Genomic DNA, 48310 nt, shown 5'->3' with positions numbered 1-48310 from the left:
CGACCGACCCGACGCCACCCCTGCCCACCACCGAGTGCCGCACGTCACTTTGCTTCGAATTCGAAGCAGGTCTACGGTCGGTTCCAGTTGCTTCGACTTCGAAGCAACTGGAACCGAGGGAGAGCGGTCATGAAGGCAGTGCGTTTCCACGAGTTCGGCGGCCCCGAGGTCCTGCGGTACGAGGACGTCGAGCAGCCCGTCCCCGCGGCCGGCGAGGTCCTGGTCCGCGTCGCGGCCACGACGTTCAACCCGGTCGAGGGCAACATCCGCCTGGGCGTCATGCAGGGCGCCATCCCGGTCGACCTGCCGCACACCCCCGGCTACGACGTCGCGGGCACGGTCGACGCGCTGGGCGAGGGGGTCCGGGGCGTCGACGTGGGCGACGAGGTCGTCGGCTTCCTGCCGATGACCAAGGCCGGTGCCGCGGCCGAGCACGTCATCGCACCAGCGGCCGCCCTGACCCCGGCCCCCAAGAGCATTCCGCTGGCTGACGCCGCCGCGTTGCCGTCGGTGGCCCTCACCGCCTACCAGGCGCTCTTCGACCACGGCAGGCTCAAGTCCGGGCAGCGCGTGCTGGTCAACGGCGCGGGCGGACCAGTCGGCGGCTACGCCGTCCAGCTCGCCAAGCAGGCGGGCTCCCACGTCATCGCCACGGCAGGCCCGCGCAGCACCGAAGCCGTCCGGAGCGCCGGTGCCGACGAGATCGTCGACCACACCACCACCAGCGTGCTCGCCGCCGTGACCGAGCAGGTCGACCTCGTGCTGAACCTCGCGCCGGTCGACCCCGCGGTCCTGGCCCGGCTGGTCACCCTGGTCCGCCCCGGCGGAGTCGTCGTCAACACGACGATCTGGATGCCCGCGCCGACCGACGAGGACCGCGACGTGCGCGGCATCAACCTCTACGTCCGCAGCGACGCCGACCAGCTCGCGAAGCTGGTGGGCCTGGTCGACTCCGGTGACCTGCGGGTCGACGTCGCCCAGCGCGTGCCGCTGGCCGACCTGCCCGAGATCCACGCCCGAGCCGCGGCGGGCGGGCTCCACGGCAAGGTCGTCCTCCTCGCCCCCGGCGCCTGACGCACCCCTCCGGGGGAAGCAGCGGACCACGCCACCCGGACCGAACCCCGAGATCGCCGCCGCGATGGCCCCGATGGCCGCCGGAACGGCCCAGCCGATCCCCGCCGAGGTGACCACACCACCGCGTTCGAATCCGACGTCGCCCGGCGCGTGACCGCCGACAGGATCCGGGTCCTCACGTGCACCTGAGCCGACGCGGACGCCGCGTCAGCAGCGGTGTTCCGGATCGCGCGGGACCCGTGCCGGGTGACGGCCGCCCCGACCGCGTCCCGCGCGGGCACGGTCGTCGGGTTCCGGGTCGCCCCGGTCGACGGCGTGGCCGCGGCGGGCCCGCAGGATCTCGTCGGAGAGTTCGGGCTCGACGCGGCGCACGGCCCTGGCGAGCACCAGCGCGCCGACCATCTCGCTGAGCAGGCGCACGGCCTTGCGCCGGGCCTCGGCCGGGTCGAGTTCGCGGCCCTGCCGCTCGGCTTCGCGCAGGAACTCGGCGGCGAAGCCCGCGAGATAGCCCTCGACCCCTTCGGCGTACGCGCCCTGCACGGCCTCACCGTGCCGTCCGGCGTCGGTGACCAGGGAGGCGGAGGGGCAGCCGCCGTCCGGGGCGTCGCGGTGCGCGGTGGACAGGTACCCGCCCACGACCCGCTCCAGCGGAGGGCCGTCCTGGTCCGGACCGTCCTCGACCGTCCGGGCCAGGCTCGCGAGCGAGGCGGCGAACGAGGCCCCGCACACCTCCACGACCAGGTCGTCCTTGGAGGCGAAGTGGTTGTAGAAGCCGCCGTGGGTGAGGCCGGCCCCCTTCATCAGTTCGGCGATGCCGACCGCGTCGATGCCCCGCGCGCGGAACAGGCGGCCCGCCGCGTCGAGGATGTTCCGCCGGTTGCGGGCCTTGTCCCCCTTGGTGATCCGCGGCATCGCCGTCCTCCCGCGTCGCTCCCGACTTGACCTTTTCGATGATGCATCTCATCATAACAGGGCATCCAATGATGACCATCATCAATAACTCGGGGAACGGGAGCGTCATGCGGGCCATCGCCCACGACCGGCACGGAGAAGCCAGGCGGGTACTGCGCCTGAGCGAGCAGCCACCCCCCGCCGCGCCCGCGGCCGGGCAGGTGCGGGTCCGGGTGCTGTCCCGGCCCGTCCACCCCGGCGACCTGGCGGGGGTCCAGGGCTTTCCGGGTGCGCCGCGGCGGCGGTTCGCCGCGCCGCGGATCCCCGGCCTGGAGGGAACGGGCCTCGTCGAGACCGTCGGCGAGGGCGTGCGGCACCTGCGGCCCGGTCAGCGGGTCGCGTTCTTCCCGGTGCCGGGCGCGTGGAGCGAGGTCATCACGGCACCGACCGATCTGGTGGTGCCGGTACCCGACGGCGTCAGCGACGAGACCGCGGCCCTGATGCTGGTCAACCCGCTCACCCTGCTCACCCTGCTGCGGGCGGTCGAGGACGCCCGGCACGGCCGGGCGGGTCCGGTGGTGCAGACGGCCGCGGGCTCGTCGGTGGGAAAGCTGGTCGGCGCCGCGGCGGTCGAGCACGACATCCCGCTGGTCAACCTGGTGCGCAGCGCCGAGGGGGCGCAGACCCTGCGGCAGCGCTTCCCAGGGCTGCCGACCATCTCGACGGCCGACGCGGACTGGCGCACCCAGGTCCGGGACGCGACCGGCGGCCGGGGAGCCCAGGTCGTGCTGGACGCGGTGGGCGGCTCCCTGACCGGTGAGCTGGCCGGGCTGCTCGACGACGGCGGCACCCTGATCACCTACGGACAGCTCGGTTCCGGCAGCACACCGCTGGAGTCGCTCGCGCTGACACCGCGGGCCCTGACCGTGCGGGGCGTGACCGTCGGCCGGTGGACGGCCCGCACACCCGACGAACGGGCCGAGGATGTCGCCTTCGCGGCGCGTCTGGCCGTGACCGCCCCGGACCTCTTCGAGGTCGCGGCCCGCTACGACCTCGCCGACTTCGCGAAGGCCGTCGACCACGTCCACCGCCCCGGCAAGAGCGGAACCGTCCTGCTCACCAGCCCCGAACCCTGAACCCCACGAAGGGCACCGCCATGAAGATCGGAACCCTCGGCGCCGGAACCGTCGCGAAGGCCATCGCCCGTCACGCCGTGGCGCACGGCCACCAGGTCGTGCTGAGCAACAGCCGCGGCCCCGCCTCCCTGACGGGGCTCGCCGACGAACTCGGACCGCTCGCCAGGGCAGGCACCACGGAGGAGGCCGCCTCGGCGGAGCTCGTGCTCCTCGCGGTCGGCTGGCCCCGGATCCCGGAGGCGACAGCGGGCCTGCCGCACTTCGACGGACGCATCGTCATCGACGCCACCAACCAGTTCGCCTCCCCGCCCCCGCACCCGGAGATCGCCGACCTGGGCGAGCTGACCGGCAGCGAGCACGTCGCCTCGCTGCTGCCCGGAGCCCGCGTCGTCAAGGCGTTCAACACCCTCTACGGCCAGTACATCGCCGCCGACCCGCGCCACCCGGCCGGACGCCAGGTGCTGTTCCTCGCCGGTGACGACGCCGACGCCAAGGCGACCGTCGCGGACCTCACCGCCGCATTCGGGTTCGCCCCCGTCGACGTCGGCTCCTTGCGCGAGGGCGGACGCCTCATGCAGCTCGGCGGTCCGCTCTCCGCCCTCCACGCCCTCAAACAGGACTGAGACGGGCCCTCGCCCGCTCCTCATCCGCTCCTCGACACAAGGACATCACCCATGACCACCCAGCCCCTGCTCCAGCCTGTCCGCCTCGGCGCGCTGGAGCTCCCCAACCGCGTCGTCATGGCCCCCATGACCCGCGCCCGCGCCCACAACGCCGAACTGGCGCCCACCGACCTGCACGCGACCTACTACGCGCAGCGCGCCACCGCCGGGCTGATCGTCACCGAGGGAACGTGGGTCAGCACCGACGCGATCGGCTTCGCCGACGTCCCCGGCATCTACACCGACACGCAGACCGCGGGCTGGGCGAAGGTCACCGACGCCGTCCACGAGGCGGGCGGGCGGATCGTCTGCCAGCTCGGACACGTCGGAGCGGTCTCCCACCCCGACCACCTCGGTGGCCGCCTGCCCGCGGGCCCCTCGGCCGTCAACCCCGGCGAGAAGTCCTTCACCCCCTCCGGCCCGAAGGACACCCTCACCCCGCGCGCCTACACCGCCGCCGAGATCGCCGCCACCATCGCCGACTACCGCCACGCGGCCGAGAACGCCCGCCGCGCCGGTTTCGACGGCGTGGAACTCCACGCCCAGGTGTCCCACCTGATCCCGCAGTTCCTCAACCCCCGGCTCAACCACCGCACCGACGCCTACGGGGGCAGCAGCGAGAAGCGGGCCCGGTTCCTCCTCGACGTCCTCGACGCCGTCGGCGACGTGTGGGGCAGCGACCGCGTCAGCGTGAAGATGTCGCCCGGCTGGACCAGCGGAACCGCGTTCACCGCGGACGAGGAGACGCTCGCCGACTACGACCAGCTCCTCAAGAAGCTCAACGACGACAACCTGGCCTACCTGCACCTGGTGGGCGCCCCCGGCACCATCGAGGAGCGCATCGCCCTCTTCTCCCGCTACCGCGCCCACTACCAGGGCGGCATCGTCGCCAACCTCGGCTTCACCCAGGCCCTCGGCAACGAGATCCTCGACCGCGGCACCGTCGACGCGGTCTCCTTCGGCGCCCTCTTCATCGCCAACCCCGACCTGGTCGAGCGCTTCGCGCAGGGCCACCCGCTGGCCGACGACGACCGGGAAACCCACTACGGCGGTCACGCCGAGGGCTACACCGACTACCCCGCCCACACCGCGGGCTGAGCGGGGCGTGGGCGACGACGCCCGCGACACGCCGGGCGCGCGGAGCCCTGGCACGTCCCGGACGCCTCGGCGTCCGCCAGGGGTGGCACGGCCCCGCGCGCACCTCGCGTCGCGCGTCGTTGACCGCGATGTCCCGCACGCCCGGCGCGGACGACACCTCCGACCGCCACGGGGACCTTCACCGCCTGCCACCCCGTCCATCCTCCGTTCGGAGGATGGACGGGGTCCACCGCGCTCGCGGTCATCCGCGCCCGCGTGGTCGATCCGGCGCGCCCCCGCGGGCGGCAGGCTCCTGCACATGACGATCATCGAGGTCGACGGCCTCGTCAAGCGCTGCGGCGACCACACCCCGAGACCTGGCCCCACCGGCGAGCGGGGCCAGGTCTCGGGGTGTGGCGTGGAAGCCCCTCCCACAACCCCGAGGCTCCTGCCCGCCCACGCCGAGCCGACGGGACGTGCGGCCCTGTGACACCACGACCCGACGTCGTCCGCGCTTCGCGTCCGACGCGCATCCTCCACATCGACAACCTCCGCGTCTTCCTGACCGTCCTGGTGGTCGCGCACCACTCCGCCGCCGCGCACGGCAATCTCCAGCTCTGGCCCAACTGGCAGCAGCCTGCTTCGCCGTCGGCGGCGTTGCCGCTGGACCTGCTGCTCCTGGTCAACCAGACGTTCTTCATGGGGTTCTTCTTCTTGCTGTCCGGGTACTTCGTCCCCGGCGCGGCCGACCGGAGGGGACCGGGCACGTTCGCGGTCGAGCGCCTCAAGCGGCTCGGGATCCCCTTCCTCGGGTTCGTCGTGCTGCTGCGGCCGCTCTTCGCCCTGCCGATCTACCTCGACCAGCCGCCCGCGACCCGGCCGTCCTTCGCGGTCTACTACGTCACCTCCTGGCAGATCGGTCCCGCCTGGTTCCTCGAGGTGCTGCTGATCTTCTCCCTCGCGTTCGCGTTGTCACGGCACCTGCGCGGGCCCGCGGAACCCGCGCGGTCACGACCGCTGCGGCGGCGGGACGTGCTCGCCCTCGCCCTCGTCCTCGCCGTGGCCACCTACGCGTGGCGGATCCTCGTCCCCCTCGGCACCTACGAACCGGTGCTCGGACTGCCCAGTCCCGCCTACCTGCCCCAGTACCTGCTGCTCTTCGCCACCGGCGTCGCGGCCTACCGCCGGAGCTGGTTCACGACGCTCCCGCGAAGGACGGGCCGGTTCGGCGCACTTCTCGTGGCGGGGTCGTTCGTGCCGATGGCGCTGGGCGGCTACCGCGGTCTCGTGGACTCCGACGACCTGACCAGTGGGAGCCCCGTCCACCTGGCTCTCGCGCTGTGGGAGTCGCTGTTCGCGGTCGGCGTCATCCTGGTTCTGCTCCGCGTGTTCGAGCGCTTCGCCGCCGGTTCGTCGCGGTTCAGCCGCTACCTCGCCGACAACGCCTTCGCCGTCTACCTCGTGCACGCGCCGGTCATCGTCGGAGTCGTGGCGGTGCTGCACCCGCTCGACGCGGCGCCCGTGCCGAAGTTCCTGCTGACCCTGGTGCTCGCCTCGGTCGCGAGCTGGGCGGTCTCGGGCGCTCTGCGCCGCGTGCGCGCCGTGCGGGCGGTGGTGTAGCGCGACTCCGGGTCGCGGCAGGCACCACGTGCGATCATGGCGGGGCAGCGCACGTGGTGCTGGTGTGGACGATCGCGGCCGGGAGTCCGGCCGCCCGGTACTTCCGCTGGGAGCGGGTCGTGGGCGTCGAGGCCGAGTTGCGCGGGGAGTTCGAACGCTGGGAGCACAAGCGGACCGCGGTCCTGGGAGTGCTCCCGTACGCGCTGCTGGCGGTCAGCCTGGTGCTGTCCCTGCTCCAGCCGCTCTGGAACGCGCCGGTGCACCTCCCGGCGGTGCTCGGGCTCTCCACCCTGCTCACCGCGTGGGTGCTGTGGTTCCACACGCTCCACCCGGAGTCGCACGGCAACGGCCCGGTGATGGGCCTGTACTACACGGGGCTCGTGGCGGTGACCGCCTGCCTCGTGCTGCTCACGCCCTGGTTCGGCTTCTTCGCCTTCATGGGCTACGTGCACGCCTTCCAGTACCTGAAGGGCCGGTGGCGCTACGTCGGCGTGGCCGTCACGTCCACGGTCTCGGCGATCTCCTACGTGGGCGGGGCCGCCAGCATCACGGCCGACGAGTGGTGGCAGTGGCCCGCCGTCAGCGCGCTCACCACGGTGCTGGCCACGGCGGCCTTCCACGCCGACGTGATGTCCGACCGGCGCGACCACCGGCAGAAGCGGGCGCTGGTCGAGTTGCACCAGGCCAACACCGAGCTCGAGGCCGCGCTGGCGGAGAACGCGGGCCTGCACGTCCAACTGCTCGCGCAGGCCCGCGAGGCGGGCGTGCTCGACGAGCGGCAGCGGATGGCACGGGAGATCCACGACACCCTCGCTCAGGGGCTGGCGGGCATCCTCACCCAGCTCCAGGCCGCCGAGCAGGCGTCGGCCGAACCAGCGGTGTCGCGCAGGCACGTGACGAACGCGATGGACCTGGCCCGCGAGAGCCTCACCGAGGCCCGTCGGACGGTGCACGCGGTGGGACCGTCCGCGCTGGCGGAGGCCCGCCTCCCGGACGCGATCCGCGACGTGGCCGCGCGCTGGTCGGAGGTGAACCGCGTCGAGGCGGTGCTGACCACGACCGGCGACGCCCGGCCGGTGCACACCGACGTCGAGGTGGCACTGCTGCGGACCGCGCAGGAGGCTCTCGCCAACGTCGCCAAGCACGCACGAGCCGGTCGGGTCTCCCTGACCCTGTCGTACATGGAGGACCTGGTGACGCTCGACGTGCTGGACGACGGCGTGGGTTTCCTGCCCGGCACCACACCCGCGGGCAGCTCCGCGGACGGGGGCTTCGGGCTCGCGGGCATGCGGCAGCGGGTGCGGCTGCTCGCGGGACGGCTGGACGTCGAGTCCGAGCCGGGCGGGGGCACCGCGATCACGGTGACGGTGCCTGCGATCCCCGTCGGGAGCGTGGGTTGATCTCACTGCTGATCGTCGACGACCACCCGGTGGTGCGGGACGGGCTGCGGGGCATGTTCGGCGGCGATCCCCGCTTCGAGGTGGTCGGCGAAGCCGGTGACGGCGCGGAAGCGATCGCGGCCGGGGAGCGCCTGCGCCCCGACGTGATCCTCATGGACCTGCGGATGCCCGGAACCGACGGCGTCGCCGCCATCAGGGAGTTGGCGAAGCGCGGGGTGCCGTCACGGGTGCTGGTGCTCACCACGTACGACACGGACAGCCACGTGCTGTCCGCCATCGAAGCCGGCGCCACCGGCTACCTCCTGAAGGAGACGTCGAGGGCGGAACTCGTCCGCGCGGTGGAGGCCGCGGCACGCGGGCAGGCGGTGCTCTCCCCCGCCGTCGCGACCCGGCTCGTGGAACAGGTGCGCAGACCAGCCCCGGCACCGCTGTCCCGGCGCGAGCTGGAGGTGCTGGAGCTGATCTCCCGCGGCTCGACGAACCGCGAGGCGGCGAAGCGGCTCTTCATCAGCGAGACGACGGTCAAGACGCACCTGCTGCACGTGTACGCGAAGCTGGGCGTCAACGACCGAGCGGCCGCCGTCGCCGCCGCGTTCTCCTGCGGCTACCTGACACCGCAGGACTGAGACGCGCCTACCGGGCGACGAGACCCACCGGGACACCACCTGGCGCCCCTGCACGGCCGCTAGGCCGGAGGGACTCGGCCGAGTGTCGGAAGACTCGGCCCATCGACCGAGTCGCCGGGGCCGCCCACCCTGCCAGGGTTCCTCCCATGAAGATCAAGGACCTGTTCTGCGCGGCCCTGGCCGGGCTGGTGCTCATCCCCCTGGCGCCGGGGATCGCCGCCGCGGAAGGCCTGGAGTGGCGGCCCTGCAAGGACATCGCCAACCGCTGGCCCACCACCGACGAGCGTTCCGAGTGCGCGGTGGTGACCGTGCCCGTCGACTACGCGAAACCGGAAGGGCGCACCGTCGACATCGCGATCAGCCGGGTGAGGGCCTCCGGCAGCCGCGTCGGTGTCGTCCTGCTCAACCCCGGTGGGCCGGGCGGCTCCGGGATGGAGATGCCCAAGGAGCTCCTGCGGTCGCAGGCGGCCGGGATCGGGGTGCACCACGACCTCATCGGGTTCGCTCCCCGCGGCGTCGGCTACAGCGCGGCCGTGGCCTGCGAGGACGACTGGACCCAGCCGGATCCCTCCCTGCCGGAGAAGGAGAAGGCCCGCTTCGAGGCCGAACGCGACGGCCGCAACCACCGGCGCTGCGTCGAGGAGGACCCGGAGTTCGTCCGCAACCTCACCACGGCGAACATCGCTCGCGACATGGACCGCATCCGAATCGCCCTCGGCGAGGACAAGATCGGCTACTACGGCATCTCCTGGGGCACCGTCCTCGGCGCGCACTACCGCACCCTGTTCGACGCCCACGTCGACAGGATGCTGCTCGACTCGGTGATGCCGCCCGACCTGGACATGGTCGAGATGGACCGCGCACAGCTGACCGCGCAGGAGAACACCTTCGCCGAGTTCGCCGCCTGGATCGCCCGCAACGACGACGTCTACCGCTTCGGGACGACCCAGGCCGCCGTGACCGGCGCCCTGCTCGAACTGCGGGCGCGGCAGACCAGCAGGCCCGACGCGTTCGACGGCCTGCTCACCTCGACGCGGCGCTACTGGGCGGCCACGGCGCGGCAACTCGCCGCGATCCGCGATCGGGCCACGCCCGCGGCACTGCCCGACGGGGAGGTGCGCGCGTTCGGCTGGGACGCCGACCAGACCGGCTTCAGCCCGTTCCAGCAGACCTCGGTCATGTGCAACGAATCCGTCAGCACCCGCGACTTCGACCAGGTGTGGGACGTCCGGCTCCGGTTGGTCGGGGAACTGCCCGTCGCCGGGCAGTACGGCTCCGAGGCCGTCCGCTGCGTCGGCTGGCCGATCCCCGCCCAGCCGTGGCGGCTCACCGCCGGTAGCAGCCCCCTGCAACTCGTCGGGCACGTCTACGAGCAGGTCACCCCGGTGGGCTGGGCGCGGGAGATGCGGCAGCGGATCGGTGGCGCGCTGCTGACCGTCGAGGACGACGTCCACGGCTCGCTGTTGGACCTGCCGTGCGCGGCCAAGGCCGTGGAGTTCTTCGACACCGGCGCGGTCTCGAACGACTCCTGCCCCGGCGCGCCCGTGCCTCCGGCCTAGGGTCCGTCCTCGGTCCTCTCACCGACCGGACGAGCGGGCCCTCCGTGCTGGTCGACCCGACCGGGTGACGTTCGCGAGGGGGTGTGGTCGGGCGGACACACCCCCTCGGCTCGATCCGCACCTGGTGAGCGCTACCGACCGACCGGCGGGGTCGCCGCACCGCCGTCGCCCACGCGGGCGCCTGCCTCGGCCATGACCGACCGCATCCACACGTGCTCGGGATCGCGTTCGTGCATCGGGTGCCACCACAACGCCTCCACCAGCGGGACGACGTCGTACGGGCAGGGCAGGGCTCGAACGTCACCGGTGCGGGTCAGCCGCCCGGCGAGGTGGCCCTGCACCAGACCGATCCGGTCCGTTCCGGCGATGAAGTAGGGCAGCGCGACGAAGCTCTCGACCACGACCTGGACCTTCGGCTGCACACCGAGGATCTGCAACTGGCGGTCGGCGGGGGTGAACGCCGTCGAGGAGTTGTAGGTGAGCACCCACGGGAGCGTGGCCAGGTCGTCCATGGTGAGCGAGTCCCCGACGTGCGGGTTGTCGGTGGCCACCAGGCAGACCCAGGTGTCGCGGTACAGGTCCAGGTGCGGCACGTCGGACAGGAAGCCGTGCGGGAACACGAGCCCGTCGACCTCGCGCAGGGCCTCCCCCGCCGATTCGATGATCGACGGCATCTGGTGCTGGAAGCGCAGCCGGACGCCGGGGGCGCGTTCGCCCATGATCCGCGCGACCGAGGAGCCGAGCACCACCATCGGGTAGTCCGAGCCGAGCAGCGTGAAGTCGCGCGTCGAGGTCGCCGGGTCGAAGCCGGGTTCGCTCGCGAAGACCCGCTCGGCCCCGCTCAGCGCGACGCCGACCCTGCGGCGCAGGGCCACGGCCAGCGGCGTGAGCTCGTAGGTGTTGCCGACGCGGGTCAGCAGCTCGTCCCCGAAGTGCCTGCGCAGCCGCGCCAGCGAGGCGCTGAGCGCGGGTTGGCTCAACCCGAGCGCCACGGCGGCCCGTGTCACGCTGCGTTCCCGCAGCAGCGCGTCCAGCGGCACCAACAGGTTGAGGTCGAGGTTGGCCAACTGCACCGCTCCCCCTCTCATCGATGTCGCTTATACCGATCATCAGCGGAGTCATCTTCCTGGATGACCGAGGTCGGAGAAGAGTATGCACCGGCATCTCCGACGAAAGGGGCCGCTCACGTGCCCGATCCCGCAGCGTCGACCAGGTTCGGCATCGGAACCTTCCGCACGACCGCGACCAGCCGGGAGTTCGCCGGGCTCGTCGTCGAGGAGCGGGTGCTCGACCTCTCCGCCCGCTTCCCCGGCGCATCGGTGAGGGACCTGCTGGACGAGTGGGACGCAGTCCTCCCGGTCCTGGCGGAACTGGCGGACGCCACCGGCGCGTGGCAGCCGCTCGCGCCCCTCGACGTGCGGGCCCCCGTCGCCCCCCGCCAGGTGGTGCAGGCCGGGGCGAACTACCGCACCCACGTGATCGAACTGGCCGTCCAGCACAGCGAGATCACCGCCGAGCGGACCGTCGAGCAGGTCCGGGCGGAGACCGCGGCGATGATGGACCGCCGCGCTGCCGAGGGCACCCCGTACCTCTTCCTCGGGCTCCCCACCGTGATCGGCGGCCCGTACGACGACGTCGTCCTGCCCGACTACTCGCACGAGCACGACTGGGAACTGGAACTGGCCGCGGTGATCGGACGCCGCGCGTTCCGGGTCGACCGCGACGAGGCGCTGGACCACGTCGCCGGCTACACCATCGTCAACGACCTCACGACCCGCGACCTGGTGTTCCGCAGGGACATGCCGGAGATCGGCACCGACTGGTTCCGGGCCAAGAACGCACCGGGTTTCCTGCCCACCGGACCGTTCCTCGTGCCGAGCCGGTTCGTCGGCGATCCGGCGGACCTGCGGGTGACCCTGACGCTCAACGGGGACACCATGCAAGATGAGTCCACGAAGGACATGATTTTCGACGTCGCCGCCCTGGTGGCCGCGGCGTCGCACACGGTTCCGCTGCTGCCCGGCGACCTCGTCCTGACCGGGAGCCCGGCGGGCAACGGGATCCACCACGGACGGCTGCTGCGCGACGGCGACGTCGTGGAGGGCACGATCACCGGCGGCGAATCGCTGTCGCTGGGCACCCAGCGGGTCAGGGCGGTGGCCCCGTGACCGCCGTCGGCTCCGTGCTCGTGGTCGGTGGCGGGCCGGCCGGGACCGCCGCCGCGATCCTGCTCGCCGACGCCGGGATCGCCGTCGACCTCGTGGAGATCAGCCCCGACGTCACGGCCACCGGCTCGGGCATCACCGTCCAGGAGAACGCCCTGCGCGTGCTGCGCGACCTCGGCGTGTGGCCACTGGTCGAGCGAGCCGGGTACGCGTTCAACGACATCGGGATGCGCGCCCCCGACGCGCACGGCACGCTCCTGTTCGAGGCGCGGGAGATCCCCAGCGCCTCGGGGCTGCCCGCCACCGTCGGCATGTACCGACCGGACCTCGCCCGCATCCTCGTCGACCGGGCGGCCTCGCTCGGAGCGAAGATCCGCTTCGGCACCACGGTCGTCGGACTGGAGCAGGACGACGAGGGCGTCGACGCCACCTTCTCCGACTCCTCCCGACGCCGGTACGACCTCGTCGTCGGCGCCGACGGGGTGCGCTCCGCGGTGCGCGGCCTGCTCGGGATCGAACTCCGGACCCGCGCGACGGGCATGGGCATCTGGCGCGCGTTCACCTCGCGCCCGGAGTCGGTGACCCGCACCGACCTCTACTACGGGGGGCGCGCCTACATCGCGGGTTACTGCCCCACCGGTGACGACTCGCTCTACGCCTACCTCGTCGAGGACGCGCAGGACCGCGGCGCTCTCTCCCCGGACGACCGGCTGGCCGTGGTGCGCGCGCTCGCCGAGCACTACCACGGGCCGTGGGACGACATCCGCGCCCTGCTCGTCGACCCGGCCCGGATCAACTACACCTGGTTCGAGACCCACCTGCTCGACGGACCGTGGAACCGCGGCAGGGTGGTGCTCATCGGCGACGCCGTGCACACCTGTCCCCCGACCGTCGCCCAGGGTGCGGCGCTCGCGCTGGAGGACGCGGCGGTGCTCGTCGAACTCCTCCTCGCCGCCGACACCGTCGACGGCGACCTGTGGGCCGCGTTCACCGAACGCCGCCTGGAACGGGTCCGCACGGTCGTGGACGCGTCGGTGCGGCTCGGGCAGTGGCTGCTGGACGGCGAGCGGGGCGACGTGCCGGGGCTCATGCGCACCGTCGCCGAGACCGTGGGCAGGCCGGCGTGAGCGCCGCCGCCGGTCGGGCCCCGGTGGTCGACGTGCACGCCCACGTGATCGTCCCCGAGGTGGAGGCGGTCGTCGCCGGACAGCCGGGCCTCGACGAGCACCGCGCGCTGGACCTGCGCCGCAACGGCCCGGAGTCGACCGCGATCTCCGGCCGCATGGTCGGTGACCGGATCGCGCGGCTCACCGCGGTCGAGCCGCGCCTGGCCGACATGGACGCCGCGGGAGTCGACGTCCAGGTGCTCTCGCCGTCGCCGTCGCACTACCACTACTGGACCGACCGGGACCTCGCGATGACGGTCGCCCGGTCGGCCAACCGCGGTGTCGCCGCCGTCGTCGCGGAGGAGCCGTCCCGGTTCACCGGCCTGGGGCTGGTGCCGCTGCACCACCCGGACCTGTGCGTCGCGGCCCTGGACGACGCCCTCGAACTCGGCCTGCGCGGGGTGGAGATCTCCTCCTTCGCCCCCGGCGTCGAACTCTCCGACGCGGCACTGGAACCGTTCTGGACGCACGCCGCCGCCACCGGCGCCGTCGTGTTCCTGCACCCCTTCGGCTGCTCCCTCGACGAGCGGCTCGACCGGTTCTACCTGTCCAACACCGTCGGGCAACCCGTCGAGAACGCCGTGGCCCTGTCGCACCTGATCTTCTCCGGGGTGCTCGACCGGCACCCGCGGCTGCGGCTGCTCGCCGCGCACGGCGGCGGTTACCTGCCCACGTTCCTCGGGCGCTCGGACCACGCCTGGCAGGTGCGGCCCGAAGCCCGCGGCTGCGCCGAACCGCCGAGCGGCTACCTGCGGCGGCTGTGGTTCGACTCGCTCGTCCACACGCCCGACGCGCTGCGCGCCCTCGTGGCCGCGGTCGGGGCCGACCGGGTGCTGCTGGGCTCCGACCACCCCTTCGACATGGGCGTCGCGGATCCCGTCGCGCGGCTCGCCGCCACCGGTCTCGGCGACGCCGACCAGCACGCCATCCGCTCCGGGAACGCCGACCTGCTCGGCCTGCTCCCGGTCCTCACCGAGGAGGTCGCATGACCGCGCCGCCCCGCCGCCTCATCACCCACCTTCGGCACGTCGACCTCGGCGTCGAGGACCTCGCCGTCCAACGCGGGTTCTACACCGGCCTGTGGGGCTTGACCGAGGTGGAACACGACTCCGGGATCTCGTTCCTCGCCGCCGAGGGATCACCCGAGCAGTACGTCGTGCGACTCCGGCAGGCGACCGACAAGCGGATCGACCTGATCGCCTTCGGCGCGGCCACCCCCGCCGACGTCGACACCCTCGCGCTGCGCCTGGGCCGTGACGGCGTGCGGCTGGTGACCGAACCCGGCGCGGTGACGACCCCCGGTGGCGGGTACGGATTCCGGTTCTTCGACAACGAGGGCCGCACGGTGGAGGTCTCGGCCGACGTCGCGCCCCGCGCGCACCGCAGGATCGAGGAGCGGGAGTCCATCCCGGTCCGGCTCTCCCACGTCGTCGTCAACTCCGCCGACCCGGAGGGCACCGTCGCCTTCTACGAGCGGCACCTCGCGTTCGCGCTCTCCGACGTGCTCACCCACCCGCGCATGGGCGACATGATGTGGTTCCTGCGCTGCAACGACTGGCACCACAGCTTCGCCGTGGCCCGCGGGCCGCACCCGTCGCTGCACCACGCGAGCTTCGAGATGCGCGGCATCGACGAGTACATGCGCGGTTCCGGACGGCTGCTGCGCGCGGGCGTCGAGAAGATCTGGGGGCCGGGGCGGCACAAGGCGGGCGACAACACCTTCACCTACTTCCTCGACCCGCTGGGCAACACCGTCGAGTACACGACGGAACTCGAACGCCTCGACGAGGACACCTGGCACCCCAGCCTGCACGACTTCTCCGACCCCGAGGTCTCCGACCAGTGGGGCACCGCGAACAGGATGGACGAGTTCGTCGCCAGGAAGTCGTTCAACGACCCGGACAGGGGCCTGTTCGTGGCCCCGCCGGTCTGATGCGCGTCGCGACCGTCGAGGACGCCACCGGCGTCCGCTGCGGTGTCGTCGTCGACGACCACCTGCTCCGGTTCCCCGACGGGACCACCGTCCTCGACCTGATCCGGTCCGGGAGCCTGCGCGGAGCCGGAGCGGCGGCGGTGTCGGCGGGCGACGCCGTGCCGCTGGCCGGGCTGCGGCTGCTGCCTCCGCTCGACGCCCCGACGGTGCGCGACTTCGTCGCGTTCGAGGAGCACGTCGAGGGCATGGTGGCCGCGGTGCCGGGAAACCCCGGCGTGGCACCGGAGTGGTACGAGGCCCCGACGTTCTACTTCACCAACCCCTACGCCCTGATCGGATCGGGCGAGGACGTCCCCGTCCCGGCGGGCTGCGACCTGCTCGACTTCGAACTGGAGGTCGCCGCCGTGATCGGGTCCGGCGGACGCGACCTCCGCCCGGAGCGGGCCCGCGACCACATCGTGGGCTACACGATCTTCAACGACTGGTCGGCCAGGGATCTCCAGTTCCGCGAGATGAAGGTCAACCTGGGCCCCTGCAAGGGAAAGGACTTCGCCTCGACGCTGGGCCCGGTCCTCGTGACGGCGGACGAACTGGAGCCCTACCGCGACGCCGAGGGCTTCCTGCGGCTGGCGATGACGGTGGAGGTCAACGGACGAGAGGTCGGCCGGGACCTGCTGTCCAACATGGGGTGGCCGTTCGAGGAACTGGTCGCCTACGCGTCCCGGAGCGCGGAGATCCGTCCGGGGGACGTCCTCGGCTCCGGGACGTGCGGCAACGGAGGCTGCCTCGCCGAGCTGTGGGGCCGGCGCGGGGTCCAGGACCCACCACCGCTCAAGCCGGGGGACGTCGTGACCATGACGGTGGAGGGCATCGGGGGCATCACGAACACCGTCGTGGCCAGCCCGGACTCCCCACCGGTCACACCGGCGCGGCGACGCCCGCGAAACCGGCCCTGACCGCCGCACCACCGAGGAGGTACCACGATGACCACCGTGATCGGAGCGCCGCGGGTCGAGGACCTCGGCGGCGGGCTCTACGCCTACATCCAGCCCGACGGGAGCTGGATGATCAACAACACCGGTTTCCTGGTCGGGTCGAACGGCGTGGTCGCGATCGACACCTGTTCCACCGAACGCCGCACCCGCGCCTTCGCCGACACCGTCGCGAACCTCACCCGCGCGCCGGTCCGCACGCTGCTCAACACCCACAGCCACCCCGACCACACCGCGGGCAACGGCTGGTTCCCCGGCGCCACGATCGTCGCCCACGAGCGCACCAGGGCCGAGTTGATCGCGGCGGAGGACCTGCCGTCGCTGGACGGCGTCTTCGAACCCCTCGACCAGGGCGACGTACCGCCCGCACCGCCGTTCCTGACCTACACCCGTGGCGTCACGCTGTGGGTGGACGACCTCCGGTGCGAAGTCCGCCACGTGGGAACACCCGCCCACACCACCAACGACTCCGTCCTCTGGGTGCCCGAGCGGTCCGTGCTCTACGCGGGCGACCTGCTCTTCTCGGGCGGCACCCCGTTCCTGCTGTCCGGCTCGATCTCCGGCGCGATCGCCGCGCTCACCGACGTCATCGCGCCGCTGGGCGCGAAGACGATCGTGCCGGGGCACGGACCCGTGTGCGGGGCGGAGACGATCGACGCGACCCTGGACTACCTGCGGTTCGTGCAGGACGTGGCCCGACGCGGTGTCGAGGCCGGCCTGTCCCCGCTCGACGCGGCCCGCGAAACCGACCTGGGCGACCACGCCGGGTGGAGCGAACCCGAGAGGATCGTCGGCAACCTCCACCGGGCCTACGCCGAGGTCCGCGGGGCCGAACCCGGAGCCCCGATCGACATCCCCGCCGCGTTCCGGGAGATGGTCGCCTACAACGGAGGGCGCCCGCTCACGTGTCGAGCCTGACGAGGTCTTGCGCACCGCGAGCACGGCGACGGGCGGCGTTCTCGGCGGGCGCCTCGGTGTCGTCGACGGCGCCGCCCTCCTCGTGACGGGCGAACCGGCGGGCGGCCAGACGCCGGCGTCCCGCGGACCACGGACGTCGAGCCGGTGCCGAGGGTCCATCCACCACGGGGGGGTCAGCGCAAGGTCCACCTCTGGTTCGACTGGCCGCTGCACGACCAGAGGATCAGCTTGGTGCCGTTGGCCGTCCCGTGGCCGGAGGCGTCCACGCACAGGTTCGACGCGACGCCGGTGATCGAACCGTCCGGGTTCACGTTCCACTGCTGGCCCGCCTGGCCGTCGCAGTCCCAGACGACCACCCGCGTGCCGTCGGCCGTGCCGTTCCCGGAGGCGTGGAGGCACTTGCCGCCGGACGTCAACCGCTTGCCGGAGGTGTAGGTCCACGACTGGTTCGACTGGCTACCGCAGTCCCACAGCTGGACCTGCGTGCCGTTCGTGGTGCTCCCGTTGGGCACGTCCGCGCAGCGGCCCGACTCGACGCCGACGATCTGCCTGCCGGACGGAGCGGTGGGGTCGCCGATCGATCCCGCGACGGACCGCAGCGCCGAGTACCACGTGGCGGCCATCTTGTCGTAGCCGGTGGCCGTGGGGTGGATGCCGTCGATGAGGTCGGCGGTGGTGAGCGCGGAGTGCATGTCGACCAGGTGGACCCGCTTGCCCGCGTTCACCTTGCCCTGCACGATGCCGGGGATCGCGGCGTTGAACGTCCGGACGGCGGACTCCTGCCCGGAGTTGGCGAGCGGAGTGATCGTCGCGACGAACACGTCCGCGTTCGGGGCGGTCGCGGTGATGGTGTCGACCAGGGCGGACAGCCTGCCCGGAGCGCCGCCGAGGTTCGAGTTCTGGAGCACGTCGTTGGTGCCGATGTGCAGCAGCACGGTGCGCGGGTCGGTGTTGCGCAGCCAGCCCGCGACGTTGGCGTTGACCTGGTCGATGCGCCAACCGGGGTGCCCCTCGTGGTCGTGGTCGCCCAGCGACGCCGGGCCGTTGAACTGCGACCCCACGAAGTCGACGCGGTAACCGGCGCTCGCGGTCCGCTGCCACAGCCCGATCCGGTAGCCGCCGGGGACCTGGGTCCCCTCGGTGATCGAGTCGCCCAACGGCATCACGCGCACGCCGCCGTTCGACTCGGCGACCGCGGATCCGGTCCCCGACACCACCCCGGCGACCAGGGCGGCGACAGCGATCATCGACCTGACGAGCGTCCGCATCGTTTCTCCTCCGCGTTCGACGGCCGTCGTGTTAACGCTAACTACGAGGCCTGCTCAGGCACAGTGCCGCAGGCGCAGGAGCTAAATCAACTGCCTCTCGTTTTAGCTAGTCGAGAGTTGTTAACGTTCGCTTCAGCGCTGCCACAGGCACCCGGCGCTGTGCAGGCGGTGTCCGGGCGGTCGAGGGACCCGACGTCGGTCACGCACCTCGACGAGGTGGCGGACGTGGAGCCGAAAGGAGCGGGCATGGCTCGTGTGCTGGTCCTGGTGGCGGACGCCGCCGAGGAACTCGACTCGATGTACCCGGTGTTCCGGCTGCGCGAAGGCGGCCACGAGGCGATCGTGGCCGCTCCCACCACACGCGCGGTCAAGCTCGTGGTCCACGACTTCGAGCCCGGTTGGGACGCCTACACCGAGAAGCCCGGCCACCTGCTGCCCGTGGACCTGGCGTTCGGCGACGTCGACCCCGAGGAGTACGACGGGCTGGTGATCCCCGGCGGACGGGCACCGGAGTACATCCGGACGGACCCCGACGTGGCCCGCGTCGTCCGCCACCTCTTCGACCGCGGGCTTCCCGTCGGCACGATCTGCCACGGCCCCCAGGTGCCCGCCGCCCTCGGTCTCCTGCGGGGCCGCGCCACCGCGGCCTTCCCACCGCTGCGAGCGGACGTGGAGCAGGCCGGAGCGAGGTTCGTGGACGGGCCCGACGTCGTCGACGGCGCGATGGTGTCCTGCCGGGGCTGGCCCGACCTCCCCCTGTGGTCACGTGCGTTCACGTCCGTGCTGGAGAAATCGCGCGTTCACGCCTGACTGTCCCCACGACGAGCCGGTCCGCCCCTGGAACCGGGTGAGAGGAACACCATGCGGCAACGGCGTGCCACCTGGAGGACCACCGCTTCCCGCCCGCCGCTCACGGCCTTGTGCGCCGTGGTGCTGTCGGGTCTCGGCGTCGTCCTCCCGCCGTCCACCGCGTCCGCGGCCGCGGTGGGCACCAGCGCGTCCTACGTGCTCGTCGACCGCAACGGCGGCGAGATCCCCGACCTGCGCGGGCGCGCCACGACCGACGGCGCCCGGCAGCCGTGGCGGTCGGTCGGCCCCGGTGCCGACACCACACCGCCGACCGCACCGGGCAACCCCCGCGCCTCGAACCTGACGTGCAGGGGCGTCAGGTTCTCGTGGTCCGCGTCGACCGACGACGTCGCCGTCGCCTTCTACGACGTCTACCACGACGGACAGCTCATGACCTCGGTACCCGGCACCAACCTGTCGGCCTACCTGGCCGTCGTGCCGGGTGCCACCTGGGGCCTGTACGTCAACGCCCGCGACGCCGCGGGCAACGTCTCCCAGGCCAGCTCCACGGTCACCATCACCGTGCCGCGGTGCCAGTCCGACACCGAACCGCCCACCACGCCCACGGGCGTGACGGCGACCGCGTCGGGCACCGCGGTCACCGTGCGCTGGACGGCGTCCACCGACAACATCGGCGTCACGGGCTACGAGGTCCTGCGCGACGGCACCCAGGTCGGGTCGACCACCGCGACCTCGTTCACCGACAGCGGCCTGACCGCCGACACCAGCTACCGCTACCAGGTGCGGGCGCGCGACGCGCAGGCCAACCGATCCGCCTCCAGCACGGCGGTCACGGTCACCACGGGGAGTTCCTGCTCCACCGCGCTGTGCTCGGTCACCAGGGTCACCACCGAGACCGATCTGCCCTGGGGTCTGACCACCTTCCCCGACGGGCAGGTGCTCTACGGCCGCCGCGACACCTTCGAACTCGTCCGCCTCGATCCCGCCACCGGCACGAAGACCGTCCTCGGGCGCGTGCCCGGTGCGACGGGCACCGATGGTGAGGGCGGGGTCCTGGGCATCGCCCTGGCGGCCGACTTCACCACCGACCCGTGGGTGTACGTCATGCACACCACCTCGACCGACAACCGGGTCGTGCGGATCCGCTACACCGACGGCGCGATCACGGGCACCCCGCAGGTGCTGCTCACCGGCATCCCGCGCAACAAGTACCACAACGGCGGCCGTCTGCGGTTCGGACCGGACGGCACGCTCTACATCGCCACCGGCGACGGCCAGAACGGCGCCTGGGCCCAGGAGCTCGACAACCTCGCGGGCAAGGTCCTGCGCATCAACCGCGACGGCACCATCCCCCCGGACAACCCCTTCGGCACACCGGTGTGGAGCTACGGCCACCGCAACCCGCAGGGATTGGCCTTCGACTCCCGAGGCCGGTTGTGGGAGCAGGAGTTCGGCAACTCCGTCATGGACGAGACGAACCTGATCGTCCGCGGCGGCAACTACGGCTGGCCCACCTGCGAGGGCACCACCGGCAGTTGCGGTGACCCCGACTTCGTCGCGCCCAAGCACACCTACCCCGTCGCCGACGGGTCGTGCAGCGGCATCGCCATCGTCCGCGACGCCCTCTACCTCGCCTGCCTGCGCGGAGAACGGCTGTACCGGGCCGAGATCTCCGGTGACACCCTGACCGACGTCCAGCAGTACCTCAACGGCACCTACGGGCGGCTGCGCACCGTGGAACCGTCCACCGACGGAGGCCTGTGGCTGACCACCAGCACCAGGGGTGACAAGGACAGCATCGCCAACAACAGCAACGAGAGCATCCTCGAGGTCGAACTCGGACGGTGACCCGTGCTCCGGGGGCGACCACCTCCCGCAGCACGGTGCACCGATCGCGAACAGGAGTCGCCATGACCCACCGCGGGACACCGCGTCACCACCGCGCCCGGACGCTGGCGGCGGTGACGATCGCCGTCGCGGGAGCCGTGTCGCCCAGCACGTTCGCCGCTGCCGCACCGGCCTCGCCGTGCGTCCCCGGTGCGACCTACGGTCCTCCGCTGCCGACGCCGGCGGTGGCGTCACAACTGGTCCGGGGAGGGTTCAACTTCCTCGAAGGCCCCACCTGGGACCGGCGAACGGGCACCCTGCTGTTGTCCCACATGCGGAACCCCACGGGCCCGCAGGGCGTGCAGCCCTCGGCGGTGCTCCGGTACACGCCACCGGCCACCTTCGAGACGTTCATCGCCGACTCGGGCAGCAACGGCCTGGCGATCACCCCCGACGGCTCGCGGCTGCTCGCCGCCACCCACGACAACCGATCCCTGTCCTCCTACAGCCTGCCCGACCTCACCCGAACGACCGTCGCGGCCAACCACCTCGGTCGGGCCTTCAACTCACCGAACGACCTGACCACCGGCCGCGACGGCACCACCTACTTCACCGATCCCGACTACCAGCGCGGCAACCGCGCCGACGAGCAAGGCGGCCGAACCGGGGTCTTCCGCGTGCGCGACGGCGTGGTCAGCCTCGTCGACAACACGCTGCCGCAGCCCAACGGCGTCGTCCTGTCCCCCGACGGCACGACGCTCTACGTGGGGGCCACCAACGCCAACGCGATCATGAGGTACACCGTCTTCCCGGACGGCACCACCGGTGACCGCACGACGTTCGCCGGCATCCGCACGCCCGACGGCGCGACCGTCGACTGCGCGGGCAACCTGTACTGGGCGTCGTACGACGACGGTCTCGTCCACGTCTTCTCCCCGTCCGGCACGCGGCTCGGCACCGTCTCCGCAGGCCGCAACACCACCAACGCGGCGTTCGGCGGACCGGACGGACGAACCCTGTACCTCACCTCAGGCGTTGCCGGGGGCGGGTTCGGCCTCTACCAGGTTCGCCTCGACGTGCCCGGCAACCCCTACTGAGGGCCTCGACCGGTGTGCGGACGGCGGGCGGTGCCTTCGGGACGGGCCCTGTCCCCCTGGACCACGTGGCGGCCGCGGTGATGCCGGTAGGGCACGACGGCTCATCAGCTCACGCCCAGCTGGGCGCGGATCGCGTCCAGGTCGACCAGGGACCGGACGCGAGCGATCCTGCCCTCCCGAAAGCGGTAGAAGACGTGCTCGGCGAACGAGATCCTCCCCTCCGCCCGCGGCATTCCCCGAAAGGACTTCGGAGTGCACTCGAAGTCGATCCGGCACGCCACCTCGTCGCCCGCGATCACCAGGAGGCCGATCTCGTAGCGCAGATCCGGTATCTCGGCCGCGTCGCGGCGCAGCAGGTCCTGGAACTCCGCCAGACCCAGCCGCCGATCGTTGTGGACGACGGGATCGTGCACGAACCGCCCGAGGTCGTCGAACCGCCGTTCGTTCAGGCAGTCGAGGTAGCCCCGGTACCGCGCTTCGACGGCGTTCTCACCCATGCCGATCGAGCCTGCGCCGGGCGCGGACCACCGGCGGGGCACGCATCGCCCACCCTCGACCAGCTCCCCGGCGCGCTCGTCGTGGCAGCGCGGCTCGATCCGTTGTGGACGGTCAGCGGAGGAAGCCCGCCTTCAGCTTCTTCTCCTTGGCGAACCGGTCGCGCATGGCGGGCCGGGTGACGCACCAGAGCAGCGCGGCCAGGACGGCTCCCTGGGCGAGCTGCTCGACGCGCATCCACCACGGGTAGCTGTCGGACAGCAGCAACGACAGCAGGCCGAGCAGGCCGCCGATCGAGATCCAGACGACCCTGCGGTAGGCGGCGCGGTGGCCGCGGCGCAGCCGGTAGCCGACGCGCAGGTACACGGCCGACACCAGGAGCACCCCGGCGACGCGGAACCACACCTGCTGGTGCAGCGCGGTGCGGAACCGCTCGACGTCGGTGCCGGGCTGGAGGACCGTGTGCGCCAACTGGTGGTCGACCAGGCTGTCCCGGAAGACGAAAACCAGGACGGTCAGCACCACGCTCAGGCCGAGGTTGGTGAACAGCAGGACGAAGACCGTCCGCAACTCGGGTGGCACGGGCCCGTCGGCGGGGTCCGCGGCAGCGGTGACGCGAGGGGCCTTCGGCAGGCCGGTGTCCATGGTTTCCTTCTTCCTCCGGGTCCGAGCGCCGTTCGCCGGACTGCGACCAATCGTGTCGTCCACCCGCTGACCGGCGCATCGGCCCGCGAGCGGTCGCCACCCCCTCCCGAAGTCGGTGGTCCGGGCAGCGCGATCTACGACTTCCGGACCGCGCGAGCAGCCGGTCGGCCAACTGCGGCCCCGACACGACCGGCTTAGGCTGTCTGCCGTGGACAGCACGCGGGAAGGACCTGGTCTCGGCTGGTGGAGGACTCGGCGCGGTGCGGCGTTCGACATCGCGCTGGCGCTCGTCGTCACGGCGGTGCCGGTACTCGCGTGGCTGCTGGCCGCGTGGACGGCGCCGTTCCTGCCGACCATCGCCGCCACCGGCCAACCCGCCGCCACACCCCAGGTCGTCTCGGTCGCCGGGCTGTTCAGCCACCTCGCGGGGTCGGCGTTCACCCTCGCCCTGGTCGCACGCCGCCGCTTCCCCGCGGCCGTCTTGTCGGTGATCATCGTCGCGGAGGCGTTCGGCCACGCGACGCTGCTGGGTCTCACGATCGCCCTGTACACCCTCGCCGCGAGCGGGACGTCCCGCGTCGTGCTCGCCGGAGGGGGTCTGCTGGCCGCCGTCGCGGGTCTCAAGCCGTGGGCCTGGACCGACGTGCCCGGCACCGCAGCGCTGTACCTGGTCCTCGGCTTCAGCGGGGTCGTGGTCCTGGTGGCCGTGGTGCTGCCGATCGTCCTGGGCCTGTACGTGAACGCCCGGCGCGGTCTGCTGGCGTCCCTGCGGGAACGGGCACAGCGGTTGGAACGGGAACGACTGCTGCTGGCGCGGCAGGTCCGCACCGAGGAGCGCACCCGGATCGCCAGGGAGATGCACGACGTCGTGGCGCACCGGGTGAGCCTGATGGTCGTGCACGCGGGGGCGCTGGAGATGAAACCCGGCCGGGAACCCGTCGCGGTCGCGGAGGCGGCGACCCGGATCGCCGACATCGGCAGGCAGGCCCTGGGCGAGTTGCGGCAGGCCGTCGGCGTGCTCAAGGTCGACGACGTCGAGGACAGCGCGCCGCTGGCCCCGCAGCCGACCCTGGACGACCTGGCAGAATTGGTCGAGCAGTCGCGCAGCGCCGGGGTTCCGGTCGACTACCGCGTCGAGGGCAGGCGGCGGCTCGCGAACGTGGCGGAGCGGACCGCCTACCGCATCGTCCAGGAGGGTTTGACCAACGTGCACAAACACGCGTTCGGGGCGCGCACCGAGATCTCGCTGCGCTTCCTGCCCGACCGTCTCGAAGTGAGCGTGCGCAACGACGCGCCGCGCCGGTCGACCGGCATCGACCTGCCCAGCGGCGGACACGGGCTGGCCGGCCTGAAGGAGCGCTTGACGCTGGTCGGCGGCGAGTTCGAGTCCGGCCCGTCGGACAGCGGCGGCTTCCGGATCGCGGCCAGGATCCCGATCGCGGTCCCCGCCGGATGATCCGGGTCCTGATCGCCGACGACGAGGAGTTGATGCGCGTCGGCCTGCGCACGATGCTGGAGGCCGACGACGACATCACCGTGGTCGGGGAGGCGCGCAACGGCGACGAGGCCGTCGCCGAGTCGAGGGCGCACCGGCCGACCGTGGTGCTGATGGACATCCGGATGCCGCAGTCGGACGGGCTCACCGCGACGAAGGCGCTGGCCCTGCTGCCGGAGCCGCCGAAGGTCATCGTGCTCACGACGTTCGACCTCGACGAGTACGTGCACGCGGCGCTGCGGGCGGGCGCGGTGGGTTTCCTGCTCAAGGACACCCCGCCCCGCGACCTGATCAAGGCCGTGCACGTGGTGGCCGAGGGCCAGGCGATGCTGTCGCCGTCGGTGACCCGGAACCTGATCTCGGCGTTCGTCGAACGCGACTCCCCCGTCGGTGACGACGCCCGCAACCGGCTCAAGGTGCTGACCGACCGGGAACGCGAGGTGCTCGCGCTCGTGGGCCGGGGTTTGTCCAACACGGAGATCGGCGAGCGGCTGCACAACAGCCAGGCCACCGTGAAGGCGCACATGAGCCGTCTGCTGACCAAGCTCGACCTGTCGAACCGGGTCCAGGCGGCGATCCTGGCCCACGACGCGAACCTCGTCGAAGGCGGCTGACCGGACCGCCCGGCGGTGGTGCCGAGCGGTGACCGACCAGGGCTCGTGTCGGCCTCGCCGGTGTCCTGACCCGGTGGTGTTCCTCCGCGACGGGAGGTGGGGACACCAGTCCGGGGGTGGTGGCCGCGCGTCGTCCGGCTGAGCCGGGCCGGGCCGCAAGATCGCGCCGGGGTTGACGGGTGCGGAGTTCGCCCGCACCGGGGGTGAACACGGTTTCGAGTTCGCCGACGATCGTCGAGCGTTCCTCGCGGCCGTCCCGGAGCGGGTGCCGTTGCGTGAGTCGCCGGTTCCGCGGCCGGGTCGTGCTTTCAGCCCGCCTCGGTTTCGGCCGCCTGGAGCCGCCGCCACTTGGCCATCGACTGGTTGATCTCCTCGCGCAGGAACACGAAGAACCGGTGGGTCTCGTCCAGCCGCCGCCCGGCCGGGGAGTCCGGACCCGCGAGCGCGGCTCCCTCGTCGGCGCCGGCCTGCACCTGGGCCAGCACGGGGTCTGACTGGCTGATGAAGTGGCTCCAGGTGTGCTCGTGGATCCGGTAGAAGTCGTGCCTGCTGCCCGGTTCGCGACCGCGTTCGACCAGTCGCACCCGCACCAGGTACTTGACCGCCCCCGAGATCGCCGAGGCGCCGACGTCCAGCCGCTCGGCGAGTTCGGCGGCCGACAGCCTGCCGGAGTCGGTGACCATCAGCGCGGCGAACACGCGCGAGGCCATCCGGGGCATGCCGGACTCGACCATGATCTGCGCGAACCGTTCCCGGAAGCCGGCGATGGCGTCGTCGTCCGCTCGCGTCACCGAAGCTCCTCTCCTCGTCGTGACCCCACGGTGCCGGCCACTTTTTTGATTTCACGAATTTCGTGAAACACGAGTATTGTAGTCGGCGTGAACGACACCGGACTCGTCGGGGCGCAGAAGACCCTCAGCCCCGTCCTCAGGGCCAAGGCACTGGACAACCTGCTGCCGGACCCGATCCTCGGCGACGAGCACGCCGAGCGGACGATGCGCCGCCTCGACCCCGACTACGACCGGGGCAGGTTCGGCACCAGCCAGATGGGCCTCGCCGCCGTGGTGCGCGCCAAGGCCCACGACGACTGGGCCCTGGCCTTCCTCGCCGACCACCCCGACGCGGTGGTGCTGCACCTGGGCTGCGGCCTGGACGCGCGGGTGCACCGGATCGACCCGCCCGCCACCGTCGACTGGTACGACCTCGACCACCCTGCCGTCATCGACCTGCGACGGCGGTTCCTGCCGCCGCACGAGCACTGCACCCTGATCGGCTCCAGCGTCACCGACCTCGCGTGGCTGGACGGAATCCCGCGCGGCAGGCCCGTGTTGGTGATCGCCGAGGGCCTGGTGCCCTACCTGACCGAGGCCGACCTCCGACGGCTGCTGACCACCGTCGTCGACGCCTTCCCCACCGGTCAGCTCCAGTTCGACACGGTGTCGGTGTGGGGGTGGCGGATGTCGAAGTGGGACCCCTCCCTGCGCGGGTACGGCACCCGGTTCCACTGCGGCTTCGACGACCCGGCGTCGCTGGCCCGGTGGCACCCGCGGCTGTCCTACGTGGACGAGGCACCGATGAACGACTCGCCGCTGATCACGGCCAAGGCACCCGCGGGCGTGCGCCGCGCGTACCGGCTCATGAACCTGCTGCCGGGCCTGAGGCGGTCCACCCGCATCGTGCGGTTCCGGTTCTGACGCGCCGCCCGGTTCGAGGTTCACCCCGGGTTCGCTCCCGGTCCTCGGAGCAGGTCGCCCCCACGACCGCAGAGCGATGAGGTGGCCAGGCGCCCGACGCACGACCGCACACCGTCGCAGGGCGGGCTCGGGCAGAACTGGGACGAAGCTCGCTTCCGCGGCTCAGCAGTCGAAGCGGCCTCGGCGACCGCCCACCCGGACAGCTCCACCGGCCCGGTGCCGAGTGGTCGCCGGACGTCTCCGTCCCGATAGGATCGAGGTGTGCCCGACCTGATCGCGCCCACCGCGCGGCTGCACGACGCGTGGCTCGCCGCGCACGCCGAGTGGGGGCCCGGCCTCCACGAGGACGGCTTCGGGCTGGCACCGACCGATGACGTCGATTCGCAGGCCGGGTTCGCGGCGTGGATCGCCCGGCCGGCCGAGGAGTCGGAGCGGGCCATGTGCCGGTGGATCGTCGAGGACGACCAGGTGCTCGGCGGGATCGCGCTGCGCCACGGGTTCACCGACCACGTGCGGTGGGCGGGCCACCTCGGCTTCGGCATCCGGCCGTCCGCGCGGCGGCGCGGGCTGGCCTCCTGGGCGCTGGGCCGGATGCTCGACGAAGCGCGGGTGCTCGGCATGGACCGCGTGCTGCTCGTCTGCGCGACCGACAACGTCGGCTCGGCGAAGACGATCGAGCGTCTCGGCGGCGCCTTCGAGGACGTCCGGGACACCGGACACGGACCCGTCCGCCGTTACTGGATCACGATTGCCGAACCGACGGCGTGACGTCACGGTGCCGTCGGTACCCACGTGGACGCTCGATCGACGTCAGCGGCACCCCCGGCACGAACGTCCTCAAGGCCGCGCCGAGCCCGCGGGAGGAGTCCGTGGTGCACGGCTCGGACCCGCCACCGGATCCCGTCGACCGGTCGCCGCGTGGTCCACGACGGCCGGCTCGACCGGGACTGCTGGGGCGGCAGCGGTTCCAGCGTCGCCCTTCCGGTCCGGGTGATCGAGTGCACGGTCCCGGACCGGCCAGGACGCACTAGGGTCGGGGAGTGCCCGAGCACCGCCCCCTCCCGCTGTGGGCGGGGCGCGCCGCCGCGTTGCTGGGCATCGTGCTCGTCGCGCTCACCCTGCGCCAAGCGGTTGCGGCGATGTCGCCGATCCTCGGCGACATCCGGGTGGACATCCCGATGTCGAACACCGGTGTCGGGCTGCTCGGCACGGTGCCGCCGGTCCTGCTCGCGGTGTCCGGGTTCACCGCGCCGCGCGTCGCCAGCCGCCTCGGCCTCGACGGCGGCATCGTGCTCGCGCTGTCGCTCATGACCCTCGGTCATCTCGTGCGCGCGTTCGCCCCCGGCTTCGCGGTGCTGCTCGCCGGCAGCGTCGTCGCGCTCGCCGGCACGGGCATCGGCAACGTGCTGCTGCCGCCGATCGTGCGGCGCTACTTCCCCGACCGGGTAGCACTGCTGACCGCCGTCTACGTCTGCGTCGTGGGCGTGAGCACGGCCGCGCCCGCCGCGCTCGCCGCTCCGGTCGCCGAGCAGGTCGGCTGGCGGTTCTCGCTCGGCATCTGGTCGGTGACCTCGGTGGTCGCGCTCGTCCCGTGGATCGTCATCATCGCGCGGGAGCGCCGCGGGCGACTCCCGGAGGCCGTCGCTGTCGAGTCACCGCCTCCCGCGCTCGTCACGCGGCTGTGGCGGTCACGCGTGGCCCTGTCGATCACCGTGGCGTTCTCGACCAGCACGATCTGCACCTACGCGGCTTTCGCGTGGCTGCCCGAGATCCTCGGCGACATCGCAGGCTCGACACCGACCGAGGCCGGTGTGCTGCTCGCCGTCACCGGCCTCGTGAGCGTGCCCGGCGCACTCGTCGCACCCCTGCTCGTCGCGCGGCTGCGCACTGTCGGCCGGCTGATCGCCGTCGGCATCGCGAGCTTCGTGCTCGGCTACCTCGGCCTGCTGCTCGCGCCCACGACGCTCACACTGCTCTGGGTGCTGCTCATCGGCTCGGGCTCGATCCTGTTCCCGATCAACCTCGTGCTCATCAACGATCGCACCCGGACCCACGGCGGCACGGTCGCGCTGAGCGGCTTCGCCCAGGGAGTGGCGTACGCGCTCGGCGCGCTCGGTCCGCTGCTCGTCGGGCTGCTGCACGACGTGAGCGGCGGGTGGACCGTGCCGCTGCTGTTCCTGCTCGCCGTCATCCTCGTGACGATCATCCCGGCGATCGCGCTCGCACGGCCCGGCTTCGTCGAGGACGACCTGCGCTAGCGCCGACGATCCGGGAGCCCGAGTCCCACGCGTTCGGGATCACGCCCGGATCGTCCGCGCACCGCCTGTTCGCAGACCCGGCGTGAGACGATCGAGAGGTGAGCTGGAGAGCGATGGCGCCCGTCGAGGTCTGCGACCTCGTGGAGACGACGTCCGCGGACTGGCTCACCTCGTCCGGTGGACGGATCTCGTTCGGCCTCAACGCGGTGTTCGACACCCCTCAGGGCGTCGAACTCGACCGCGGGGCCGGACACCGGTGAGCACCAACAGCGACCGGCTTCCGGTGCCCGGACGATTCGTCCGCTACCGCGACGTCGACCACCGCTTGCAGCACACGGTCGACAGGTGGTGGATCACGTCGGACCACGCGGTCGACGAGTCGTTCACCAGGGTGGGGCGTCGCACCTTCGTGAAGCACCTCGCGCACGACGACGTGCTGGAGTGCTACGACCTCGCCCGCCCCGGCACCTACCACGGCATGCCCGTCGAGGTCGTCACCGACAGGCCGGGCGGCTACGCGGTGACCACGCGTGATCCGCGGGCGGGTGCGGAGGGTTTCGAGCGGGCCGATCACCGCGGCCCGTTGGAGAAGCTGATCGCGGTCGACGACGCGGAGCTGGAGTTCACCACCACGCTCACACCGGTCCCGATGCCGTGGAAGGTCGCGCACGACTGGGAGCGGTTCACCCAACGCCTCGCGGACGCGCTCCGCGACGTGACCGATCGCGTGTTCCTCATCGTCCACGCGACGGCGGACCCCAGGCGGTACGTGCAGTTCGCCGGTGCCCCTGACCGGCTCGACGCGGAAGCGCCGGGGAGGGACGTCGTGGAGGACGCCGACGAGTTCCAGCTCCGCAGGTTCGACTGGGTCGCGCCCGACGTCGCACAACCCAACTGGACGTCCACGCTTCGACGCCCCGCGCTCACGAAGGAACTCCTGCTGCTGGCGAGGTGCTGCGCCGCGGCACTCCACGAGGCGTACGGGATCACCAGCCCGGACGAACTCCGCTACCGCGCGTGGCGCGAACCGGCAGGCGCGGAGGCCACCCCGGTGGGGTTCCCCGCACTCGGGCTCGGCTGATCCACGTGACCTCGCGCCTGCCGAGAACCCCACCGGCCCCACGACGACACGCGTCGCCGACGACCTCGGCCACCCTGCGGTCGCGAGCGCCTGCGGTGGCCGGCACCGACCACGAGATCACCACGGCATCGGCCTCGACCGCAGCCCGCGGGTTCTTCAGCGCGGTGACCGTGCGGGGCCCGCACCTAGCCGACGAGCGACCCCGTCAACGAAGACCGGTCGCGCTTCCACAGCACGCACAGCACTTCCTGGCGGCCGGGCGCGGCGGCGTCGTCGTAGGCCTCCCATTCTTTCTGGGTGGGCACGAGCCCGGTGTAGCCGAGGGCGTCCTTCGACTTGGGCTCGACGACCTTGAACTGCTCGGTGCAGTAGTTCTTCGTGAAGTCGGCGAGCCACTGCGTGCCGGGGTAAGCGGTGTCCTTCGGCTTGTCCCACAACGGGGTCGCCGCGGAGAAGAGCTGGATGCCGTGCGGGCCGTCGCACGGCGCGCTCGTTCGCACCGGCGAACCCTGCATGAGGAAGTCCTTGGCGCACTGGGTGCCTGAGAGGTTCCACTCCGGCACGTCGCCGCCGCGACCGAACACGGCGATCCGCTGCGACGGCAGGGGCGCACCGACCGGCAGGGACGCGGGATCGGACCACTCGGTGGAGTCCTCCCGGTTCTGGCTCGCGGCCGGGTCCCCGTTGCCGGACGTGGTGGCCTCGGGCTTGAGGACCTGGTAACCGGCGAACGCGACACCCGCGAGCATCGCGGCGCCCAGCACGACCGCCGAGGCCACGAGGCCTGTGTTCTTCTTCTTGCCGTTGCGCGGCAACGGAACGGGCGCGGCGCCGTGGGCGATGGCGGTGAGCATGTGACGTGCCTGGGGAGCCGTCAGGCGGCGTGCCGGGTCAGCGGTCAGCAGGCCGCGGATCACGTCGGCGAGCGCGGGCGAGGCCCGGCGCAGCACCGGCGGCTCGTTCATGACCGCGTGCAGGGTCGACGCGGTGGAGGTGCGTTCGAACGGGCTGATGCCCTCGACCGCGTGCGCCATCGTGACGCCGAGCGCCCACAGGTCCGAGGCGGGCGAGGCTTCCCAGCCGCTGAGGCGGTCCGGTGACATGTACGCGGGCGACCCGACGATGCCGCCGTTGTGGGTGAGCCGCGGGTCGTCCATCGCCTGTGCGATGCCGAAGTCGGTGAGCTTCACGGCGCCGTCCGGGCGCACCATGATGTTGCTGGGCTTGACGTCCCGGTGCACGATGCCCGCCTGGTGCGCGGTCTCCAGCGCCCCCAGCACCTGCAACGCGACGTGCGCCATCCACTCCGAGTCGCGCGGTCCGCGCCGCTGCACGATGGTGGCGAGGTCGAGCGCGTCGACCAGTTCCATCGCCAGGTAGATGCGCCCGTTCTCCCGGACGACGTCGTAGACGGTCACCACCGCGGGGTGGTTCAGCCTGCCCGCCGTCCGCGCCTCCCGGAGCATGCGCTCCTCCAGCACGGCGAACTCCTCGGCGGCGATGCCCTGCGGCGGGTGCAGCTCCTTGAGCGCGACCGCCCGGCCGAGCAGCTGGTCCTGAGCACGCCACACGATGCCCATCGCACCGCGGCCGAGCTCGACGAGCAGTGCGTAGCGGTTGGCGATGACTTGCTGTTGCTGCACTGATCACCCTTCCTGGACGCCCACAGAGCCTGCGAGCACAACGACCTCGTCCCGCACGATGCTCCCCCGCTCCGCTCCCCCGCCTCCTGCGACGGGATGCGCTCGGTCACGTGGCGTGGCACCGTGGAACACCACAGCCGTGCGAGACGCGTGGTGGTTCGACTCGGTGCCGGTTGGCGTTCGGCGCTCTGCGCGAGCCGTGGAGCTGGCGGACACTGTGACGGGCCTTATCCCAGGGCGTTGGACACGGGGTCGTGGGGCGTGGGTCAGCGTAGCCGGTGTCGACGTCGGACTGTTCTCGCAGTCCATCGGGGACGTCCGTCCCAGGCGTGACGCGACCCCCTCGCCAGCGCGGGAGGTGACGGCTCGTACACCCGCGATGCGGAGGTGGGGGCCGCGCGACGTGGTCGACCACGCGCTGTCGGCGCGGCTCCCCGGCTGACCGCGGACCGGTGTGGCGGGCGTCAGCTCGCCCGCCACACCGGTTCCGGGCTGCGGTGGTCGCTCGGCCGGGTGCCGCGCAGCCGCTTGAACGCCACGCTGAGCGCGAAAGCGTTGGCGTAGCCCACTTTGCGCGCGATCGTGCCCACCGTGTGGTCGGTCTCCCGCAGCAGGTCCGCGGCCAGGGCGATCCGCCAGTTCGCGAGGTAGGCCATCGGCGGTTCGCCGACCTCGGCGGTGAACCGCCGGGCGGGCGCCGCGCGCGACACCCCCACCCCGGCCGCCAGGTCCGCCACCGTCCAGGGGTGGGCGGGCGCGTCGTGCATCAGCCGCAGCGCGTCGCCCACCACCGGCAGCTCCAGGGCCCGGCACCAGGCCGGTGCGTCGGCGGTCGGGTTGTCGAACCAGCTGCGCAGCGCGGGGACGAGCACCAGGTCCAGCATGCGGTCGAGCACCGGCTGCTGGCCATCAACCGGTGACGGCTCCGCGGGTGGGGCCCGGCGAACCGACCCCACCCGCGGCGGCACCACCGCGGCGCGGCAGCGCCCCGAGCGCGACCGCGGCTCCGGCGGCCTTGCGCTCGGCCCCGTCCGCACGGCGGTGGCACCACCGGGCCTGGCGCGAACCGCGGCCGAGGAGTCGATGGCGATCAGCCGCCGGGTCGACGCGGTCGTGCTCTGCTCGTTCCGACGGCCCGACAGCCGAGATCCAGTCAGGACAGGCGTTGTCGCCGTGCGGCGGACGACAGCCCTGGCACGTCGTACGTCCCCGGTGGTGCCCGAACTCGGCAGCGCGACGAGCCAGGTGTCGTGATTCGCCGAACCGACCGCTGTCCCGGCACCACCGATCTGCCCCGCGCAACAACCGCGTCGGGTTGTCGGGGAACCCCGTCGCCGACCTCGGGCACCGGATGGAGTTCCCGCCTTTCCCGCGCCGCGACCGTGACGGCCACTACGGCCAGGTATTCGACAACTCCTGCGAGAAGCGGCGCTCAAGACCCGTGAAGGCCTCCTCACCAAGCCCGCGGCCAACGACCAACCGGTGTTCGGCAGCACCCCACCGCGGTCGCCGATCCCGGCACCCGCAGGCTGCCGCGCACCCGCATCCCGTGCGGTCTCGTCCACGGGTACGGACACGTCGCCTGACCAGCAGCGGTGACTTTTCGAGCGGTACAGGCTCGTGGTTCAGACCACTGACCCCACCCGCCGCGAGCAGGACCAACCGGCCCGAGGCCCTGCCGCGACGGATGCGCTCACGGCCGCCGACCACCGCGCAGGCCGCCGATTTCGGGTATTCCGGTGAATCGCACAATCCCTCATCCGCGAAGTCGCTCACCGATTCCACGGTGCCGGGAATCCCAAGGGCCTTTCGACAAAACCACTGTGAAGTCTGCTCGAAGACTATCCAAAGAGGAAGCATCACTCGTTTGGCCGACGGAAAGAGCAATTGAGACGGCAGATTGTGGGCATTCTTCTGGGAACGCTCCCGTGATAACGTGCCAAAGAGGTGAATGCCGCATACCAATCGGCACAAATACGCCATTGCCAAGAGCCGCCACCCGGTCCCTGTTCCGCACGGAGGGTGTCCCGATGCCGATGAGCACGACCTCTTCGCTGGTGATCAGGCTGCTCGGCCCGGTGCGCGCGTGGCGCAACGGCGTGGAGGTCGACCTCGGCACCGCGCGCACGCGCGCCGTGTTCACCGTCCTCGCTATGCGGGCGAACGACGCGGTCTCCAAGGACGAGCTGATCGACGGGGTGTGGGGCGACGCGCCGCCCGCGACCGCCGGAGCGAGCCTCCACACCTACATCTCCGCGCTGCGCCGGGCGCTGGAGCCGGAGCGGTCCAAGCGGTCGGCCGGGGTGGTGCTCACCTCGTCGGGAGCCGGGTACGCACTCCGACTGGACCGCGAGGCGCTGGACGTCCACCGCTTCGACCGGCACCGCGAACGGGCGGAAGTCCTGGCGCGGCACGACCCCGAGCGGGCGGTGGCCGAACTGGACGCCGCGCTGGCGCTGTGGGAGGGCGAGGCGCTGTTCTCCGTGACGGGCCGGTTCGCCGAGTCCCAGCGGTCGCGGTTGCACGAACTGCGACTGGCCGCCGTGGAGCGGCGCGCCGAACTGGCGCTGCTGCTGGGCTGGCACGCCGACGTGGCGGCCGATCTGGCGGGACTGGTGGTCGAGCACCCGCTGCGGGAAGGTCTGCGGGCGCTGCTGATGTCCGCGCTGCACCGAGGGGGTAGGCAGGCCGAGGCGCTGGAGGTGTTCCGCGACGCCCGGCACGTGCTGGCCGACGAGCTCGGCATCGAGCCCGGCCCCGCTCTGCGCGAGGCCCACCGCAGGGTGTTGGAGGGCGATGCGCCCCCACGCCCACCCGCGGCCGGACCGTCCCCGATTCCCCCGACCTCGTCCTCCGCCACTCCCCCGACGAGCGGGCCCCGACAGGCGTTGGAACCCCTGGTCGGTCGACGCCGGGAACTCGGGCTGCTGCGGCGCGCGGTGTCCGACGTGGCCGGTGGCCGCGGCGGGGTCCTGTGGCTGGAGGGTGAACCGGGCATCGGCAAGTCCTCGCTGCTGGCGGCCTGCCTGGCGGGCGCGGACGTCCGCGTGGCCAGGGCGGCGGCCGACGAGCTGGGCAGCCGCTTTCCCCTCCGCGTGGTGCTCGACGCCCTCGACGTGTCGGTCACGTCCCCCGACGCGCGCCGCGTCGAGCTGGCCCAGGACCTGCTGGCCGCGGCGGGCGACCGCGACGCCGCGGGCGACCCGGTGCTCACCGCCATCGATCGCCTGGTGGACCTGGTCCGCGAGCTGTGCGCGGAAGCCCCGCTGGTGCTGGCGCTCGACGACTTCCAGTGGGCCGACGAGGCCAGCGTGCTGCTGTGGCGCCGGCTGTCGCGCCTGGCGCACCGGCTCTCCCTGCTCCTGATCGCGGTGACGCGGCCGGTGCCGCACCGCGAGGACGTGGCGCGGGTGCGGCGCCTGGTCGTGGAGGCGGGCGGACTGGTCGTCCTCGGGCCGCTGGCGGACGACGAGGTCACCGCCCTGGTGACCGGTCTGGTGGGCGCCACACCCGGCCGGGGCCTGGACCGGCTCGCGGAATGCGCGGGGGGCAACCCGCTCTACGTCAAGGAAGTGGTCCACGCGTTGCTGCGTGAGAACGCCGTCACGTTCCACGCCGGGGTCGCCGAGGCGGGGGTGGTGGACCAGCACATGCCGACCTCGCTGGTGACGGCGCTGACCAGGCGGCTGGCGTTCCTCTCGGCGGAGGCACTGGACCTGCTGCGCCGGGCCGCGCTGCTGGGCACCGCGTTCGCGCCCGGTGACGCGGCGGTCGTGGCGGGGCAGTCGGTCCGCGAGCTGGTCGCCTCCGTGGAGGAGGCCATGGCGGCCGGCGTCCTGGTCGAGGTGGGCGCCACGTTCGCCTTCCGGCACCACCTGGTCCACCGCGCCCTCTACCTGGGCACCCCGGCCGCCGTGCGGGGCGCGCTGCACCGCCAGGCCGCCCAAGCCCTCGCGGCGGCCGGGTCGCCGGTCGACCTGGTCGCGCGGCAGCTGGCCACCGCGTCGACCGCGGTCGACCCCTGGGTGGTGGACTGGCTGGTCGCCAACGCCGACGCGGTCGCGACGCGAGACCCGGACCTGGCGGTCGCGCTGCTGCGGTCGGCCATCGCGCAGTCGGACGTGCCCGCGGGCGATCGGGAACGGCTCGCCGCCCGGCTGGCCCGCCTGCTGTTCGGACTCGGCCGCCGCGCCGACGCCGACGCCCGCTACGCGCTGGCCCGCGTCAGGGACCACGACCTGGTCGCCGAGTTGCGCTGGATCCTGGCCGCCTCGCACCACCGCGAGGGCCGCACCGCGGACGCCGCCGAGGTGCTGCGGGCAGCGGTCGCCGACCGTGCCACGCCGCCCGTCTGGCGGGCCCGCCTGGAGGCGCTGACCGCGGGCGTGCTGACCGGCGACGTGGGCGAGACCGCCGGACACCGGGCGCTGGAGCTGGCGCGGGAGGTGCGCGACGACTTCGCCGTGGCGCAGGCCAGGCACGGGCTGTGGCGGGCGGCGACAGCCCGCGGCGACCACGCCGAGGCGTTGCGGCAGGTCGACCAGGCCCTCGCGGTCCCCGTGGCCACGGAGGTCCACGCGGACCTGGTGGGCGACAAGGTGTTCACCCTCCAGCACCTCGACCGCCTGGACGAGGCCGATGAGCTGCTGCGCACGACGCGGCCCCACCTCGCCGCCGTGGCGCAGTGCTACTGGCGGGGTCGCTGGGCGGACGCGCTCGACCTGGTCGACGGCCACCGGGAGCCGACGCCGAGCCCCTGGCCCCGTGACCGCGGGCCGACGCCCCCCGCGCACGGCGTCGCCGCGCTCGTCGCGGTCCGCCAGGACCGGGTGGACGTGGCGCTGCGGCACCTGCGCGCCGGGGCAGACCACCGGGAGGACTTCGTGGACGACTTCCGAGCCGCCGCCGAAGCCGTCCTCGCCGAACGCGCCGAACGGGTGGACGACGCGCTCACCGCGCTGACCGGGGTGCTCGCGCCCGGCCGCGTGGCGCCCGACCTCCGGTGGCTGCCACTGCTGACGCGGTTGGCGCTGCTGGCGGACGACCGCGACGTGGCGGCACGTGCGGTCGATCGCGCCGAAGCGGTCGACGGGGCTGGTGCGGTGGCGCTGCGCTGCCGCGGGCTGGTGGACCACGACCCGGTCCTCGTGCTCGACGCGGTGGCCCGGTACCGGGAGGTGGGTCGGCCGGTGGAGCTGGCCGAGGCGCTGGAGGACGCCGCCGCGGTGCTGGCGGGGCACGGCAGCTGCGACGCGGCCGAGGCGGCGGTGCGGGAGGCCGTGGCGGTCTACCGCGGTTTCGGCGCGGAGTGGGACGCGCGGCGGGCCGGGGCCCGGTTGCGGCGCGTGGCCTGAAGAACCGCGGGGCGGGAGCTGGGAAGCGGGAGGGGTGTGCGCGTCGATCACGGCGGCACCAGCGGACGGGCGGGTGGGTGCGCGTCGGTGCGGTGAGCACGTTCGGCATCGGACGTGACCGCGACCCGGAAGACCTCCGGGAAGCAGGCGTGAGGACGTGCTCCGCGACCTGAGGAGCCTTGGGAGGGCGGGCGGGATGTCGGAGTTGCGGTTGGTCGTGCTGGGGCCGGTGCGCGCGTGGATCGGGAACCGGGAGGTGCCGCTGGGCTCGGCACACCCCAGAGCGGTGTTCGCGATGCTCGCGCTGCGCACGGGCGCGGCCGTGCGGCGGGACGACCTGGTGGCCGGGGTGTGGGGCCGAGACGCGCCCGCCACGGCGGAAGGCAGCGTCCACACCTACATCTCGTTGCTGCGCAGGGCCCTGGAGCCGGACCGGGCGCGCGGGGCGGCCTCGCGGGTGCTGGAGTCGGTCGGGTCGGGCTACCGCCTGCGGTGGGCGCAGGCCGCCTCGGACCTGGCGGAGTTCCGGGCGCTGCGGGCGCGGGGTCGGCAGCAGCTGGCCGACGGCGACGCGGACGCGGCACTGGGCTCGCTCGACGCGGCTCTGGGGCTGTGGCGGGGTGAGGCGCTGGCGGGCTTGAGCGGACCGTTCGCCGAGACCCGGCGGCGGGAGCTGGCCACGGAGCGGACCACCGCGCGGGAGCTGCGCGCCGAGGCGGCCCTGGCGACCGGCGGGCACACCGACGTGATCGCGGACCTCGGCGCGCTGGTCGCCGAGGAACCGCTGCGGGAACGGGCGCGCGAGCTGCTGGTGCTGGCCCTGCACCGCGACGGGCGCGGCGCGGAGGCGCTGGAGGTGTTCCGCGACGCCCGCCGGGTGCTGGTGACCGAACTGGGCGTGGAACCGGGGCCGGGGCTGCGCGCCGCGCAGCAGCTCGTGCTCAGCGGCACGCCCACCACTCCGGTTCCCCCGCGCCCCGCACCGCCGCGGGCTCCCACCGCCACCCACGCGTCCCCCGACCGCTCGGCACCTCATCGCCCAGCACCGCCGGATCTCCCAGCACCGCCGGACGCGGCACCGGTGGTCCGCACCTCCGACGAGCCGGTCCTGGTGGGCCGCCGCGCCGAGCTGGCCGCGATCTCGCGGGCGGTCGACGACCTGTCCGCCGGACGCGGCGGGACGCTGTGGGTCGAGGGTGAGATGGGCATCGGCAAGTCGGCGCTGCTGGCCGTCGCACTGGCACGGGCCGGGCTGGCGGGGCACCCGACGGCCCACGCCGTGGCCGACGAGATGGACGGCCGCTTCCCCCTCCGGCTCGCTCTGGACGCCCTGGACGTGGATCCCGCCGCCGCCGACCCGCGGCGCGCGGCCGTGGCTCGGGTGCTGCGCGAGCGGCAGTCCGTCGGATCGATCTTCGCGAGCGGCGACCCGGTCGCGGTCGGCGTCGACCGGCTGGTGGCCCTGGTGGAGGCGCTGTGCGCCGACGCACCCCTGGTGCTGGTGCTGGACGACCTCCAGTGGGCCGACGAGGCCAGCACCGAGGTGTGGCGCAGGCTCGGCGCGCTGACCCGGCACCTACCGCTGCTGCTGCTGGGCGCGGCGCGCCCGGTGCCGCACCGGCCGGAGGTGGCCCGCCTGCGCCGCGTCACGGAGTCCGGTGGTGGCGTGGTGCTGGACCTGGCGCCGTTGGCGGACGCGGACGTGGCGGACATCGTCCGGCGGCGGGTGGGCGCACCGCCCGGTCCGGCGCTGCGCGAGATCGCCGCGCGGACGGGCGGCAACCCGCTGTGCGTGCGGGAGGTCGCGGACGCCCTGCTGCGCGAGCGGCTGGTGGTCGTCGGCACCGACGTGGCCGAGGTGGACGAGCACGCCTTCGACCGGGTCCCCGGTTCGCTGGTGTCCGCGGTCGACGGGCGCCTGGACCTGGTCTCCGCCCCCACGCGCGAGGTGCTGCGGTGGGCGGCGCTGCTGGGCTGCGAGTTCTCGGTCGACGATCTGGCCGTCGTGCTGGGCCGCCCGGTGGCGGACCTGGTGACGCCGTTCGAGGAGGCCGCCGCGGCGGGGGTGCTGCGCGATGCCGGGACGCGCATCGCGTTCCGGCACCCGGTGCTGCGGCAGGCGCTGCACGAGAGGACACCCGCGGCGCTGCGCGACGTCCTGCACCAGCAGGCCGCGCAGGCGCTCGCGCAGGCCGGGGCACCGGTCGACCACGTGGCCGAGCAGTTGCTGGCCGCGTCCGGGGACGTCGGAGCGTGGGTGGTGGACTGGCTGCTGGTGCGGGCGCCCGCGCTGGTCTGCGAGGCGCCGCTGGTCGCGGTCGAGCTGCTGCGGCGGGCGCTGCGGTCCACGGCCGTGCCCGACGAGCGCGCCGCGACGCTGCGGGCGCACCTGAGCAGCGCGCTGTTCCGGATCGGCCGGGACGCCGAGGCCGAGGACCACGCCCGGCGGGCCCTGCCGCGGCTGCGCGACCCGGACCGGATCGCGGAGGTCCAGTGGACGACGGCCTACGTCCCCTTCCGCGCGTCACGGCCGGAGCAGGCGCTGACGTCGCTGCGGGACACGCTGGCCGACCCGGCGCTGCCCGACGCGTGGCGGGCCCGGCTGCTGTCGCTGCTGGCGCTGGTGCAGCGCGCCGGGCTCGACGACCTCGACGCGGCGGCGACGAGCGCGCGCGAGTCCATCGAGGTCGGGGAACGCGCGGCCGACCCGTTCGCCATCGGCCAGTCCCTGGAGGTGCTCTGGCAGGTCGACGCGGCGCGGCGCGACTACGTGAGCGCGCTCGCCTACCTGGACCGGGCGCTGGACGTGGTGGGCACCGACGTCAGCCTCACCGACCTGAAGCTGGTGCTGCTGGACAACCGCGTGTTCACGCTCCAGTGCCTGGACCGGCTCGACGAGGCGACCGACGCGGTGCGGCTGGCGTTCGACGCGGCCAAGCAGGGCGCGCCCGTGGCGGCCCTCCAGGTCGGCGCGGCCGTTCACCAGTTCTGGCTCGGCGGGTGGAACGAGGCGGTGGACCGCCTCGGCGCGGCGCTCGGGGACCACTCGGGCATCACCGGGTTCGGCCTGCGCGAGGGCGGGTTGATGCTGCTGCACGGCGTCGCCGCGCTGATCGCCGCGCACCGGGACGACGACCTGGCGCTCAGGCGGCACCTGCACGCGGGTCTCACGCTGCCCCTGGCGACCGCGGCGAACCGGGAGAACTGCGACTTCCTGGTGGCGGCACGGGCCGCCGCGGCGTACCGGAACGGCGACCACGCCGACGCGATCGGGTTGCTGGGCGGGATCCTCGACACCCGCTACGCCCAGATGATGCTGCGGCACCAGTGGCTGCCCGATCTGGTCCGGGTGGCGCTCGACTGCGACGACCGGGCGACGGCCCGCGCCGCCGTCGAGGCCTGCGAGGCCGAGGCGGCCAGGGAACCGATCGCGGCCAGGGCCGCCGCGGCGGCGCGGCGATGCCGCTGCGTGCTGGCGGAGGACCCGGACGGGCTCACGGAGGTCGCCGCGCACTACCGCTCGGTGGGCCGGGTGTTCGAGTCGGCGCAGACGCTGGAGGACCGCGCGGTCCTGCTCGCCCGACGGGGGCGGGATCCTGAGGCCGGCGCGGCGCTGCGCGAGGCGGTCGGTCTCTACCGCGGCCTGGGCGCGGCGTGGGACGTCCGCCGGGCCACCACCCGCGTCGGCTGAGCACCGACGCGCTGTCCCGCCATCACCGGCCCCGGTCGTCGACCAGGCGACCGGTGGTGCGCAACCGATCCGTCCGCTCGGCGCGGTACGTCGGCGCACCCCCGGTCCGTCCACACTGAGCGGCACGTCAGCACATCCCCGATCCGTCCACACTGAGCGGCACGTCAGCACATCCCCGATCCGTCCACTCCACGCGGCACGTCAGCACATCCCCGGTCCCTCCTCCTGCGGCGCGGCGCCGTGCCCGCGGCGAGTCCGCCCCGCCCCTCCGCGGGTGGAGTGCTACTCATCCCCCTCCGCCGGGGCGCCGATCACCCCATCGGCCGACATCACCCAGTCCCTGCCCGGCCGGGCGACCCGCGCCCCGGTCGTCTCCCGCGCTCCTCGCCGCACCAGGTACACCACCCGTCTCGGCCGGGCACGTTCCCGTTTGGCAGCCAGGGCCTCGTCCACCTCAGATCATCCCCTTCCGCAGTGCGTAGGCGACCGCGTGCGGCCGGTTGCGCAGGTTGAGCCTGGTGGTCAACCCGTAGAAGACGTTCTTGATCGTGCGCTCGGCGTAGCACAACCTGTCCGCGATCTCGGCGGTGCCCAGACCGTCGGCCATCAACCGCAGCACGTCGGCCTCGCGCGGCGTCAGCTTGGGCACGCTCGTGTCCGGCGACACCAGGGCCCGCTGGAGCCGCTCCACGTGCTTGAGCAGCTCCGCCACCAGGCTGGGCGGCATGACCCCGCCGCCCGAGGCCGCCGCCAGAACACTGCGCAGGACTCCCGCGCCGGTCGCGGCGGTGCGGGGCAGGATCGCCACCACCCGGTGCTCCACCGCGGCGAGCACGTCCCTCTCGCCGACCTCGTCGAGCACCAGCACCACCGGCGCCCCGATGTCGGTGGCCACCCGCCGCAGTCCGGTCAGCACCTCCGGGCTGATCCGGTCGACGGCGACCACGACCACGTTCGCCGTCGCCCGCTGGTCCCAGTCCAGGACCTCGATCTCGGCCCGCCCGCCGAGGTAGCTGGTCAACCCCGCCATGCTCAGGTGATCCGCCGTCTGGACGACGACCCGAACTCGTTCCACCGCTGCCTCCACAGGTCCGGTTCCCGATCCCGAGTCTGCGAGGCGCGGCTTCACGCGCTCTCCAACGCGTCTACAAGAGTTCTTCACGGCCCTCGCGCCGACTCCGCCGCCAATCCCCCGCACCGCACCGCACCGGTCCCGGTCACGGGCGGCGGAAGAACTCGACCTCGCCGAGCGCCACGCACCTGCCCGCGCCCAGTCCCGCGGCGGACTTCACGACCAGGCGCACCGCGATGACGTCGCTGATGCCGGTGTCGGTGCGCTGCGGGCCCGGCTGGTCGTTCAGCGCCACCGCGATCGTGCGGGAAACGCCCCCGGAGCCGGTCACGACCAGGTCCACGGCCGTGGGCCGGGCCTGTTCGCGGAACTGCTCGGGCTGCGCCGAGGCGCCCGTGTGCACGACCACCGACAGCAGCCGGAACGGCTGGTCGAAGGTGAACTCGATCGCGTCGCCCACGGCGGGCGCTCCCCAGTACCGGTTCGACAACCCGTCGACGGCGGCCGACGCCGGGTGGTCGGGCACCTCGGCGGTGGCCGAGGTGCGCGCGGGCGCGACCGGCACGGGGTCGGCCAGCCGGTCGCGCAGGTCCTCGAACAGATCCGCCGCCTTCGGGTAGAACACGATTCCGGCGACCACCACCGCGGCGACCACGAGCAGCGCGGCCAGCCTGCGCAGCCACCGGGAGGTGTCGCCGCGGCGCGCGCGTCGGCGGCGACCCGCGACGGCGACCGCGGTCCCGCCATCCAGCGGTGTGGCACACCGGCGGCAGAACCGGCGGCCCGGCGGGTTGGTGGTGCCGCACACCGGGCAGGGCGGGCCGTCCACCTCGATCTCGCCGCCGGAGGTGGGCAGCGGGCGCTTGGCCTCCGGTCTCCCCGGCAGAACAGGGCCCAGCACCACGGTCGACGGACCTTCGCCCACCGCCACCTCCGATCCGGCGGCCGTCCGGACCCGAGCGGCTTCGGGCCTGCTCCCGGCAGCGGTGGCGCGGGCGTCGAGTTCGTCGGTGGTCGACGTCCCGCCGTCCTTCCCGAAGCGCGACCGGACCCACGCGCGCCAGCGGGCCCACAGGCCTGGCCGAGCGGTGGCCGGGTCCTCGGGCTCACGTTGCAGACCGACCGCCGAGCCCAGCTCCGCCTGGTCGGAGGGTCCTTCCCCGATGGCCGTCCCGATCCGGGACGCCAGGTGGTCCTCCTCCGACCGCCCCGCCGCCGGTCGCTCCCCGGCCGCCGGGTCCCGGTCGTCGTCCGGATCGCCGCCCGCGTCCGCTTCCCCGTCGGCCGCCCGTCCGTCCGTGCCCGCCGACTGCCCGCCCGCCGACTCCCCCACCACGGCCTGCTGCCCGGTCGGGACCTCCCGCACGACCGGAGCCTGGTGCGCGGCCTGCTCCGCTCCCGTCCCCACCGCCGAGGCCGTCCCGGTCACCCCGCCCGCACCGGCTCGCTCCGACCGAGCGGCCTCGGCGGTCCACCCCAGGTAGGTGCCGCAGTTGCCGCAGAAGTCGTCGCCGTCCCGCACGGACGCGCCGCACTGCGGGCACGAGCGCACCACGGCCATCACCCCCCACCCGCGGGCGGCCCGGCCAGCACCTCGACCGCGCACCGGACGTGCACCGGGCACACCGCGCCGACCAGCGCCTCGACCCGGTCCCGATCCACCGGACCGGACGACCCCGGCCACACCCGCACCACGACCACGTCGACCGCCGGACCGGGCAGCGGCGCGTCGGGCGTGCCCGACCAGCGCACCCCCGGACCGTCCGCCACGTCCGCGCGCACCCCCAACGACATCTCCAACCGCTCGACGAGCCCGGACACCGTGCCGCGCTTGCGGTGCAGCTCCACGGCCCGCCGCACCAGGGCGCGCCGCAGGGGCTCCGGCCACGCCGGGTCCAGCCCTGCCGCCACCCACGACGACAGCCACGCCAGGAAGTCCTCCGGTGCCAGTCCGGGGTCCAGGTAGGCCGGCAGGTTGTCCAGGGTGGACAGCACCGCCGACAGCACGGCGTCCAGACCGGAGGTGAACCGCTGCGCGAAGTCGTCCGCCGCGAACAGCGCGGGCAGCATGTCCCCCAGCGGGTGCCTGCTCGGCAGCTCCGGCAGCGCGGCCCTGGTCACGACGCGCCTACCTCGACCTGGTGCTGGTGGGAGAAGACCAGCGCGTTGGGCGCGACGTCCAGCCGGTCCACCGGCGCACCCCGCACCCCGGTGATCGGGTTCGCCGGGAACATCCGGATCTCGTCCACCAGCAGCACCCCCGGCACCGCTTGGAGCACCGAGAACACCTCACCGAACTGCACCGGCCTGCCGAAGTCCCACCCGACGCCGTCCGGTCCACCGCGCAGCGGGTTGAGGTAGCGGTGCAGCGCGGCCAGCGCGGCCTCGCGGACCCGGTTGACGTCGGTCGCGGTGAGCCGGGCCACCACCGTGATGCCCTGGTAGCGGGGCGGTTCCACGACCAGCCGGGTACCGAGCAGGCGCCGCTCGTCCAACCGGCGGGAGACCGCGGCCAGCACCTCGTCGGAGGGCACAAGCTGCTCGAACCGCAACCGGTCGCCCTCGTCGGCCACCGCGTCGGGCACCACCAGCACCCGCGCCGCCCCCACCTCGCCCTCCACCGGCAGGCAGCGCACGCGCGCCAGCGACGGCGCGGCCTGCCGCGCGATCAGCTCGTGGTCCTCCGCGGTGACCGCGCGGTCCTGCACCCGCAACTGGTTGGGCGCCCGCACCTTCGCCTCGGCCACCGTCTCGGCGTCCACCCCGCCGATCGCGGCCTCCCGGTTCTCCACCGCCGAGACGTAGGGCACCGAGCTGCGCAGCACCGAGATCGTGCCGCGCGCCACGTTGCCCGACCGGCCACCGCCGGTGCGGTAGCGCGGCACCCTCAGCACCGCGCCCTTGGGCGGCACCGCGCCGTAGCGGCGCAGCGTCCCGTCCGCCTCGCGCACCGCGGGCGGGAACAGGAACTCGCCGCTCGACGCGTCGAGCACCACGTGGCGGTCGTCGGGGCCGGACAGGCCGAAGTCCTCCACCACCGCCCAGTCCTCCCACCCCTCGCCCGCCGAGACCCGCACGACCACCGGGTCGCCGTCCAGCAGCACCGGGGCCCTGGGCGCGGTGAACCGCTGGCCGGGCACGCCCGCGGACTCGCCGAGCGGCACGTCCGCCTCGGTCTCGGCGTGCTCGGCGGCGGTGGTGCCGCCGATGGTGTAGGCCTCGGCCTCGCGGACCGTCGGGGACTCCGAGTAGAACGGCTGGCCGGGCACCGGTTCGGTGACCCGGCAGCGCAGCCAGCCCGCACGCCGGCCGGCGACCACCGACATGGTGTGGCCGCCCGGCACGTGCAGCAGGACCTCACCCGGCCGGTTGAGACCGCCGGTGCCGTCCTCGTCCACCTCGCAGGCGACCCAGTCCCCGCCGTCCCACGCCTCCCACACCAGCGGCGGCTGCCGCGGGTCGACACCGACGCCCTCGACCCGGCTCTCCAGCCTCAGCACCACCGCGCAGTTCGGCACGGCGGCGGTGAGCCCGAACAGGGTGGCGTCACCGGGCACGGGCGAGGCCTGGAAGCACGCCACGTCCTTGCCCGACTCCAGGTCTCGGGTGCGGTCGGTGTGCTCGCCCGACGCGGACCGCGTGACCAGGCGCGCCAGTTCGCAGGGCACGATCGGCAGCTCCCCGGTGGTGGCGAACACGATCGCCTCGGCGAACTCGGTGCTCACCGTCGCCACCTCGGTGCCCGCGGGCAGCGACACGGTCTCCACCTGCGGCGCGGACAGCCAGAACGTCACCAGGGCGCGGGCCGCCGTGGGCGGGAACAGCCGCACGCCCAGCAGGTCCAGGAACGCCAGGTAGTTCTTCTCCGGCACCCGGTTGAGCCGGTAGACCAGCTGGTCGACCATGTGCGCGAAGGTCTCGATGAGGGTGATGCCGGGGTCGGACACGTTGTGGTCCGTCCACTCCGGACAGCTCTGCTGGACGTAGCGCTTGGCCTCGTCCACGAACTGCTGGAAGCGCCGGTCGTCCAGGTTGGGCGCTGGCAACGCCATCAGCCCGCCTCCCCTTCCTCGGAGGGGATCGTGTAGAACGGGAAGACCAGGTTGCGCTGGTCGTTCGTGGACTTCACGGTGTAGTGGATCTCGATGTAGAGCGTGCCGACGTCGACCGAGTCGAACGCCACGACCACGTCGGCCACGTCGATGCGCGGCTCCCACCGGTCCAGGGCGGCGCGCACCTCGCGCGAGATGCGCCCGGCGGTCGCACCGTCGGCCGTGGCGAACACCAGGTCGTGGATGCCGCAGCCGAACTCCGGGCGCATCGGGCGTTCGCCGGGCGCGGTGCCCAGGACCAGCCGGATGGCCTCCTGGATCTCCTGGTCGCGGTCGACCATGCCGATGCCGCCGGTGGCGCCCGCCCGCAGCGGGAAGCCCCAGCCGCGTCCGATGAAGTCGGCGCTCACAGGGGACCCCCGATCTGCACCGTGCCGGGGCGCGGCGCCAGCTTGGCCTTGCAGGTGGTCTCGTCCATGGCCGCGGCGGCGGCCAGGCCCCCGATGAGGACGCCGCGGCGTGCGATGGTCGGCGAGATCAGGATGATGTTGGGGGCCGCGTTGTGCGGCACCACGGCGCACACGTGCACGCAGTTGATCGTCGCGGCGGGCTTGCCCTCGATCAGCACCGTCATCAGCCGGGCCGCCGACAGCGGGTTCAGCGGCGGGCCGATGGTGCCTGCGTGCAGCGTCTTGTCGCCCTGTCTGGCAGCGGTGGGCATGTCGCGATCTCCTCACGTGGTCAGTTGAGCTTGATGAGGGCGCCCTTGAGCGTGAGCACGCCCTGCCCGGCGTCGATGGTGATGCCGGTGCTGGTCAGCGACACCGAGCTGAGCACGCGCGCGCCGCCCGGTCCGCGCACGAACAGGTCGATCTTGTTGCGCTTCTCGTCGAGCACGACCTCCAACCGCTTGTCGCCGGAGGCCAGCCGGACACCCGACCGCACCGTGCCGTCCAGCAGTTCCACCCGGTTGCCGGTGCGCGAGACCAGTGAGCGGCGGTTGACCTTGCCGCGTCTGCCGTCCACCAGCGGCAGGTCGTGCGCCGAGGGCTTGTCCACGCCGTTGTAGAGCCCGCCGATCACGTAGGGCCGGTCCAGGCTGCCCTGCTCGAACCCGACCAGCACCTCGTCGTTGACCTCGGGGCTGAACACCCCGCCGCCGCCCGCCCCGCCCCACTGCACGGTGCGCACCCAGTCGGTGACGTACTTGTCGTCCAGCCACGGGAACGTCAGCCGCACCCAGCCGCGCTGGCCGCCCGCCTCCTTGATGTCGGTGACGATGCCGGTGGCCAGGCCGGGCATGCGCGGGCTGCGGGCAGGCGCGTTGCCGCCGGTGACCAGGCCCGCGAGCGAGCGGTCGTAGGAGGAGCTGACCGTCAGCGTGGTGTAGTAGCCGGTCTCGGGCTCCAGCACGTGCCGCGCCGCGGTCACGGTGTAGGCGCCGTCGAAGTCCTTGCCGGAGTTGGTCAGCGCCACCGGGTCGCCCGCGCGGAGCTTGGGGTTGCCGGTGACGACGGCCTCCAGTTCCCCGTAGCCCGCGCTGGTGGACGCCTCCAGCGAGCGCGCCGCTCGGGTCGCCTCGGCCTGCGTGGCGTACGGCGTGTCGGTGACGAGCAGGGGCGCCTGGGTGCGGAAGGCCGCGTTGGCCTCGCTCGCCTTCAAACCAGGCCTGACGGTCTTGCTCAAGGTGTTGGGGCACACCGCGACCAGCGCCTTCTTGGTGGCCACGTCCCAGCCGCGCACCTCGACGCCGTTGGCCTGGTCCGCGGTGGTCAGCACGGCGCGCAGCGCGACGGTGTTCTCGCCGAGCTCCAGCACGTGCGGGTCGTTCGTCGTCTTCGGCTTGGGCGCCTTGCTCGCCGACGTGAGCTTGACGAACTCCAGCCGCCCCGTCTCGTCGACCCGGACCACGGCGTCGTGCTCCCGCGCGAGCATCTGGAGGAAGTCCCAGTCCGACACGCCCGCCTGGCTCAGGTGCTGGTAGGTGACGCCCGC

General features: G+C 73.1%; 42 protein-coding genes and 1 pseudogene (1 of these 43 running past the window's edge). 28 read left to right on the top strand and 15 right to left on the bottom strand.

The window, feature by feature from the left end; all coding sequences use genetic code 11:
• The first annotated feature begins 129 nt into the window (after positions 1–129).
• The gene (locus tag AC156L_RS15230) at positions 130–1074 is read left to right on the top strand and encodes an NADP-dependent oxidoreductase (RefSeq protein ID WP_330876403.1); all 945 of its coding nucleotides are present in this window, start codon (positions 130–132) and stop codon (positions 1072–1074) included.
• Between the two features lie 207 nt (positions 1075–1281).
• Here AC156L_RS15230 and AC156L_RS15225 read toward each other — a convergent pair whose 3' ends face one another.
• Complete coding sequence (locus AC156L_RS15225; RefSeq protein ID WP_330876404.1) at positions 1282–1986, bottom strand: TetR/AcrR family transcriptional regulator; 705 nt, start codon at positions 1984–1986, stop codon at positions 1282–1284.
• Positions 1987–2057: 71 nt separating this feature from the next.
• On the opposite strand from AC156L_RS15225, the gene AC156L_RS15220 reads away from it, so the two are divergent.
• The 8 genes from AC156L_RS15220 (at position 2058) to AC156L_RS15185 (ending at position 10045) form a co-directional block, all read left to right on the top strand.
• Positions 2058–3101, top strand: coding sequence for a zinc-binding dehydrogenase (locus AC156L_RS15220; RefSeq protein ID WP_330876405.1), 1044 nt, complete (start codon positions 2058–2060; stop codon positions 3099–3101).
• Between the two features lie 20 nt (positions 3102–3121).
• Positions 3122–3724, top strand: a complete 603-nt coding sequence (locus tag AC156L_RS15215; RefSeq protein WP_330876406.1) for an NADPH-dependent F420 reductase — start codon at positions 3122–3124, stop codon at positions 3722–3724.
• 51 nt (positions 3725–3775) lie between these two features.
• The gene (locus tag AC156L_RS15210; protein ID WP_330876407.1) at positions 3776–4861 is read left to right on the top strand and encodes an alkene reductase; all 1086 of its coding nucleotides are present in this window, start codon (positions 3776–3778) and stop codon (positions 4859–4861) included.
• A 298-nt stretch (positions 4862–5159) separates the two neighbouring features.
• Positions 5160–5330, top strand: a complete 171-nt coding sequence (locus AC156L_RS15205; RefSeq protein ID WP_330876408.1) for a hypothetical protein — start codon at positions 5160–5162, stop codon at positions 5328–5330.
• Complete coding sequence (locus tag AC156L_RS15200) at positions 5327–6460, top strand: acyltransferase family protein (protein WP_330876409.1); 1134 nt, start codon at positions 5327–5329, stop codon at positions 6458–6460. Before AC156L_RS15205 ends, AC156L_RS15200 begins: the two co-directional genes overlap by 4 nt.
• Positions 6461–6513: 53 nt before the next feature.
• The gene (locus tag AC156L_RS15195; protein WP_330876410.1) at positions 6514–7860 is read left to right on the top strand and encodes a sensor histidine kinase; all 1347 of its coding nucleotides are present in this window, start codon (positions 6514–6516) and stop codon (positions 7858–7860) included.
• Entirely contained in the window at positions 7857–8486 is a 630-nt protein-coding gene (locus AC156L_RS15190) for a response regulator transcription factor (RefSeq protein ID WP_330876411.1), read from the top strand. The genes AC156L_RS15195 and AC156L_RS15190 overlap by 4 nt, the downstream gene beginning before the upstream one ends.
• 146 nt (positions 8487–8632) lie before the next feature.
• Complete coding sequence (locus AC156L_RS15185; protein WP_330876412.1) at positions 8633–10045, top strand: alpha/beta fold hydrolase; 1413 nt, start codon at positions 8633–8635, stop codon at positions 10043–10045.
• Positions 10046–10176: 131 nt separating this feature from the next.
• Here AC156L_RS15185 and AC156L_RS15180 read toward each other — a convergent pair whose 3' ends face one another.
• Entirely contained in the window at positions 10177–11133 is a 957-nt protein-coding gene (locus tag AC156L_RS15180) for a LysR family transcriptional regulator (RefSeq protein WP_330876413.1), read from the bottom strand.
• A 99-nt stretch (positions 11134–11232) separates the two neighbouring features.
• On the opposite strand from AC156L_RS15180, the gene AC156L_RS15175 reads away from it, so the two are divergent.
• The 6 genes from AC156L_RS15175 to AC156L_RS15150 are packed head-to-tail and all read left to right on the top strand — an operon-like array spanning position 11233 to position 17219.
• The gene (locus tag AC156L_RS15175; protein ID WP_330876414.1) at positions 11233–12213 is read left to right on the top strand and encodes a fumarylacetoacetate hydrolase family protein; all 981 of its coding nucleotides are present in this window, start codon (positions 11233–11235) and stop codon (positions 12211–12213) included.
• On the top strand, positions 12210–13337 hold the full coding sequence (locus AC156L_RS15170; protein ID WP_330876415.1) for an FAD-dependent monooxygenase: 1128 nt from the start codon (positions 12210–12212) through the stop codon (positions 13335–13337). The genes AC156L_RS15175 and AC156L_RS15170 overlap by 4 nt, the downstream gene beginning before the upstream one ends.
• Positions 13334–14365, top strand: a complete 1032-nt coding sequence (locus AC156L_RS15165) for an amidohydrolase family protein (protein WP_330876416.1) — start codon at positions 13334–13336, stop codon at positions 14363–14365. Before AC156L_RS15170 ends, AC156L_RS15165 begins: the two co-directional genes overlap by 4 nt.
• On the top strand, positions 14362–15309 hold the full coding sequence (locus AC156L_RS15160) for a VOC family protein (protein WP_330876417.1): 948 nt from the start codon (positions 14362–14364) through the stop codon (positions 15307–15309). The genes AC156L_RS15165 and AC156L_RS15160 overlap by 4 nt, the downstream gene beginning before the upstream one ends.
• Complete coding sequence (locus tag AC156L_RS15155) at positions 15309–16265, top strand: fumarylacetoacetate hydrolase family protein (RefSeq protein WP_330876418.1); 957 nt, start codon at positions 15309–15311, stop codon at positions 16263–16265. Before AC156L_RS15160 ends, AC156L_RS15155 begins: the two co-directional genes overlap by 1 nt.
• Positions 16266–16292: 27 nt before the next feature.
• The gene (locus AC156L_RS15150) at positions 16293–17219 is read left to right on the top strand and encodes an MBL fold metallo-hydrolase (RefSeq protein WP_330876419.1); all 927 of its coding nucleotides are present in this window, start codon (positions 16293–16295) and stop codon (positions 17217–17219) included.
• 173 nt (positions 17220–17392) lie between these two features.
• On the opposite strand, the gene AC156L_RS15145 is transcribed toward AC156L_RS15150, so the two are convergent.
• Positions 17393–18487 (bottom strand): ricin-type beta-trefoil lectin domain protein, encoded by a 1095-nt coding sequence (locus AC156L_RS15145; RefSeq protein ID WP_330876420.1) that lies wholly within the window; start codon positions 18485–18487, stop codon positions 17393–17395.
• 246 nt (positions 18488–18733) lie between these two features.
• Between AC156L_RS15145 and AC156L_RS15140 the strand changes: the two genes are divergently transcribed.
• The 3 genes from AC156L_RS15140 to AC156L_RS15130 all read left to right on the top strand — a co-directional run bounded on the left by AC156L_RS15140 (position 18734) and on the right by AC156L_RS15130 (position 22221).
• Entirely contained in the window at positions 18734–19297 is a 564-nt protein-coding gene (locus AC156L_RS15140) for a DJ-1/PfpI family protein (RefSeq protein WP_330876421.1), read from the top strand.
• Positions 19298–19348: 51 nt separating this feature from the next.
• Positions 19349–21145: a PQQ-dependent sugar dehydrogenase gene (locus AC156L_RS15135; RefSeq protein ID WP_484406940.1), complete on the top strand. Its 1797-nt coding sequence runs from the start codon at positions 19349–19351 to the stop codon at positions 21143–21145.
• A 62-nt stretch (positions 21146–21207) separates the two neighbouring features.
• Positions 21208–22221 carry an SMP-30/gluconolactonase/LRE family protein gene (locus AC156L_RS15130; protein ID WP_330876422.1) on the top strand — a complete coding sequence of 338 codons (1014 nt, stop codon included), beginning with the start codon at positions 21208–21210 and terminating at the stop codon, positions 22219–22221.
• A gap of 104 nt (positions 22222–22325) precedes the next feature.
• Here the strand turns inward: AC156L_RS15130 and AC156L_RS15125 are convergent, their stop codons facing one another.
• Positions 22326–22718 (bottom strand): ester cyclase, encoded by a 393-nt coding sequence (locus AC156L_RS15125; RefSeq protein ID WP_330876423.1) that lies wholly within the window; start codon positions 22716–22718, stop codon positions 22326–22328.
• Between the two features lie 112 nt (positions 22719–22830).
• Entirely contained in the window at positions 22831–23361 is a 531-nt protein-coding gene (locus AC156L_RS15120) for a hypothetical protein (RefSeq protein ID WP_330876424.1), read from the bottom strand.
• 208 nt (positions 23362–23569) lie between these two features.
• On the opposite strand from AC156L_RS15120, the gene AC156L_RS15115 reads away from it, so the two are divergent.
• Both AC156L_RS15115 and AC156L_RS15110 read left to right on the top strand, forming a co-directional pair.
• The gene (locus AC156L_RS15115) at positions 23570–24817 is read left to right on the top strand and encodes a sensor histidine kinase (protein ID WP_330876425.1); all 1248 of its coding nucleotides are present in this window, start codon (positions 23570–23572) and stop codon (positions 24815–24817) included.
• Complete coding sequence (locus tag AC156L_RS15110; RefSeq protein WP_330876426.1) at positions 24814–25470, top strand: response regulator transcription factor; 657 nt, start codon at positions 24814–24816, stop codon at positions 25468–25470. Before AC156L_RS15115 ends, AC156L_RS15110 begins: the two co-directional genes overlap by 4 nt.
• Before the next feature lie 308 nt (positions 25471–25778).
• On the opposite strand, the gene AC156L_RS15105 is transcribed toward AC156L_RS15110, so the two are convergent.
• Positions 25779–26261: a GbsR/MarR family transcriptional regulator gene (locus AC156L_RS15105; protein ID WP_330876427.1), complete on the bottom strand. Its 483-nt coding sequence runs from the start codon at positions 26259–26261 to the stop codon at positions 25779–25781.
• An 87-nt stretch (positions 26262–26348) separates the two neighbouring features.
• Between AC156L_RS15105 and AC156L_RS15100 the strand changes: the two genes are divergently transcribed.
• The 5 genes from AC156L_RS15100 (at position 26349) to AC156L_RS15080 (ending at position 30503) form a co-directional block, all read left to right on the top strand.
• Positions 26349–27164 carry a class I SAM-dependent methyltransferase gene (locus tag AC156L_RS15100; protein ID WP_330876428.1) on the top strand — a complete coding sequence of 272 codons (816 nt, stop codon included), beginning with the start codon at positions 26349–26351 and terminating at the stop codon, positions 27162–27164.
• A 261-nt stretch (positions 27165–27425) separates the two neighbouring features.
• The gene (locus tag AC156L_RS15095) at positions 27426–27932 is read left to right on the top strand and encodes a GNAT family N-acetyltransferase (RefSeq protein ID WP_330876429.1); all 507 of its coding nucleotides are present in this window, start codon (positions 27426–27428) and stop codon (positions 27930–27932) included.
• Positions 27933–28204: 272 nt separating this feature from the next.
• Positions 28205–29422 (top strand): MFS transporter, encoded by a 1218-nt coding sequence (locus tag AC156L_RS15090; RefSeq protein WP_330876430.1) that lies wholly within the window; start codon positions 28205–28207, stop codon positions 29420–29422.
• A gap of 98 nt (positions 29423–29520) precedes the next feature.
• Entirely contained in the window at positions 29521–29682 is a 162-nt protein-coding gene (locus AC156L_RS15085; protein WP_330876431.1) for a hypothetical protein, read from the top strand.
• Positions 29679–30503 carry a TY-Chap domain-containing protein gene (locus AC156L_RS15080; RefSeq protein WP_330876432.1) on the top strand — a complete coding sequence of 275 codons (825 nt, stop codon included), beginning with the start codon at positions 29679–29681 and terminating at the stop codon, positions 30501–30503. Before AC156L_RS15085 ends, AC156L_RS15080 begins: the two co-directional genes overlap by 4 nt.
• Before the next feature lie 185 nt (positions 30504–30688).
• Here AC156L_RS15080 and AC156L_RS15075 read toward each other — a convergent pair whose 3' ends face one another.
• Positions 30689–32146, bottom strand: coding sequence for a serine/threonine-protein kinase (locus AC156L_RS15075; RefSeq protein ID WP_330876433.1), 1458 nt, complete (start codon positions 32144–32146; stop codon positions 30689–30691).
• 464 nt (positions 32147–32610) lie between these two features.
• Positions 32611–33054, bottom strand: a pseudogene (locus tag AC156L_RS15070) (helix-turn-helix transcriptional regulator); the annotation flags it as partial.
• Here AC156L_RS15070 and AC156L_RS15065 point away from each other — a divergent pair.
• The 3 genes from AC156L_RS15065 to AC156L_RS15055 all read left to right on the top strand — a co-directional run bounded on the left by AC156L_RS15065 (position 33029) and on the right by AC156L_RS15055 (position 41191).
• The gene (locus AC156L_RS15065) at positions 33029–33400 is read left to right on the top strand and encodes a hypothetical protein (RefSeq protein ID WP_330876544.1); all 372 of its coding nucleotides are present in this window, start codon (positions 33029–33031) and stop codon (positions 33398–33400) included. The pseudogene AC156L_RS15070 and the gene AC156L_RS15065 overlap by 26 nt on opposite strands.
• A 782-nt stretch (positions 33401–34182) precedes the next feature.
• Positions 34183–37500 (top strand): ATP-binding protein, encoded by a 3318-nt coding sequence (locus AC156L_RS15060; protein ID WP_330876434.1) that lies wholly within the window; start codon positions 34183–34185, stop codon positions 37498–37500.
• A gap of 196 nt (positions 37501–37696) precedes the next feature.
• Positions 37697–41191 (top strand): ATP-binding protein, encoded by a 3495-nt coding sequence (locus AC156L_RS15055; RefSeq protein WP_330876435.1) that lies wholly within the window; start codon positions 37697–37699, stop codon positions 41189–41191.
• A 454-nt stretch (positions 41192–41645) separates the two neighbouring features.
• Here the strand turns inward: AC156L_RS15055 and AC156L_RS15050 are convergent, their stop codons facing one another.
• From AC156L_RS15050 to AC156L_RS15020, 7 genes are all read right to left on the bottom strand, one after another.
• Entirely contained in the window at positions 41646–42266 is a 621-nt protein-coding gene (locus AC156L_RS15050) for a response regulator transcription factor (protein WP_330876436.1), read from the bottom strand.
• Positions 42267–42408: 142 nt separating this feature from the next.
• The gene (locus AC156L_RS15045; RefSeq protein WP_330876437.1) at positions 42409–43824 is read right to left on the bottom strand and encodes an NADase-type glycan-binding domain-containing protein; all 1416 of its coding nucleotides are present in this window, start codon (positions 43822–43824) and stop codon (positions 42409–42411) included.
• On the bottom strand, positions 43824–44384 hold the full coding sequence (locus AC156L_RS15040; RefSeq protein ID WP_330876438.1) for a phage tail protein: 561 nt from the start codon (positions 44382–44384) through the stop codon (positions 43824–43826). Before AC156L_RS15040 ends, AC156L_RS15045 begins: the two co-directional genes overlap by 1 nt.
• Positions 44381–46315, bottom strand: coding sequence for a putative baseplate assembly protein (locus AC156L_RS15035; protein ID WP_330876439.1), 1935 nt, complete (start codon positions 46313–46315; stop codon positions 44381–44383). The genes AC156L_RS15040 and AC156L_RS15035 overlap by 4 nt, the downstream gene beginning before the upstream one ends.
• Positions 46315–46725 (bottom strand): GPW/gp25 family protein, encoded by a 411-nt coding sequence (locus AC156L_RS15030; RefSeq protein ID WP_330876440.1) that lies wholly within the window; start codon positions 46723–46725, stop codon positions 46315–46317. Before AC156L_RS15030 ends, AC156L_RS15035 begins: the two co-directional genes overlap by 1 nt.
• Positions 46722–47036 (bottom strand): PAAR domain-containing protein, encoded by a 315-nt coding sequence (locus AC156L_RS15025; RefSeq protein WP_330876441.1) that lies wholly within the window; start codon positions 47034–47036, stop codon positions 46722–46724. Before AC156L_RS15025 ends, AC156L_RS15030 begins: the two co-directional genes overlap by 4 nt.
• A 20-nt stretch (positions 47037–47056) precedes the next feature.
• Positions 47057–48310, bottom strand: the 3' portion of a protein-coding gene (locus tag AC156L_RS15020) for a VgrG-related protein (protein WP_330876442.1). It continues 444 nt past the right edge of the window; 1254 of the gene's 1698 nt are visible here — the last part of the coding sequence; its start codon lies off the right edge, out of view — the gene reads right to left on this strand; its stop codon occupies positions 47057–47059.

This window comes from Umezawaea sp., assembly GCF_057122925.1.
This window is presented reverse-complemented; position numbering and strand designations above follow the sequence as displayed.

What these genes read in the sequence shown, in the direction of transcription:
- AC156L_RS15230 (WP_330876403.1), top strand. Translation starts at nt 130, where the DNA reads ATGAAGGCAGTGCGTTTCCACGAGTTCGGCGGCCCCGAGGTCCTGCGG.
- AC156L_RS15225 (WP_330876404.1), bottom strand. Translation starts at nt 1,986, where the DNA reads ATGCCGCGGATCACCAAGGGGGACAAGGCCCGCAACCGGCGGAACATC.
- AC156L_RS15220 (WP_330876405.1), top strand. Translation starts at nt 2,058, where the DNA reads ATGACCATCATCAATAACTCGGGGAACGGGAGCGTCATGCGGGCCATC.
- AC156L_RS15215 (WP_330876406.1), top strand. Translation starts at nt 3,122, where the DNA reads ATGAAGATCGGAACCCTCGGCGCCGGAACCGTCGCGAAGGCCATCGCC.
- AC156L_RS15210 (WP_330876407.1), top strand. Translation starts at nt 3,776, where the DNA reads ATGACCACCCAGCCCCTGCTCCAGCCTGTCCGCCTCGGCGCGCTGGAG.
- AC156L_RS15205 (WP_330876408.1), top strand. Translation starts at nt 5,160, where the DNA reads ATGACGATCATCGAGGTCGACGGCCTCGTCAAGCGCTGCGGCGACCAC.
- AC156L_RS15185 (WP_330876412.1), top strand. Translation starts at nt 8,633, where the DNA reads ATGAAGATCAAGGACCTGTTCTGCGCGGCCCTGGCCGGGCTGGTGCTC.
- AC156L_RS15180 (WP_330876413.1), bottom strand. Translation starts at nt 11,133, where the DNA reads ATGAGAGGGGGAGCGGTGCAGTTGGCCAACCTCGACCTCAACCTGTTG.
- AC156L_RS15160 (WP_330876417.1), top strand. Translation starts at nt 14,362, where the DNA reads ATGACCGCGCCGCCCCGCCGCCTCATCACCCACCTTCGGCACGTCGAC.
- AC156L_RS15155 (WP_330876418.1), top strand. Translation starts at nt 15,309, where the DNA reads ATGCGCGTCGCGACCGTCGAGGACGCCACCGGCGTCCGCTGCGGTGTC.
- AC156L_RS15150 (WP_330876419.1), top strand. Translation starts at nt 16,293, where the DNA reads ATGACCACCGTGATCGGAGCGCCGCGGGTCGAGGACCTCGGCGGCGGG.
- AC156L_RS15145 (WP_330876420.1), bottom strand. Translation starts at nt 18,487, where the DNA reads ATGCGGACGCTCGTCAGGTCGATGATCGCTGTCGCCGCCCTGGTCGCC.
- AC156L_RS15140 (WP_330876421.1), top strand. Translation starts at nt 18,734, where the DNA reads ATGGCTCGTGTGCTGGTCCTGGTGGCGGACGCCGCCGAGGAACTCGAC.
- AC156L_RS15135 (WP_484406940.1), top strand. Translation starts at nt 19,349, where the DNA reads ATGCGGCAACGGCGTGCCACCTGGAGGACCACCGCTTCCCGCCCGCCG.
- AC156L_RS15130 (WP_330876422.1), top strand. Translation starts at nt 21,208, where the DNA reads ATGACCCACCGCGGGACACCGCGTCACCACCGCGCCCGGACGCTGGCG.
- AC156L_RS15125 (WP_330876423.1), bottom strand. Translation starts at nt 22,718, where the DNA reads ATGGGTGAGAACGCCGTCGAAGCGCGGTACCGGGGCTACCTCGACTGC.
- AC156L_RS15120 (WP_330876424.1), bottom strand. Translation starts at nt 23,361, where the DNA reads ATGGACACCGGCCTGCCGAAGGCCCCTCGCGTCACCGCTGCCGCGGAC.
- AC156L_RS15110 (WP_330876426.1), top strand. Translation starts at nt 24,814, where the DNA reads ATGATCCGGGTCCTGATCGCCGACGACGAGGAGTTGATGCGCGTCGGC.
- AC156L_RS15065 (WP_330876544.1), top strand. Translation starts at nt 33,029, where the DNA reads ATGCGGTCGAGCACCGGCTGCTGGCCATCAACCGGTGACGGCTCCGCG.
- AC156L_RS15060 (WP_330876434.1), top strand. Translation starts at nt 34,183, where the DNA reads ATGAGCACGACCTCTTCGCTGGTGATCAGGCTGCTCGGCCCGGTGCGC.
- AC156L_RS15055 (WP_330876435.1), top strand. Translation starts at nt 37,697, where the DNA reads ATGTCGGAGTTGCGGTTGGTCGTGCTGGGGCCGGTGCGCGCGTGGATC.
- AC156L_RS15045 (WP_330876437.1), bottom strand. Translation starts at nt 43,824, where the DNA reads ATGGCCGTGGTGCGCTCGTGCCCGCAGTGCGGCGCGTCCGTGCGGGAC.
- AC156L_RS15035 (WP_330876439.1), bottom strand. Translation starts at nt 46,315, where the DNA reads ATGGCGTTGCCAGCGCCCAACCTGGACGACCGGCGCTTCCAGCAGTTC.
- AC156L_RS15025 (WP_330876441.1), bottom strand. Translation starts at nt 47,036, where the DNA reads ATGCCCACCGCTGCCAGACAGGGCGACAAGACGCTGCACGCAGGCACC.